The 57101-nt window shown below is 67.4% G+C and carries 51 protein-coding genes (2 of these 51 running past the window's edge); 29 read left to right on the top strand and 22 right to left on the bottom strand.

The genetic code is table 11. The features are described from left to right. Positions 1-573: the 5' portion of an IclR family transcriptional regulator gene (locus RIL96_RS07060; protein ID WP_310548308.1), read on the bottom strand. It extends 177 nt beyond the left edge of the window; the window shows 573 of its 750 coding nt (coding positions 1-573); it begins with the start codon at positions 571-573; the stop codon falls past the left edge of the window. Positions 574-745: 172 nt separating this feature from the next. Here RIL96_RS07060 and RIL96_RS07055 point away from each other — a divergent pair, with 172 nt between their 5' ends. The 3 genes from RIL96_RS07055 to RIL96_RS07045 are packed head-to-tail and all read left to right on the top strand — an operon-like array spanning position 746 to position 3741. Next, positions 746-2086, top strand: coding sequence for an RraA family protein (locus RIL96_RS07055; protein WP_310548307.1), 1341 nt, complete (start codon positions 746-748; stop codon positions 2084-2086). Between the two features lie 44 nt (positions 2087-2130). Next, positions 2131-3480 (top strand): TRAP transporter large permease subunit, encoded by a 1350-nt coding sequence (locus tag RIL96_RS07050; RefSeq protein ID WP_310548306.1) that lies wholly within the window; start codon positions 2131-2133, stop codon positions 3478-3480. 12 nt (positions 3481-3492) lie between these two features. Further along, the gene (locus tag RIL96_RS07045; protein ID WP_310548305.1) at positions 3493-3741 is read left to right on the top strand and encodes a hypothetical protein; all 249 of its coding nucleotides are present in this window, start codon (positions 3493-3495) and stop codon (positions 3739-3741) included. A gap of 98 nt (positions 3742-3839) precedes the next feature. Here RIL96_RS07045 and RIL96_RS07040 read toward each other — a convergent pair whose 3' ends face one another. Together RIL96_RS07040 and RIL96_RS07035 are read right to left on the bottom strand one after the other, a co-directional pair. Beyond that, entirely contained in the window at positions 3840-4277 is a 438-nt protein-coding gene (locus RIL96_RS07040) for an ASCH domain-containing protein (protein WP_310548304.1), read from the bottom strand. Between the two features lie 99 nt (positions 4278-4376). Further along, positions 4377-7637 (bottom strand): beta-phosphoglucomutase family hydrolase, encoded by a 3261-nt coding sequence (locus tag RIL96_RS07035; RefSeq protein WP_310548303.1) that lies wholly within the window; start codon positions 7635-7637, stop codon positions 4377-4379. Between the two features lie 103 nt (positions 7638-7740). Here RIL96_RS07035 and RIL96_RS07030 point away from each other — a divergent pair, with 103 nt between their 5' ends. Next, positions 7741-8685: an acyl-CoA thioesterase gene (locus tag RIL96_RS07030; RefSeq protein ID WP_310548302.1), complete on the top strand. Its 945-nt coding sequence runs from the start codon at positions 7741-7743 to the stop codon at positions 8683-8685. 65 nt (positions 8686-8750) lie between these two features. Here the strand turns inward: RIL96_RS07030 and RIL96_RS07025 are convergent, their stop codons facing one another. Next, positions 8751-9065: a hypothetical protein gene (locus RIL96_RS07025; protein WP_310548301.1), complete on the bottom strand. Its 315-nt coding sequence runs from the start codon at positions 9063-9065 to the stop codon at positions 8751-8753. A 122-nt stretch (positions 9066-9187) separates the two neighbouring features. Here RIL96_RS07025 and RIL96_RS07020 point away from each other — a divergent pair, with 122 nt between their 5' ends. The 4 genes from RIL96_RS07020 to RIL96_RS07005 all read left to right on the top strand — a co-directional run bounded on the left by RIL96_RS07020 (position 9188) and on the right by RIL96_RS07005 (position 12870). After that, complete coding sequence (locus RIL96_RS07020) at positions 9188-10393, top strand: CPBP family intramembrane glutamic endopeptidase (protein ID WP_310548300.1); 1206 nt, start codon at positions 9188-9190, stop codon at positions 10391-10393. Next, positions 10390-11745, top strand: coding sequence for an MATE family efflux transporter (locus tag RIL96_RS07015; protein ID WP_310548299.1), 1356 nt, complete (start codon positions 10390-10392; stop codon positions 11743-11745). The genes RIL96_RS07020 and RIL96_RS07015 overlap by 4 nt, the downstream gene beginning before the upstream one ends. 14 nt (positions 11746-11759) lie before the next feature. Then, on the top strand, positions 11760-12317 hold the full coding sequence (locus RIL96_RS07010) for a hypothetical protein (RefSeq protein ID WP_310548298.1): 558 nt from the start codon (positions 11760-11762) through the stop codon (positions 12315-12317). 160 nt (positions 12318-12477) lie between these two features. After that, entirely contained in the window at positions 12478-12870 is a 393-nt protein-coding gene (locus tag RIL96_RS07005) for a hypothetical protein (protein ID WP_310548297.1), read from the top strand. A 75-nt stretch (positions 12871-12945) separates the two neighbouring features. On the opposite strand, the gene RIL96_RS07000 is transcribed toward RIL96_RS07005, so the two are convergent. Then, positions 12946-13866 (bottom strand): CGNR zinc finger domain-containing protein, encoded by a 921-nt coding sequence (locus RIL96_RS07000; RefSeq protein WP_310548296.1) that lies wholly within the window; start codon positions 13864-13866, stop codon positions 12946-12948. A 374-nt stretch (positions 13867-14240) separates the two neighbouring features. Continuing rightward, on the bottom strand, positions 14241-14768 hold the full coding sequence (locus tag RIL96_RS06995; RefSeq protein ID WP_310548295.1) for an SRPBCC family protein: 528 nt from the start codon (positions 14766-14768) through the stop codon (positions 14241-14243). Between the two features lie 133 nt (positions 14769-14901). Here RIL96_RS06995 and RIL96_RS06990 point away from each other — a divergent pair, with 133 nt between their 5' ends. Together RIL96_RS06990 and RIL96_RS06985 are read left to right on the top strand one after the other, a co-directional pair. After that, positions 14902-16215: a hypothetical protein gene (locus RIL96_RS06990; protein ID WP_310548294.1), complete on the top strand. Its 1314-nt coding sequence runs from the start codon at positions 14902-14904 to the stop codon at positions 16213-16215. A 29-nt stretch (positions 16216-16244) separates the two neighbouring features. Continuing rightward, positions 16245-17789, top strand: a complete 1545-nt coding sequence (locus RIL96_RS06985) for a phytoene desaturase family protein (protein WP_310548293.1) — start codon at positions 16245-16247, stop codon at positions 17787-17789. Here RIL96_RS06985 and RIL96_RS06980 read toward each other — a convergent pair. Then, the gene (locus RIL96_RS06980; RefSeq protein ID WP_310548292.1) at positions 17773-18555 is read right to left on the bottom strand and encodes a LysE/ArgO family amino acid transporter; all 783 of its coding nucleotides are present in this window, start codon (positions 18553-18555) and stop codon (positions 17773-17775) included. The two genes, RIL96_RS06985 and RIL96_RS06980, sit on opposite strands and share 17 nt — an antisense overlap. A gap of 84 nt (positions 18556-18639) precedes the next feature. Here RIL96_RS06980 and RIL96_RS06975 point away from each other — a divergent pair, with 84 nt between their 5' ends. The 3 genes from RIL96_RS06975 (at position 18640) to RIL96_RS06965 (ending at position 22080) form a co-directional block, all read left to right on the top strand. Beyond that, the gene (locus RIL96_RS06975; protein WP_310548291.1) at positions 18640-19626 is read left to right on the top strand and encodes an ArgP/LysG family DNA-binding transcriptional regulator; all 987 of its coding nucleotides are present in this window, start codon (positions 18640-18642) and stop codon (positions 19624-19626) included. Positions 19627-19849: 223 nt separating this feature from the next. Beyond that, complete coding sequence (locus RIL96_RS06970; RefSeq protein WP_310548333.1) at positions 19850-20872, top strand: LLM class flavin-dependent oxidoreductase; 1023 nt, start codon at positions 19850-19852, stop codon at positions 20870-20872. A gap of 86 nt (positions 20873-20958) precedes the next feature. Further along, positions 20959-22080: a hypothetical protein gene (locus RIL96_RS06965; protein ID WP_310548290.1), complete on the top strand. Its 1122-nt coding sequence runs from the start codon at positions 20959-20961 to the stop codon at positions 22078-22080. 103 nt (positions 22081-22183) lie between these two features. Here RIL96_RS06965 and RIL96_RS06960 read toward each other — a convergent pair whose 3' ends face one another. The 3 genes from RIL96_RS06960 to RIL96_RS06950 form a co-directional block, all read right to left on the bottom strand. After that, positions 22184-23884: a flavin monoamine oxidase family protein gene (locus RIL96_RS06960; RefSeq protein ID WP_310548332.1), complete on the bottom strand. Its 1701-nt coding sequence runs from the start codon at positions 23882-23884 to the stop codon at positions 22184-22186. 5 nt (positions 23885-23889) lie between these two features. Then, positions 23890-24891 carry an agmatinase gene (speB, locus tag RIL96_RS06955; RefSeq protein ID WP_310548289.1) on the bottom strand — a complete coding sequence of 334 codons (1002 nt, stop codon included), beginning with the start codon at positions 24889-24891 and terminating at the stop codon, positions 23890-23892. A gap of 170 nt (positions 24892-25061) precedes the next feature. Next, a complete protein-coding gene (locus tag RIL96_RS06950; RefSeq protein WP_310548288.1) occupies positions 25062-26036 on the bottom strand; it encodes a DMT family transporter in 975 nt (324 codons plus the stop codon). On the opposite strand from RIL96_RS06950, the gene RIL96_RS06945 reads away from it, so the two are divergent. From RIL96_RS06945 to RIL96_RS06925, 5 genes are all read left to right on the top strand, one after another. Then, positions 26035-27453 carry an aminotransferase-like domain-containing protein gene (locus tag RIL96_RS06945; protein WP_310548287.1) on the top strand — a complete coding sequence of 473 codons (1419 nt, stop codon included), beginning with the start codon at positions 26035-26037 and terminating at the stop codon, positions 27451-27453. The genes RIL96_RS06950 and RIL96_RS06945 overlap by 2 nt on opposite strands. 102 nt (positions 27454-27555) lie before the next feature. After that, on the top strand, positions 27556-29022 hold the full coding sequence (locus tag RIL96_RS06940; protein WP_310548286.1) for a Mur ligase family protein: 1467 nt from the start codon (positions 27556-27558) through the stop codon (positions 29020-29022). Between the two features lie 40 nt (positions 29023-29062). Continuing rightward, a complete protein-coding gene (locus RIL96_RS06935; RefSeq protein WP_310548285.1) occupies positions 29063-30061 on the top strand; it encodes a diacylglycerol/lipid kinase family protein in 999 nt (332 codons plus the stop codon). A gap of 311 nt (positions 30062-30372) precedes the next feature. Beyond that, positions 30373-30726, top strand: coding sequence for a YciI family protein (locus RIL96_RS06930; protein WP_310548284.1), 354 nt, complete (start codon positions 30373-30375; stop codon positions 30724-30726). Positions 30727-30733: 7 nt separating this feature from the next. Beyond that, complete coding sequence (locus RIL96_RS06925; protein WP_310548283.1) at positions 30734-31999, top strand: RNA polymerase sigma factor; 1266 nt, start codon at positions 30734-30736, stop codon at positions 31997-31999. Between the two features lie 81 nt (positions 32000-32080). Here RIL96_RS06925 and RIL96_RS06920 read toward each other — a convergent pair whose 3' ends face one another. Beyond that, on the bottom strand, positions 32081-32908 hold the full coding sequence (locus tag RIL96_RS06920; RefSeq protein WP_310548282.1) for an aldo/keto reductase: 828 nt from the start codon (positions 32906-32908) through the stop codon (positions 32081-32083). A 311-nt stretch (positions 32909-33219) separates the two neighbouring features. On the opposite strand from RIL96_RS06920, the gene RIL96_RS06915 reads away from it, so the two are divergent. From RIL96_RS06915 to RIL96_RS06890, 6 genes are all read left to right on the top strand, one after another. Beyond that, entirely contained in the window at positions 33220-34491 is a 1272-nt protein-coding gene (locus tag RIL96_RS06915; protein WP_310548281.1) for a M20 family metallo-hydrolase, read from the top strand. Between the two features lie 48 nt (positions 34492-34539). Then, complete coding sequence (locus tag RIL96_RS06910) at positions 34540-35466, top strand: LysR family transcriptional regulator (RefSeq protein WP_310548280.1); 927 nt, start codon at positions 34540-34542, stop codon at positions 35464-35466. 186 nt (positions 35467-35652) lie between these two features. Then, positions 35653-37329, top strand: a complete 1677-nt coding sequence (locus RIL96_RS06905) for a thiamine pyrophosphate-dependent enzyme (RefSeq protein ID WP_310548279.1) — start codon at positions 35653-35655, stop codon at positions 37327-37329. A gap of 20 nt (positions 37330-37349) precedes the next feature. Then, the gene (locus RIL96_RS06900; protein ID WP_310548278.1) at positions 37350-39014 is read left to right on the top strand and encodes an amidohydrolase; all 1665 of its coding nucleotides are present in this window, start codon (positions 37350-37352) and stop codon (positions 39012-39014) included. A 148-nt stretch (positions 39015-39162) separates the two neighbouring features. Continuing rightward, positions 39163-40689, top strand: coding sequence for a sodium:solute symporter family protein (locus tag RIL96_RS06895; RefSeq protein WP_310548277.1), 1527 nt, complete (start codon positions 39163-39165; stop codon positions 40687-40689). A 22-nt stretch (positions 40690-40711) separates the two neighbouring features. After that, positions 40712-42346 carry an amidohydrolase gene (locus RIL96_RS06890; RefSeq protein WP_310548276.1) on the top strand — a complete coding sequence of 545 codons (1635 nt, stop codon included), beginning with the start codon at positions 40712-40714 and terminating at the stop codon, positions 42344-42346. Positions 42347-42452: 106 nt separating this feature from the next. Here RIL96_RS06890 and RIL96_RS06885 read toward each other — a convergent pair whose 3' ends face one another. The 3 genes from RIL96_RS06885 to arsM are packed head-to-tail and all read right to left on the bottom strand — an operon-like array spanning position 42453 to position 44822. Continuing rightward, positions 42453-42884, bottom strand: coding sequence for an arsenate-mycothiol transferase ArsC (locus tag RIL96_RS06885; RefSeq protein ID WP_310548275.1), 432 nt, complete (start codon positions 42882-42884; stop codon positions 42453-42455). Beyond that, the gene (arsB, locus tag RIL96_RS06880) at positions 42877-44010 is read right to left on the bottom strand and encodes an ACR3 family arsenite efflux transporter (protein WP_310548274.1); all 1134 of its coding nucleotides are present in this window, start codon (positions 44008-44010) and stop codon (positions 42877-42879) included. The genes RIL96_RS06885 and arsB overlap by 8 nt, the downstream gene beginning before the upstream one ends. After that, positions 44007-44822: an arsenite methyltransferase gene (gene arsM, locus RIL96_RS06875; protein ID WP_310548273.1), complete on the bottom strand. Its 816-nt coding sequence runs from the start codon at positions 44820-44822 to the stop codon at positions 44007-44009. The genes arsB and arsM overlap by 4 nt, the downstream gene beginning before the upstream one ends. A 96-nt stretch (positions 44823-44918) precedes the next feature. Here arsM and RIL96_RS06870 point away from each other — a divergent pair, with 96 nt between their 5' ends. Further along, the gene (locus RIL96_RS06870) at positions 44919-45272 is read left to right on the top strand and encodes an ArsR/SmtB family transcription factor (RefSeq protein WP_310548272.1); all 354 of its coding nucleotides are present in this window, start codon (positions 44919-44921) and stop codon (positions 45270-45272) included. A 160-nt stretch (positions 45273-45432) separates the two neighbouring features. On the opposite strand, the gene RIL96_RS06865 is transcribed toward RIL96_RS06870, so the two are convergent. From RIL96_RS06865 to RIL96_RS06855, 3 genes are all read right to left on the bottom strand, one after another. Continuing rightward, the gene (locus RIL96_RS06865) at positions 45433-46152 is read right to left on the bottom strand and encodes an ASCH domain-containing protein (RefSeq protein WP_310548271.1); all 720 of its coding nucleotides are present in this window, start codon (positions 46150-46152) and stop codon (positions 45433-45435) included. A gap of 80 nt (positions 46153-46232) precedes the next feature. Beyond that, a complete protein-coding gene (locus RIL96_RS06860; RefSeq protein ID WP_310548270.1) occupies positions 46233-47000 on the bottom strand; it encodes a hypothetical protein in 768 nt (255 codons plus the stop codon). Between the two features lie 440 nt (positions 47001-47440). Then, a complete protein-coding gene (locus RIL96_RS06855; protein WP_310548269.1) occupies positions 47441-48226 on the bottom strand; it encodes a DUF6318 family protein in 786 nt (261 codons plus the stop codon). A gap of 396 nt (positions 48227-48622) precedes the next feature. Here RIL96_RS06855 and clpB point away from each other — a divergent pair, with 396 nt between their 5' ends. Together clpB and RIL96_RS06845 are read left to right on the top strand one after the other, a co-directional pair. Further along, positions 48623-51247, top strand: coding sequence for an ATP-dependent chaperone ClpB (gene clpB, locus RIL96_RS06850; RefSeq protein ID WP_310548268.1), 2625 nt, complete (start codon positions 48623-48625; stop codon positions 51245-51247). 275 nt (positions 51248-51522) lie between these two features. Next, the gene (locus RIL96_RS06845) at positions 51523-51927 is read left to right on the top strand and encodes a hypothetical protein (protein ID WP_310548267.1); all 405 of its coding nucleotides are present in this window, start codon (positions 51523-51525) and stop codon (positions 51925-51927) included. On the opposite strand, the gene RIL96_RS06840 is transcribed toward RIL96_RS06845, so the two are convergent. Together RIL96_RS06840 and RIL96_RS06835 are read right to left on the bottom strand one after the other, a co-directional pair. Further along, positions 51924-52502 (bottom strand): methylated-DNA--[protein]-cysteine S-methyltransferase, encoded by a 579-nt coding sequence (locus RIL96_RS06840; RefSeq protein WP_310548266.1) that lies wholly within the window; start codon positions 52500-52502, stop codon positions 51924-51926. The two genes, RIL96_RS06845 and RIL96_RS06840, sit on opposite strands and share 4 nt — an antisense overlap. Further along, on the bottom strand, positions 52502-53359 hold the full coding sequence (locus RIL96_RS06835) for a septum formation family protein (RefSeq protein WP_310548265.1): 858 nt from the start codon (positions 53357-53359) through the stop codon (positions 52502-52504). Before RIL96_RS06835 ends, RIL96_RS06840 begins: the two co-directional genes overlap by 1 nt. Positions 53360-53493: 134 nt before the next feature. Between RIL96_RS06835 and RIL96_RS06830 the strand changes: the two genes are divergently transcribed. Then, complete coding sequence (locus RIL96_RS06830; protein ID WP_310548264.1) at positions 53494-53685, top strand: DUF3073 domain-containing protein; 192 nt, start codon at positions 53494-53496, stop codon at positions 53683-53685. A 4-nt stretch (positions 53686-53689) separates the two neighbouring features. Further along, on the top strand, positions 53690-54679 hold the full coding sequence (locus RIL96_RS06825; protein WP_310548263.1) for a Sir2 family NAD-dependent protein deacetylase: 990 nt from the start codon (positions 53690-53692) through the stop codon (positions 54677-54679). On the opposite strand, the gene RIL96_RS06820 is transcribed toward RIL96_RS06825, so the two are convergent. The 3 genes from RIL96_RS06820 to RIL96_RS06810 form a co-directional block, all read right to left on the bottom strand. Beyond that, the gene (locus RIL96_RS06820; RefSeq protein WP_310548262.1) at positions 54633-55205 is read right to left on the bottom strand and encodes a TetR/AcrR family transcriptional regulator; all 573 of its coding nucleotides are present in this window, start codon (positions 55203-55205) and stop codon (positions 54633-54635) included. The two genes, RIL96_RS06825 and RIL96_RS06820, sit on opposite strands and share 47 nt — an antisense overlap. 32 nt (positions 55206-55237) lie before the next feature. Then, positions 55238-56815, bottom strand: a complete 1578-nt coding sequence (locus tag RIL96_RS06815) for an MFS transporter (RefSeq protein WP_310548261.1) — start codon at positions 56813-56815, stop codon at positions 55238-55240. Positions 56816-56967: 152 nt separating this feature from the next. Then, positions 56968-57101, bottom strand: partial view of a lipid II:glycine glycyltransferase FemX gene (locus tag RIL96_RS06810; protein ID WP_310548260.1) — the 3' end only. It continues 1030 nt past the right edge of the window; only the last 134 of its 1164 coding nucleotides appear in the window; the start codon falls outside the window, past its right edge; the stop codon is at positions 56968-56970.

Below are 57101 nucleotides of genomic sequence, written 5' to 3'. Positions count from 1 at the left end.
CGCGAGATAGTAGCCCTGCGCGCGGATCTCGGCCATTTCCTCGAGCAGGTCGTCGCGGGTCTGTTCATTCCCCGTCGCCAGAGTACGTCCGGTGTAGTCGGCCAGAAGCGCTTCGGCCTCCTCCTCGGGCATATGGGCAAGGAGAACTTTGCCGCCGCCGACGTCGAGTGGCAGCCGGCGCCCGACCGGGAACTGATACCGCAGGGGAGTGGGAGCCTCGATGCGCACAGTGAGTATGCGCTCTGCTCCCACACGGACCCACACCGAGGAGGTGAGCCCGGTGTCTTGGGAGAGTTCGGCGAGGACCGGCTGGGCAGCCTTGGCGACGGGGTCCTGGAGCACGAAAGCATGGGCCTGTGCGAGGACGACGGGCCCCAGCGAGTACCGCTGGTCGGAGAGCTGCACATAACCGAGCTCGATCAGCGTGCCGAGGATCCGCTGAGCGGTAGCGATGTGCAGCCCGGCGGCCCGCGCCACTTCGCTGAGTCGCATCGGGCTGCGCGAAGTCTCCAGGCACCGCAGGATCCCGAATGCGCGTTCCAGCGTCCGTCCGCGGTTCGTACCGGTTGCCACGTTCTCGTTCCCCCGTCGATGTTTCGTCAGAGAGGTGGTCTGTCATCGTCCCGGACAGTCTAGTGAGTGCCGGATCGCCTGCCACTCTGTGTTTGACATCACAGGGCAATCATGTGACGGTACTCATATTCGATAAACGATATGAGTTATCACTGAGCGAGAGGAGCGCGTCATGCGAGTGGCAGTTCTAGGTTTGGGGGAGGCCGGGCGGATCTTCGCTGAGGCGTACCGCGATGCAGGCCACGACGTCGTCGGATTCGACCCCGGACCGGTGGAGGCCCCCAGCGGTATCCGGAGAGTAGATTCAGCCAGTGAGGCGGCGGAGGACTCTGAGCTCGTCCTCTCGCTGACTACAGCGCGTTTTGCCGTGTCAGCTGCCCAGGCAGCGCATCCGGCACTGGCACCCGGTGCCGTCTTCATCGATCTCAACGCCTCTGCGCCGCAGGTCAAAGAGGAGGTTGCCGAGGCCCTGGGCACTGAGATCACAGTCGTCGACGGCGCAGTGATCGGATCGGTGCGCCAGCATGGGGCCGCAGTGCAGGTGCTGTTGGCCGGGCCGGGAAGCGACCGCGCCGCTGAGCTGCTGCAGCAGGCAGGCACCCGGGTGACCACACTCGATGGAACCGTCGGCGATGCCACGCGCCGTAAGCTCGTCAGGAGCATCTTCATGAAGGGTCTCGGTGCCCTGATCCACGAGACGGTCGAGGCCGCCGATGGACTCGGCGAACCCGCCTGGGTGCGGGAGCAGATCGCCGAGGTTCTCACCGGCGGTCACGAGACTCTTGAACGCCTGGCCAGCGGTACCGAGATCCATGCTGGTCGCCGCAGTGCAGAACTTGCCGACAGCCTCGAACTGATCGCAGATCTCGGAGGAACCTGGCCGGTGACCCACGCCGCGATGGAGCGGCATCGGCTGCTCGCCCGGCGGACCGTGGTCGATGTTGACGCGCTGGGTACGTTGCGCAGTCTGCCGACAGCGGCGCTGGGCGACGGCGGTGACCGGCTCGGATTCGTCGGCGGGGCAGTACACCCCGTATGGAACTGCCCCGCAATCGCCGGACGGGCGTTCACCGTCTCCACCCACGCCGGTGATAATCAGGCGCTGCACCGTGCGCTGCAGGAAGTCCGGAGCGGTGACGTGTTGGTAATCTCCGCGGAGTCCGGTACGGAGCGCGCCCTGTTGGGTGAACTCATCGCCGAGCGGGCGCTCGCCGCTGGTGTCGTCGGCATCGTGCTCGACGGTGCCGTGCGTGACGTCGACGGCATCGCTGAGGCCGGGCTGCCCGTCTGGGCGGGCGGCGTCAGTGCGGCCGGGCCGTATAAGGGCGGACCCGGTCGGCTCAGGGAGTCAGTTGCTGTTGGTCATGCGGTCTGTCATCACGGCGACGTCGTCGTCGCTGATGCCGAGGGTGTCCTGTTCCTCCCACCGAGTGAGGTCAGTTCTGCCATCGCCGCAGCCGAAGCCGTCCTAGAGGATGAAGAACGACGCCGCCGTGCGATCCGGGATGCGTGAGGCGCCTTGCTCAAGGTGCAGAGAGCCTGCAGAGGAGAGAGACCGTGCCTATCGCACTGATTGCTATGGCGGTGTTTATCGCCGTGATCATCATCTGGGTCGTCATCGTCAAACGAAATATGGGCGAAGGAATGGCGTTGGGCTTCCTCGCGGCTGCCTTGTTCGCCGGTGCGGATGCACCCGCGCTGATTCTGCGTTCCTTCGCAGAGGCCACAGAACAGGAGGTCCTCTACGCAGCTACGGCCTTCGTGTTTATGGCCTATCTGGTCGAACGGCTCGGCATCATTCAGAAGCTCGTCGACATTCTGTCCTCAGCACTGGGGCGTCTCAGGGGAGGTCCAGCGCTGGTGGACACCGTGACATCGGGTGCGATGGGTGCTGTGGCGGGTGGCTCCAACACCGGAAATGCCGCGGCATCGGGCTCGATTACCGGCCCATGGATGATCAGTTCCGGGTGGTCCCGCACCCGTGCAGCGACCGTCATCGCCGGTAATGCCGGGTTGGGGGCTGCGCTGCCGCCCAGCGCGTCGATGGTCATCATGATCGGATTAGCGGGATCACTGGTCACCACGAGCGGAGTATACGTGGGACTTCTTGCCGCTGGTGCGTACCAGGTGCTCATCCGGCTGATCCTGATCTTCTGGTTCGTCCGCCGTGACCGGATTCAACCGGTTCCCAATGATGAGCTGATGCCCTTGCGCACCTCATGGAGCCACGGATGGACCTCTACGTTGATCGTTCTCGGGGCGGTGATCCCCATCCTCGTCAGCGCGGGTCCGCTGGCTGGCTATCTGACGCGCCCAGATGTCATCGGTGAAGCTCATGATGACATCTCACTGATCACCTGGATCCCTGTGCTGATGCTTCTAATCGGTATGGCTATCGCGTGGAGGCAGCTGCCGCGGTCGTCTCGGGGCTGGTGGGAGCTGTTCCGTGATGCGGCTCCGCGCTTCTACACCATCATCGCGATCCTGTTCTTCGCCGTGGCGGCCAGCACCATCCTGGAACACCTCGGGCTGTCGACCGATGTCGAGAACCTTCTGGACACGGTGGAAATCCCGGTATGGCTGCTGGTGATCATCGTCGGTGCGTTCGTGGTGATTGTCGCTGGGCCGCTGACCTCCGCCGCCACGTTGACCGCCGTCGGTTATATGGCATTGACCACGCTGGTTGCTGCAGGGGTGGATCCGTTGTTGGCCGTTGTGGCTCTGCTGGTCTTCGCCTCTACTGAAGGCGCGTCACCGCCGGCGTCTGGGTCGATCTTCGTGGCTTCCGGCATCACAGGGGCCCGGCCGGAGAAGATGTTCATCCCGCTGCTGATCTACTACGTGCTTCCGTTCTACATCCTGGGAGTGCTGGTCGCCCTCGGGATCGTCCCCATACCTACTTCGTGAGGAGAAGAGGCGATGAAAGCCACATTACGCAGGATCTTCACCGCACTTTTCGTGGTGGCGCTGGCAGGGTTCTTGGCGTTGGCAGTGATCATGGTGATGCTGCAGATCGTCGGCTCGATCGTGGCGCTGCCGCAGCTGGTCACATGGGCGTCTGAGGTGCTGCTGCGTCCGAGCATCGTCGCCGCCGTTGTTGCAGGCATGTGCGGATTCGTCGTGATGTACACCGTGCCGTCGGAGGAACTCCACGGATCCCCAGGCTAGGTGGTGGAGTGCGGCAGATGCGTCTGATCACGCTATTTCCCGCCCCTGGATCGAGAATCCCTGGCTTTGTGAGGTATCCCGTGGAACATACGGCGGGATTACTCACAAACCCAGGGATTCTCGATATTCCGGAGGAGGAAGCGTTCGAGGACGACGGGAGTGTCGTCGTCGAGCTGGACCGCGTGCCCCAGCTCCTGGGTCAGTTGCGGGGAGCGCCAGTAGGACTCATGGGCCGCACGCCACTGGGCCACCGTGGTGAAGCCTTCGCCCTCATCGATCGCGTGCTGGAGGGGAACCTCTGCCAGCGGCATGACGTCGACGGCCACGGTCTCGATGACGCCCACTCCGCGACTGTGCGAGTCCATCAGGAGCCACCGGACACCCGCCTGTGGGAGCGGCTCGTCGGAGGCGGCATATTGCTGCACCAGCGACGACGTCGTCGTCTTCTGCCCGGAAAGGATGGCGGTGATGAGTGCATCACGCATCTGCCCGGGCGCACCGAACTCCGCGATGGGCAGCTCCCCGTTCTTGCTCACTACTGCCTCCCCTCCGATCCAGTATCCCTGGCTTTGTGAGGTATCCCGTGGAACATACGGCGGGATTACTCACAAACCCAGGGATACTCGATATCAGGGTCAGGCGTCGACGTCGGCGGGCTCGGTCAGCAGCCGCTCCACGCTGCCATGCACCCCCGCCGACTCCTGCCGCGCATAGTGCCCCAACCGCACAGACCAGCTCTCCCCGGGGTGCAGCTGCTTCGCCTGCCCCTCCACATTGACGTCGATCGGCTGGGCTGAGCCCTCAGAGAGCTTCAACGTGACCTCGTCGTGATCCACGTGCACCAGGATCGGCTGATTGCGGTACCGCATGCGGAAAGTGATCTCCGGCAGCTCATCCGGCAGCAGCGGGTGCAGCCACAGCGCATCAGCACGGGTCTCCACGCCGGCGTAGCAGCGCAGCACCATGTCCACGGTCCCGGCCATCGCCCCCAGATGGATACCCTCCCGGGTGGTCCCACCCTGGGTGTCAGCCAGGTCAGCCTCCAACGCCTCCTTGAACATGGACCAGGACCCGGTGCGGTCGAAGCGTGCCGCCACCCAGCTGTGCACCAGCCGCGAAAGCGTCGATCCGTGCGCCGAACGCGCCAGGTAATACTCCACTGTGCGCCGACACTGCTCCATCGTGAGCTCGTAGCCCATATGCGCCATCGTCTCGATGAGCTCCTGGGCGGAGAACAGGTAGTACAGCATCAGCACATCGGCCTGTTTCGAGAGCTTGTACCGGTTGGTCTGATCGCCCTCAGCCTGCAGGATCAGATCCAGCCGCCCGATGTTGCCGTACCGCGCGGTGTAGCCCTCCCAGTCGAACTCGAGCAGATCCTCGTAGCCCTCGAACTGACTGATCACCCCGTCGGAGTGGAACGGCACCCGCAGCCGCTGGGCGATGTGCGACCACCGGTCCAGCTCATCGGGGAAGATGTCCAACCACTCCGAGAGCGGGTCATCGCGGCCGTCGAGATCCCGAACCAGCAGGGCCGTGCGCCGCAGCACCCAGGAGGTCAGCACGTTGGTGTAGGCGTTGTTGCGCAGCCCGGATCCGGGAGTGTCCGGGTAGCCGTCGTGGTATTCATCCGGGCCCATCACGCCGTCGATGTCGTAGCGGTCGGCGTCGGCGTCGTAGGTGGTCATCGAGGCGAAGAACCGGCTGATCTCCACCAGCATCTCCGCCCCGCAGTCGGAGAGGAACGTGTAGTCCTGCGTGGCTTCGAAATACTGCAGCACCGAGTAGGCGATCGCCAAGGAGACGTGCCGCTGCCGGTGCGAGTTGTCCGGCATCCACATCTGCGAGCGCGGGTTCCACAGTTCCGTCGGGGTCTCCTCCCGGCCGTCGGAGCCACCCTGCCAGGGGTACATCGCCCCCTCATAGCCCTCCTCGCGGGCCATCGCCCGGGCCTCGCCAAGCCTGCGGAACCGGTACAGCAGGATCCCGCGGGTCAGCTCCGGGCGGCGCAGTGTGAGCATCGGGTAGACGTACATCTCGTCCCAGAACAGGTGGCCCCGGTAGCCCTCGCCGTGCAGTCCGCGGGCGCCGACGCCGGCGTCGAGCTCCTGCCGTGCCCCGAACGCGGTCTGCAACACATGGAAGGTGTGCAGGTTCAGCGCCATCTGCTGGCGCTGGTGCCCGGGCCCGATCGATACTGCGAACCGGTGCCACAGCAGCCCCCACATCTCCTCGTGGTAGGTCAGCAGCGAGCGGAAGTCGGAGGCCCGGCGCACCCGTTTGGCCACTGAATCGGCCACTGTGGAGAGCGCGTGGTCCCGGGAGTTCGCCACCGCGGTGGTCTTCTCCAGGGTGACCGGGCGCCCCTCTTTGACCTGCAGCGAGATGTCCTGACCGGCCACCAGATCGGATTCGACGACGGGCCGACGTATCGGCTGCGTGGTGCCGTTCTCCATGACCCGTGTCCGGGCGGCGATGCCGATGCGCACCTGTGACTGGTTGGTCATGGTCTCCAGCAGCACGGTGTCGCCGTCGAGCTCCATCGATTCCACCGATTCCAGGTGGTTGCCGGCCAGCTGCCGGTCCGCCTCGACGTTGCGGTTGGCCACCCGTCCGTCGATCATCGAGCGGATGCTCACGCCGCCGGACCAGTTCTCCGCTTCGATGGTCATCTGGATGGCCGCCAGCTGCACACCCGCCAGGGACTGCAGCTGCCGGGTGTGCACCCGGGTCCGCCGGCCCTGCTCGTCTTCGAACCGCATGGTCCGGCTCAGCAGTCCTCGGCGCATATCGAGCTCTTGGCGGTAGTCGATCAGCGCGGAGGACTCCGGCAGCAGCGGTTGTCCCTCCTCCGGGGTGACCAGCATGGAGGTCCAGTCCGGCACGTTGACCATGTGCTCGGTCTCCACGGTGCGGCCCATCAGGTTGGTCTTCAGCCGGTTGAACACTCCGGCGATGTAGGTCCCCGGGTAGTGCAGCGAGCCTGCCGTCGTGCCCGGAACCGCTCCGCGGGTGCCCCAGTAGCCGTTGGCCAGGGTGCACAGGGCTTCACGGGTGGGTTCCTGCTCGGGGTCGAAGTCGTCGTAGCGGAGCACCCAGTCGGGGTCGAAGGGCGGTGTGGTGCGGGTGGCCAGCTGCAGGGCGGTGATGTCGTCGACGACGACGTCGGCACCGTGCTCCTTCAGTCGCTGGGGGCCTTCACCGCGGTCTAGCCCCACCACCATGCCGAAGTTCCCGCGGCGTCCAGCCTCGACCCCGGATCCGGCGTCTTCGACGACGACGGCGTCCTGCGGTTCTACACCGAGCAGTTTCGCGGCGTGGAGGAACATCGCCGGGTTCGGTTTGCCCGGCAGGCGCAGCTTGGCTCCGTCGGTGCCGTCGACGATCGCATCGAACTCTTCCAGCAGGCCTGCCCCGTGGAGGATGCTGCGGCCGTTACGTGAGGAGGTCACCAGCGCAGTGGGGACGCCGCGGGCGCGCAGCTGACGCACCAGCTCCACGGTGGCATCGAAGACGGCGACGCCGTCGGCGGCTACTGCTTCCTCGAAGTACTGCTGTTTGCGGGCGGCGAGCCCGTGGACGGTGAGCGTGGCGGGGCCGTCATGCGGGGACCCCTCGCGGACGGGGAGGTTGCGCGCGTCGAGCAGGGAGCGCACGCCGTCGAGCCGGGGGCGGCCGTCGACAAAGTTCAGGTAGTCGGAGTCGGTGAACTCCGGCTGCGGGGATCCGGCGATCTCGGGCAGCGCGGTGTCGAAGAGCTGTTTCCACGCGCGGGCATGGACGCCGGCGGTGTCGGTGACGACGCCGTCCATGTCGAAGAGGACGGCCCGGAAGTGGCGCAGTGCGTGCCGCTTGGCTTCGTCGGGGTGCTGGAAGGGGTTCTCGAACGGGTGCATGAAGGTTCCTTCGGAGATCGACGGCCGTGCCTATCCTATGTCGGCGACGGTCGGGTTCCACAGGTGCACACCGGAACCGGCGCACCGATGCTACCTTCGTCACATGGCCCGGCGCAGCACGATTGAGCTCACGTTCCACGAGGTCCAGGGGACTTCGTCGGACCGCGCTGTGCCCGGAGGCACGGTGGTCGACTGGATTGACCGGACCGCCTACGCGTGTGCGGCGTCCTGGGCCCGCGCGGACTGTGTGACCTCTTATGTGGGCAATATGCATTTCACGACGCCGGTGCCGAAGGGGCGCCCGGTGACGGTGCAGGCGCGGCTGGTGCACACCGGGACGACCTCGGTGCATATCCAGGCGCGGGTGTTGGTCCGCCGGGAGGATCAGTCCTGGGAGGTGGTCACCGAGTGCATGATGATCTACGTGGCGGTGGACTCCGAGGGACGTCCGACTCCGGTGGAGCCTTTCGAGCCGACGACGCAGCGGCAGCGTCAGCGTGATGCCGATGCGCTGCGGCGGATCGCCTCACGCGGGCAGCTGGAGGAGACCATCCACTCACTGCCGGAGGGGATGGGCACCTCGGAGGCGCTGACCCTGCGGTTCCTGGCGGATTCCGAGGAGCGCTACCCGGACGGCAAGATCCGCGGTGGTGAGGTGATGCGGTGGATCGACCAGGCCGCGCAGATCTGTGCGGAGCGCTACTGCGGGTATCACGCGGTGGCTGCGGTCACCGGGGGAGTGCGTTTCTACCGGCCGGTGCGCACCGGTGATCTGGTAGAGGTTGATGCTCGGCTGGTGCTGACCGCCCAGACCGCGATGCATGTGCTGGTCAGTGTCCGTTCCGGTTCCCGATGGGAGACCCGTCCGGAGCAGGTGGCCTATGGCCTGCCGGTGATGATCGCCCCGGATCAGGATGGTTCGCCGCGGCACATCACTCCGTGGCAGCCGATCACCGATGAGGATCATGCGGTGGCGGAGAAGGCGCGGAGGCTGCGTGAGCAGCGCAATGCGCTGATGCTGATGCCGAATCCGGCGGCTATGGCCTGAGCCGCGGTGCTCGGGCTTGGTGCGCGGTTCGGTGCCCGGGCTTGGTGCGCGGTTCGGTGTGGAGTTCAGGTGCTGTGAGGGCGAGCGGGGCCGTCGTCGTCGCGGTCTTTCTCGAGGTTCTCCAGGCGGGCTTCGAGCATGTCCAGGCGCCAGCGGTCCTCGGCGGTGAGGTTCTCCTCGCGGCGGGTCGGTATCTGCGGAGTCTGGGAGTCAGCGGCGCCGAGCTGGGACTCCAGCTCCTGGATCCGCTGTTGCAGCTCCTCGATGTCTTCGGAGGAGTCTTCGGAGCCGGGCATCGTGCGCCCGGTGATCATGGCGACCAGCGCCAGCAGTCCCCACACCACGATCCCGACGACGGCGATCCACGCAAACCACGGCATGGGATGAGCCTATCGAATGTGCCCCCTATACACGTGTGCGTTCCCGTGTTCGTTCCGAGGCTCCTGACCGGTCTGTGTGGCTGGGGTGAGGGGCCGAGGGGCGGGCATTAGGCTGGGCGGTGATGACGACACCTGAACAGCAGGACCCGTGGCAGCCGGGTCACCCGCCTTTGTCCGGCGAGCAGCCCTTCTCCGCACATCACCCTCCGGGGGAGCCGCCTCAGGATCGCTCGGCACGGCAGGCCACGTCTGGTTACCCGTATCCGCCGCCGCAGCACGATGCGTCGTATCAGTACGCGCAGCACCCGCCGCAGCCTTATCCGAACCAGCCCTACGGGCAGCATCCGAACCAGCCCTACGGGCAGCATCCGAACCAGCCCTACGGGCAGTACCCGAGCCAGCCCTATGGGCAGTACCCGCAGTACCAGTACCAGCAGCCGTACCCGTACCAGTACGCCCCGCCGCAGCGCCCTTCCTTCCGCGAACGGTTCCTTCCCGACGCCGAGCCGGGCCGTTTCAGCTGGTGGGATCTGGCCGCCGTCCTGGTCTACCTCATCGGCTTCAGCCTCGGGATCATCCCGCTGATCGTGATGTTCACCCCCTTGGGCACCATGGCGGAGTCCGCCGATGCGGGCGAGCAGGCCGTCGCCGGGTTCCTGATCAATGGAGTCAGCTACGTCATCGTCGGCACGGTGGTCGTGCTGGCCTGCTGGCGGCCGCTGCTGCGTTCGGTGCGTGCCTTCGCCCCGCTGTGGTGGGCCAAACTGCTGATCGTGCCGGTGATCTGGCTGGTCGGGATCATCTGTTCGGCACTGACGGTGGCCGTCCTCAGCGTCTTCGGCCTCGAACCGGAGGTCTCGCAGAACCAGCAGGACATCGAGATCATGCTCCAGGAGGTGCCCTTCCTCGCCGCTGCAGTGCTGATGGTCGTCCTCGCACCGCTGGTCGAGGAGTACCTTTTCCGGCACCTGCTCATCGGCCGGCTCTCCCGGTTCATCAACCGGTGGCTACTGGGTGCGGTCTCGGTGGTGCTCTTCGCGCTGATGCACGTCACCGTCGAGCTCATCGACCCGGAGGCCACCTTCAGTCTGGCCGCCGTCGTGCCCTACATCATGATGGGCGTGGTCTTCGTGCTGGTCTACATCCTCAGCGGACGGTCCCTGCTCTACGCCTGGCTGGTGCACGCCTTCTTCAACTTCATGGCTCTGGCGATGCAGTACTTCCTCCTGCCCCAGCTGGAGGAGACCGTCCCGGAGCTGGAGCAGGCCCCCGGAGTGCTGCTCAGTGTCGCTGAGGCGGCGCTGAAGTCGGTGCTGCTGCTCGGATGAGCGGAGAGCACGCGCACAGCACCAGCCGGGACCCGCGTCCGCTGCCGCGGCAGATCCTGGCGCTCGCGGTCCCGGCCCTGGGCGCATTGGTCGCCGAACCGGCGTTCCTGCTCGCCGACACTGTCATCCTCGGCCGACTCGGGGTTGAGGAGCTCGCCGGGGCGGCGCTGGGCATCACGGTGATGCAGACCGTCACCGGCCTGATGATCTTCCTGGCCTATTCGACGACGCCGGCGGTGGCCCGCTACATCGGCGCAGGAAAGACGGCGCAGGCGCTGGCCTCCGGGCGCGACGGGCTGTGGCTGGCCGCGATCCTGGGAGTCGTGCTGGCGGTCCTCGGCCTCCTCGGCGGCAGCGCGCTGCTGCGTGCGATGGGCGGCACCGGCAATGTCCACGCCTATGCCTGGGATTATCTGCTCTGGTCGCTGCCCGGGTTCGTCGGCATCCTGCTCGTCTTCGCCGCCACCGGTGTGCTGCGGGGCATGCAGGACACCACCACCCCGCTGATCGTCGCCGGAGTGGGTTTCGGGGCGAACATCGTACTCAATGTGGTTCTCGTCCACGGTGTGGGCCTGGGCGTGGCCGGTGCGGCGATCGGCACATCCATCGCTCAATGGGGCATGGCGCTGGTCTACCTGCGCATCCTGGTGCCGCGGCTGCGCGCCCACCAGGTGGGTCTCAGGCTCCACGGTGCCGGGCTGAAGGCCGCGTTCAGCGTGGGCTGGTGGATGCTGCTGCGCACGCTGAGCCTGAGGGTCGCCATCGTCGCCACAGTGCTGGTGGCCACCGACCTCGGAGACGATGCTTTGGCCGCGCACCAGGTGGTCTTCACCGTGTTCTCCACCCTCGCGTTCATCCTCGACGCCCTGGCCATCGCTGCGCAGGCGCTCATCGGCAAGGAGCTCGGCGCCAGCCGGAAACACGACGCTCGTCGGCTGACCCGCGTGATGACTCTCTGGGGGCTGGGATTCGGGGTCATCACCGGTGCGGTGATCGCGCTGGCCGCACCGTTCGGTTCGGGCCTGTTCACCCCCGACGCCCAGGTGGCCTCGATGATCACCGCCGCCCTGTTCGTCGTCGCCGCGGCCCAGCCCATCGCCGGGTACGTGTTCGTCCTCGACGGAGTGCTCATGGGTGCTGGTGACGTGCGCTACCTCGCAGTGGCGGGCATCGTGAACCTGGCGGTCTACCTGCCGGTGCTGTGGTGGATCGCCCAGCGGGGGCTGTCCGGCAGCGACGCGATCGTCTGGCTGTGGATCGGCTTCGCCGTCGTGTTCATCGGTGCCCGCGCGCTGACCTTGGGCGTGCGAGCCGCTGGAGAGCGCTGGATGGTTCTGGGTGAGGCGCGGTGAGTAGACTCCCCTCTGTGGCTGTGAAGAGAACCCCCGCACCGACCGCTGCGGCCCTGATCCGACCCGTCTGGGTCCGTGCCGTGGTGACCGCGCTCTTCGCCGTGGTGGCGATCTTCTCCCAGGAGGAGACCCTCACCCTGCTGAAGTTCTCCCTGGCCGGGTTCTTCGTGATCGGCGCCTCCGCCGTCTGGGACTACGCCAAAGACGTCGACGTCGTGCCTGACTCCGTGCGCGGCCCGCTGGCCTTCGGCGCCGCCGCCTGGGTGCTCTCCGGCGTCGCGGCAGTCTTCGTCGGCACGACGACGGCGGCGGCCGTCGTCGCCGGGATCGGTTTCTTGGCGATGGGTGCGGCCGAGCTGATCGCCGGGATCCGCGGGCGTCAGGAGTTCGTACCGGCGCGGGACCAGATGGTGCTCGGCGGTATCGGCGCCGCCACCGGGCTGGGGCTGCTGGCCGCGATGGGACTCGATCCCCACGGTGTGATGGGCATGGCCGGCACCGGTGTGATCGTCATGGCCGTGCTGCTGCTGATCAGTGGTGCGGGCATGGTGCATGACTCCAAACGCGGCTGAGGAGTCATGATGCTGAGAGCAGTGCTGATGCCCGGGCCGTCGTCACAGGGTAGTGAGGGTTCGTCGCCGGTCAGCCTGAGCGCGTAGACTGGATCGGGCGCTTCGCGCGTCCCAGGCGCGTCTGCGCGCCGTGCGCACACCGGAAGGGACAAGGATTCAGTTGGCAGAGGACGAGAAGAGCCGTCGGTCTCTCATCGAGACCGTCAAGGCTCCGCTGATCTTCTCCGCCGTCTTAGGGTCCGTCGCAGGGTTCGTCACGCTGATCGCCGCGACCGGCGGCACGGATAACGAGGCCCGGTTGGATCTGGCGCTGATCACCTTCGGCATCGCCTTCATCGTCTCGCTGCTGGTGGTCTCGATGCTCCAGCTGGCCTCCCGGGAGAACCCCGAACACCTCTCCCAGGGGTCCGGGGTCAACCGGAATTCTGAGGAGCTCTACCGCCAGCAGGTGGCCGAACGTCGTCGGGAGGCCGCGCGGAAGAAAGCGCAGGAAGCCCGGGAGTCCGGTGAGGGCGAACCCAAATATGGGCGCCCTGCCGACTCAGAGGACTGAACCTGCACACCGAGCGCACCCGCTCCGGGGCGGGTACGCCCCATGCAGACTGACTGAGATCGGCAGGGCCGGCACTCACTTCTTGGACTTCTTCTTGTCCTTATCCTTGCTCTTCTTGCCCTTCTTATCCGTTCCCTTGTCTCCCTTGTCGTCCTTGTTCTTCTTTTTCTTCTTGTCTTTCTTCTTGCCCTGCTTCGCGCGCGAGTCCATCAGCTCATCGCGCATCCGGCTGCGGAACTCCTTGGCGGCGATCGCCGATTCCGAGGTCGGCTCATCCAACTGGGCGGCCTTGTCCTTCGCGCTGGGCTTGGCCAGGCGGTCTTCCCCGGAGGCGTCATCGTTCGCGGCGTTGGTCTTCCCAGCCTTTTCCTTGTCGGCCTTCTTGCCGCTCTTCTCCGCGGAGTCCTCGCGGCGGGCGGCCTCCCGCGCGGCGGCCTGGCGCGCACGGTAGGCACGCACGTGGGCGCGGTTGGCGCAGTTGCCGAAATCGCAGAACAGCTTGGAGCGGTTGCGGGTGAGGTCGACGATGACCGCCTCGCAGTCCTCCCCGCGGCAGGTGCGCAGCCGTGCGGATTCGGCGAGGATGACCAGCTGGGAGAGGGCGTAACCGATCTGCGCGGTCATCACATCGGCCAGCTCGCGGCTCACCGGCACCGGCTCAGCACGGACGCCGGACTCCTCCTCGGAGGCGGTGGTCAGAGCCAGGCTCACACCCTCCAGCAGGCTGTTCAGCGCGGAGAGGTCCTGCGCGGACTCCAGGGGGCTGCCGGCCCAGATCCCGCGCAGCGCCTCGCGGAGCTCGAGCACGCGGCCCAGCTGGGCGCGGTCCAAGCGGCTGACGGGCCAGTCCGGCATCTCACGTTCGGTGAGGAAAGTCCGCAGACTCTCGACGGTGATGAGCTCTTCGGGGCTCTCGGAACCGCTGCGCGGCCCCTCAGCAGTATTGATCAGGTCGGCGGCGACAACCAATGTGCGATTGAGATCGGGGTGGAACAATGGATCTCCCAGACGAGTTGAGTGACCCCCGGACGACGGCGTCGTCATCGGGGAATTACGGGTAGTGGTATCACGTCGAGTGCGGTGCGATCGACGCGTTCACCTGGGATTATTCCACTTATCAGACTCTTTCACGACATTTCTGGAGATGAAGCGGACTCATCGTGATGGAATCGTTCTGAAAAGGTGGCTCATAGTGTCGGCAGAATCTTCCGCAACAGTGTCAGGCGCTCACGGAGCCAAGGGGCCGACGGCGGTTCAGATCGCAGCACTCACTCGCCCCTGTCGCGCTCGCTCCTCTCGCACTCGCCCCTGTCGGTGAGCAGTGCTCACTCAGCCGGAGTCGGTGCCACTGAGTCAGCTGTTGTGCTGGCTCAGTCGGACCTCGATGCCCAGGTGTCCCGGACCTTCTGCAAGGAGGCCTTGATTCCGTTGGCGTTGTCCGCCGGGACCCGCAGCAGTTCCAGGCCGCGGCGGACCAGATCATGCTGACCTGCGGCGTCATAGCACTCGGTGACCACGGTGGCGGTGCCGTCCTGGCTCGGCTCCAGCTCCCAGCGCCAACGATGACCGGCAGGATGCCGCCACTCCACTACGCGGTCCTCGACGATCTCGGTCACCCGCATCGTCAACGAGTAGGGCACGCCGAATTTGCGCATATCGATCCGGAACCGATCGCCCTCATAGATCCGGCGCGGGCCGATGGCGGTGTCTCCGATCGTGCCGGAGCCGTCGAGCTCATGGTGGCGGTGCGGATCGATAAGGATCCCGAAGAGCTCGGCGGCGGGGGCGTCCACCGTGATCTGATAGGCCACAGTGTGCGGACCGCGGTTGAGCCGACGGGGCTTCTCGGCTGCGGTGTTTTCGGCTGCGGTGTTCTCGTCATGAGGATGCGCTGACATAACGGCAGTCTACGGAGCTGACCTGCAGCTCGGCCAGAGTCGCCGGGTTGGTGCCCACGGGCGGCCCGGCATGTCACGGCCTGGTCGTAGACTGTTGGTCCATCCGCATCGGAAGGGGAGGTGGCCGCGTTTCATGGCGTCTTCATCGTCGACGTCGCGGGCAGACCAGCACGAACCGGCAGATCAGCGCGAACCACAAGACAGCAACAACCTGGCAGGTCGAGGTGCCCCGGATGAGGGATCACAGGCCGAGGGCGAGGGCACCCGGCGGGACTCTGCGCGTCAGCTGGCCGCCTACGCGGCCGTGCAGGAGGCCGCCCATCCGCTCGAGCGGACACCGGAGGAGCTGGCCAGCCGGGCGCGGCTGCAGGTGCTCATCGAGTCCCGGGCGATCTGGAGCGCCATCGGTGGCGCGGTGCTCGGAGCGATCGTCGGCGTCGTCGTCTTCACCGGACACCGGCCTCCGCTGGCCGGAGAAGAATCGATCCAGTTCTACGGCTCCATCGTCGGCGGGGTCACCGCCGGGCTGGCTTTCCTGCTGGGATTCTCCCTGAATACCCGGATGGCGAACCTCTGGCTGGGGCAGCGGCCGAAGCTGCGGCAGCTCAGCGACACTGTCGCACTGCTCGTCGTCCATTCCTCCATCGCGGTGATGTTCTCGATCGGGATCTTCCGGCTGTTCCAGGAAGCCTTCATCGGACTGACCATGGACACGATCGCCGGGGCGGTGCTGCTGGGGATCGTCGGTGCAGCCGGGGCGTACTTCGCGTTCAACTCGGCGGCACGGATCAGCGCCTTCAGCCTCTCGACGCTGCTGGCGGTGTTCATGGTCTCCGGGATGCTGGTCTCGATGCTCTTCGCCGAGAACCCGTTCTGGTGGCATGTGATGTTCTCCGAACTCGGCACCGGCCAGGCCGGACTGACCTCCTTCTGGACCTTCAACACCACTCTGGTGGTCTCCGGGCTGATCATCACCACGCTCAGCGCCTTCATCGGCCGGGACCTGGAAGTATGGAACCGGTACCTACGCCGGGAGGCTGCCGGGCGCAATGCGATCATGCGTCACCTGCGGCGCCCACGGATCCGCGTGGTGCAGGCGGCGATGATCGGGATGGGGCTCAGCCTCGCCGGGGTCGGGCTGGTGCCCATCACCCTGCACAACGCCCTGCACTCCCTCTCCACGCTGAGCTTCGCCGCCTGCTTCCTGGTGCTGCTGGTGGGGATGCCGTATTGGCTGCCCGGATTTCCCAAGGCCTTCTATCTGGTGTGTTTCCTCTGGGCCGGCGCTCTGGTGATGGCCGGGGCGCTCTGGCGGCCGATCGGCTATTACAACCTCACCTCGCTGGAGCTCATCGCCGCGGCGATCCTGTTCTCCTGGCTCATCGTGTTCATCCGCAATATCGCCGCGCTCTCGGCCGGGACCGCGGCGGGCGGGACGCAGGGGTGAGGCGGCCCGGCAGGACCCCGGATCGGCCGATGCGTGCCGCCGTCGTAGGGTCCGGGCCGAACGGGTTGACTGCGGCCTGTCGGCTGGCGCGGGCCGGATGGGAGGTCACCGTCTATGAGGCCGCCTCCCAGCCCGGCGGTGCGCTGCGATCCGGACCGCTTTTCTCATCCGAGACGACGGCGCTCAGCGACCTCGGTGCCAGCGTGCATCCCTTCGGCGCGGCCTCACCGGCCTTCACATCGCTGGGGTTGACCGAGCACGGGCTCGATTGGGCGCATCCGCAGATCCCGCTGGCCCACGGGCTCGACGGGGCACCGCCGGCGCTGCTCCACCACGAGCCGGACCGGACCGCCCAGGGGCTCGGCGATGACGGCGAAGTCTGGCGGCGACTCATGGCTCCCCTGATCGGGTCCGGGGGCTCCGCTGAGCGGGGCCGGCGGCTGCTCGGTGCCGCGATGACCGCCCCGGGCCACCTGCTCCAAGAGCCCCGTGAGTGGCTTAGCGCGGAGCTGCTCGGCGCGCTGCTGCGCCGCGGACCGGCTGCGGGATCACCGCTGTCCCAGCTGGTCCGCCGATTCGAGCACGAACCGGCTCGGGCGCTGCTGGCCGGGATGGCGGCCCACAGCACGGCACCGCTGGGACTGCCCGGCACCGCGGCCTTCGGTCTGCTCTTCGCCCTGGCCGGCCACACCAGCGGGTGGCCGGTGGTGCGTGGAGGCTCCCAGGGCCTCATCGACGCGCTGGTGAGAGTGCTGCAGCATCACGGCGGCACTGTGCAGACGGATCGGCGGATCGACGACGTCGCCGCACTGCGGGCCGGCACAGGCTCCGACGCAGGGGCCGACGCAGGGGCTGATGTCGTGCTCTGCGACGTCACGCCTGCACAGCTCTTGCGGATCGCCGGTGACGAGATCACCCCGCAGTTCCGTTCCCGGCTGCGGGGCTGGAAACCGGGCCCGGGGATCGTCAAGCTCGACCTGCTGCTCGACGGGCCGATCCCCTGGCGGTACTCCGAGATGTCACAGGCGGGCACGGTGCACCTGGGCGGAGGCCACGGTCAGATCATCGCCTCGGAACGGGCCGTCTCGCGGGGGATCCTTCCTGCCCGTCCGTTCGTGCTGCTCGCCCAGCCCGCTGCTGCCGATGACACCCGCGCCGATGACGGGCGCACAGTGTGCTGGGCCTACGCCCACGTCCCCGCCGGGCTGGAGGGCGCCGGCGTCGTGCAGGCGGCCCGGATGATCGAGGCGGAGATCGCCGCGCAGGCCCCGGGTCTGGCGGACCGGATCCTGGAGCGCAGGATCTGGTCGCCGGCGCAGCTGGAGCGGTGGAACCCGAACCTGGAGGGCGGCTCGCTCAGCGGCGGGGTGCCCACACCGGGGCAGCTGCTGCGACGCCCGGCCTCGCTGCTCTCGCCGTACCGGATGGGGGAGCGGCTGTACCTGTGCTCGGCGTCCACTCCGCCCGGCGGAGGGGCGCACGGGATGTGCGGCTGGGGTGCAGCCGGTGAAGTGCTCGGCGACATCGCGGGTGGACGGTGGTCTGCTCGGAGCCCCTTTAGAGCCCCTGAATGACCAGCAGCCCGGCCACCACGACCATCGTGACGCCGACGACGACGTCGATCCCCTGCCACACGCGCGGGCTGGAGAGCCACCGGGAGAGCAGCGAGCTGCCGTAGAGCAGCAGGCTGAACCACAGCAGGGAGGCCAGTGCGATGCCGGCCGCGAAGAGCCACCGGCCATCGCCGAAGGAGTTGGCCATCGCCCCGAGCACGACCAGCGTGTCCACCCAGGCGTGCGGGTTGAGCATGCTCACGCTGATCCCCATCAGCACCACAGTGCGCACAGAGGACTTCGCCGGCTGCGCGGCACCTGAATGTCCCGCGCCGGGCTGCGTGCCGGAACCCGGCCCGCTGCCGGTCGCCGCTGCGGTGCTGATCTGGTGCGCCGTCGTCGAATCCACCACCGGCAGAGCGGCGGTGGCCACCAGGGCGTCGTCGCGGGTCTCGGGGCTGACCTTGGAGCTGACCTTGGAGCTGACCTGCAGGGTCTGGGTCTCATCGGTGCGCCACGCGGCGCGGAAGGACTGGGCGGCGAACCAGAGCAGGTAGGCCGCACCCAGCCAGCGCAGGGCCTCGAGCAGCCAGGGGGCACGGTCCAGGACCACGCCGACCCCCGCGGTCCCCATGACCACCAGGGCCGTGTCCGCCAGCCAGGAGACCGCCAGCGCCAAGCCGACGCGGTCACGCCGGAGGCCCTGGCGCAGCTGCCAGGCGGACTGGGGCCCGACGGCGACGATGAGGGCCAAGCAGGTGATGAAGCCGGTGAAGATGATGGTCACGCAGACCATCTTCAGGCCTCAGCGACCATCCGTACCAGCGCAGAATTCTTCAGCATATGAAGGATGTCTTCATATAGTGGTGGAATGAATACGGAACACCTGCGTGCCTTCGTCACGGCGGTGGATGAAGGCACCTTCGACGCCGCGGCCGCCCTGCTGCGCATCTCCGGCTCGGCGTTCTCGCAGCGGATCAAGTCTCTGGAACGCGAGGTCGGCCAAGTGCTGCTGACCCGCACAGTGCCGGTGCAGGCGACGCCGGCCGGGACGGATCTGCTGCGCACCGCCCGGCAGATCGTGTTGTTGGAGGACGACGCCCGACGCCGGCTCGGCCTGCGCGCGGCCGGTGACCCCCGGGAAGTCATCACGCTCTCCGCGGCGGTCAACGCCGACTCCTTGGCGACCTGGTTCATCAGCGTGCTGCGTGAAGCCGCCTCCTGGGATGACATCGAGCTGCATGTGCTCTCCGAGGACCAGGGGCACACTCAGCAGCTGCTGCGCTCGGGCACCGTGCTCGCCGCCGTGGCGGAATCCCCGGCTCCCGTCTCCGGCTGCCGGTCCACGGAGCTGGGGACCATGCGGTACTGGCCGGTGGCGACCCGGGAACTGGTGGACCGGTACCGCAGCGCTGACGTCGCCGGTGGTCCCGGTGCCCTCGGTGGCTCCAGTCGCTCCAGTGGCTCCGGTGCCCTTGGCGGTGCTAGTGGCTCCGGCGGCCCCGGTGGTCTGGAGCTGGCGCGGATGCCGCGGCTGGACTTCTCCGTCCGGGACCCGCTGCAGCAGGCCGGGCTCACTCGGGTGGGGGTGGATCGTCCGGCGGTGACGCATCTGATTCCCTCGGTGGAGGCCTATAACGCGGCGGTGTTCGGTGGCCTGGGCTGGGGGATGATCCCCGAGCAGATGCTGCCGGCCGGCGTGCTGGAGGGTGAGGACCCGGAGCTGACTGTGCTGGAGGAGATCGGACCGGCGGAGTCCACGCTGTACTGGCAGCGCTGGACCACCGCGACCCCCGCCCTGGACCGGCTCACCGAGGCGGTGCGCCGTGCTGCCGGCCGCGGACTGGTTGCGGACTGACTGTCGGAACGGGCCGGTAGCAGACTGATAGTTCAAAATTGAAGGAATGAGGGGCTGGCGGATGATGTTGTGCAGAACATGACTGACTCTCACCCCACCCCCCACCCCCAGCCCTGCCGATGACCGCCCCGGACCCCGGTCCGATGACCGTCCCGGACCCCGGTCCGTTGACCACTCCGGACCCCGGTCCGATGAGCGGCACAGCGAGCACGTCGAACTCGGCCTGCACACCTTCGGCGACGTCACCGGCGACGCCGAGGGCCGCCGCCTGAGCCATCCGGAGGTGCTGCGCGATCTGCTCGCCCAGGCCAAGCTCGCCGATGAGGTCGGCGTCGACGTCTTCGGCGTCGGCGAACACCACCGCCCGGACTTCGCCGTCTCAGCTCCCGACGTCGTCCTCTCCGCCATCGGAGCCGCCACTGAGCGGATCAAGCTCATCTCCGCAGTCACGGTGCTCTCCTCTGACGATCCTGTCCGGGTCTACCAGCGCTTCGCCACGATCGACGGACTCACCGGGGGCCGGGCCGAAGTCTCCCTGGGCCGAGGGTCCTTCATCGAATCCTTCCCGCTCTTCGGCTACGAACTCTCCGACTACGACGAGCTCTTCGAGGAGAAGACCGAACTCTTCACCCGGCTGCGCAGCGAGGGCCCCGTCAGCTGGTCCGGGCGGACCCGCGCCGGACTGACCAGCCAGCGGATCTACCCGACCACAGACCACGAGCACGGGCTGCCCACGTGGATCGCCGTCGGCGGCACCCCGGCCTCCGCTGTGCGGGCCGCACGCCACGGCGTCGGCCTGGAGCTGGCGATCATCGGCGGAGCCCCCGAACGGTTCGCGCCGATCGCAGAGCTCTACCGCCGCGCACTCCCGGAGTTCGGGCACACCGAGCCGCGCCGGGTCGCGGTGCACTCCCACGGATTCGTCGCCGAGACTGACGAGGAGGCCGCCGAGACGTTCTTCCCCGCCTGGTCTGAGGCGATGGGGCAGATCGGCCGCGAACGCGGATGGGGCCAGCAGAACCCGCCGCGCAGCCACTTCGACCAGGAGGTCGAGCAGGGTTCGCTCTACGTCGGTTCCCCGGAGACGGTGGCGCGGAAGATCGCCTCCACTCTGCGGGTCCTCGGTGCCGACCGCTTCGGCATGAAGTACGGCAACGCCTCGCTGCCGCACGAGGACATGATGGCCGCCATCGAGCTGTACGGACGCAAGGTCAAGCCGCTGGTGCGCGAGATGCTCGCCGCCTGAGTCCCTCACCAGGCTCCGGGACCCGTATGCTGGAGTTTTTCCCTGTCAGGGGACTACTCGAGTGTGCTGAACCAGGGGAGAGGCTTGTGACACAAGAGCGCGACGACGCGAACGGGACCACCCAGGAGACGGAGAACCAAGGCCAGACGGAGCGCCGCTCCAGCGCCGGAACCACACGGACGGTGGCCATCTACTCCGATCCCGGGCGGACCTCGATGATGGTGCGGCGTCTGCTGGACGAGCCCGCCCAGAGCTGGCGGCTGGACAGCGAGGTCGTCCACCAGCAGATCCTGTTGCCGCTGCGTGCCGACGGCACTCTGGACCTCGACACCGTCCAACAGTGGGTCCGCGAGGACAGCAGCGACATCGCCGTCGTCATCACCGAGATCCCGCGTGTGGGCTCAGTGGGGCCGAAGTCGGTGGAGCTGGACTTCGATCGTGGCCTGGCCGTGATCTCCCTGCCGGTGCTGGGGCCGGTGGCGGTGAAACGCTCACTGCGCCGGGATCTGGACCGCGCGATGGAGGCGCTGGAGCACGACTCCGTCGAGCAGGTGCGTGCCCATGGCGGGCTGCCCTGCCGGGTGGCGGAGGACGCCGAGGACAACTCGGTCTACGTCACCCCGAAGCTCACCTTCCCGGGCCGCATCTGGACCATGCTGGGCATCGCCGTGGCCAATGAGCCGCTGTGGGCGCTGGCCCGGCTCTCCGGTGTGTTCGCCGCCGCCTCGGCGACGGCGGCCTTCGGCATCTTCTACAACGCCATCTGGGATATGGCCAACACCATCTCCCCGCTGCGGCTGGGATCGGTCACCGTCGCGGCGATCACCATCGTCGTGGCGTGGCTGATCCTCAGCAATGGGCTCTGGGAGCGGGCGAGGAGCGTGGGCGGCAGGCGGCTGGCGGTGATCTACAACGCCTCGACGGTGCTGTCCCTGGTGGTCAGTGTGACAGTGCTCTACGCTTCGCTGTTCCTGGCGATCCTGGCGCTGTCCCTGGTGCTCATCGATCCGCAGTTCATGGCCGATAACGTCGACGTCGACCATGCCGGGGAGTTTGTGAGCTATCTGCGGATCGCGTGGCTGGCGGCGTCGTTGGGCACAGTGGCCGGGGCCATCGGCTCGAACTTCGACTCCGACGACGCCGTCCGTAAGCTCACCCAGGGCACCCGTGAGCAGGAGCGCTACCCCCGCGACGAGGAACAGGGCTGACCCTCCCTCCCATATCGAGAATCCTTGGCTTTGTGAGTAATCCCGCTGTATGTTCCACGGGATTACTCACAAACCCAGGGATTCTCGATCGGAGGGGGTGGGGTCAGCTGAGCTCCACCGGCTTGAGCTCCGCCCAGAGATCGCCCGGGCCGGGGTTGCCCTGCGCGGAGGCGCCGCCCAGGTGATCGACGACGCCCCACACCGCATTCAGCGCCGTGGTCACCGCGCCGTCGGCCCAGCCCGCCGTCCAGGAGATGTCATCCCCGGCGAGGAAGATCCCCCGCTCGCACTCCGGCAGCTCAGACTGCACGAAATGGCTGAACAGCCGCCGCTGGTACCGGTAGTGCCCGGGCAGATTGTTCTTGAACGCCCCCATGAAGTTCGGATCTGCCTCCCAGGACACCGTGATCGGCTGCCCGACGATATGCGAGCCGATGTCCAGATGCGGGTAGATCTTATGCAGCGAGTGCAGCATCATCCGGCTGCGTTCGTCGGCGTCGAGCGCCAGCCACTTCAGGGCGTCGTCGTTCCAGGTGTAGGACAGCAGGATCGACGCCGGCCGGTCCTGCCCCTCATCGAGCAGGTAGGTGGCCCGCGGCAGCCGGTCGGTGAGCGTCATCGACATGCACGGCCGCCCGGTCTGCGGATCCTCGTCCCGCCAGAACGGCCGATCCACCATCACGAAGGTCTTCGAGGAGAGCATGTAGTGGCTCTTCTCCATCGCCCGCCACATGGCCGGGGCGAACAGCTCCTCCTCGGTGTCGATCCGCGCCGAGAGCAGCCAGGACTGGCAGGTGATCACCGCAGTGGGGAATTCTGAGACCCGGCCCCACTTCTCCGTGATCCGGATACCCCCGGCCGCACCGCGGTGGATGCCGGTCACCGCACCGCGCGGGGCCCCGCCGTGCAGCGAGGCCAGCGTGGTGCCGGCCGGCCAGTGGGCCATCTCCTCCGGGGCGTGGCGCCACAGGCGTTCGGGCAGCTGCTGGGCGCCGCCGACGATGCTGCGGTGGCCGTCGTCGGCGTCGGTGAAGACCACCCGCAGGACCTCGAGGATCGAATTGGTGAAGTCGGTGTCCCAGCCGCCGGTGCCGAAACCCACCTGCCCGAAGGTCTCGATGTGCTCGAAGGACAGCGTGGAGAAGGCCTGCGAAGAAGCGATGAACCCGTAGAAGGATTCGTCGTCGAGCCGGCGGACCATCTCGTCCCAGAGTCGCTTCAGTTCAGTGATGTCACGGCGGCGGATCGCCTCCTGCACCGCGTCGAGCTCCGCGTCCTGACGCAGCGCCTGTTTCCAGGCTGAGGCCACCTCCCGGTAGAACTCCGGCAGCTGCTCCGGGGTCTCGGCATAGATGGTCTCCCCGTTGAGGTCGATCACCGTCGACGGCGTCGCCTCAGTCAGCGGGTTGGGGAACTCGCGGGTCTCCAGGCCGAGTAAGTCGATGTAGTGGTACAGCGCCCGGCCGGAGACCGGGAAGCGCATCCCGCCCAGGTCAGCGATGATCTCCGGGTTGGTGTCGAAGGCCTGGGACTTCAGCCGCCCGCCGATGGCCCCGGCTTCGAAGACCACCGGGCGCAGTCCCAGCTTCATCAGCTCATAGGCGGCCACCAGCCCGGCCACCCCGGCCCCGACGACGGCGACCTCGGTACCGTGCGCCTGCTCAGGCACCGATCCCAGCCCGGCCGGGTGGGCCAGGTAGTGATCGTAGCTGAACGGGAAGTCCGGGTTCAGCATGGTCAGCGGAGGTTGACCCGATTCCGCACCGGAGGTGTCCAGGTCATCATCATGCAGCGGTCCTGACATCGTCATCAGCGGGCACCTCCCTCGGTGCTCAGGCCCATCAGCGCGATGAGGTCATAGACCACATGGGCGGCGGCGATGCCCGTCAGCTCGGCGTGGTCGTAGGCGGGGGAGACCTCGACGACGTCGGCGCCGATCAGCCGGGTGCCGCGCAGTCCGCGCAGGATCGCCAGCAGCTCCCGGCTGGTCATGCCACCGGCCTCGGGGGTGCCGGTGCCTGGTGCGTGGGCCGGGTCCAGCACGTCGATGTCGATGGAGAGGTAGGTCGGCCGATCGTCGAGCACGCTGCGGATCTGCTCGACGACATCGTCGACGCCGCGGCGCATGATCGCCTCGCAGGTGATGTGGGAGAAGCCGAAGCTCGCGTCGTCGTCGAGGTCCTTCTTCCCGTAGAGCGGCCCGCGGGTGCCCACGTGCATGACCGCGTCGGTGTCGATCAGGTCCTCCTCGAAGGCCCGCCGGAATGGGGTCCCGTGGGTGTAGGGCTGACCGAAATAGGTGTCCCAGGTGTCCAAGTGCGCATCGAAGTGGATGAGCGCGACCTTGCCGTGGTGGCGGTGCGCGTTGCGCAGCAGCGGCAGGGCGATGGTGTGGTCCCCGCCGATGGTCACGATGCGTGACCCGCGTACCGTCAGCGCCGAGGCGGCCCGCTCCACAGTGCCCATGGCCTCGTCGATGTCGTACGGGTTCACGCCCACGTCACCGGCGTCAGCGACCTGCTGCACCCCGAACGGATCAGTGTCCAGCACCGGGTGGTACGGGCGCATCAGCCGGGAGGACTCGCGCACATGGGTGGGGCCGAAGCGGGCGCCCGAGCGGTAGGAGACACCGGTGTCGAAGGGGATGCCCATGACCGCGACGTCGGTGTGCTCGACCTCGTCGATCCTCGGCAGCCGGGCGAAGGTGGCAGGCCCGGCGAAGCGGGGCAGCTGGGTGGCATCGACGGGGCCGATGTGCCCGTCCTTCTCGATGCGGTCCGGAGTCGTCCAGAACAGGTCGTCACTACTCACAGATCTCGGCCTCCTTGCCGATGGGTGCGCAGCGCTGCGCTGTGCGCAAAGGCAGAACATGCCGGATGACATGCTGACGCGGCCCGGATGTGCCCCGGGCCACGCAGACACTGTACCCCGGTTGGCAGGCGTGACCAGGGGCCTGAGCAGGGGTCTGACCAGCGGCGTCGTCAGGGACGGGGGCGGTGCCTCAGCCGGGACCTCAGTCCGGCCCGCGGCCGGGGCCGTGAACTCGCCCGCAGGCGGGTCCGCACGGCCATAGCCGCACAGCCGACGACGGCGACAGCGCCGACCGCGGTGAGCCACGTGATTGCCTCACCCAGCAGCAGCGCGGCCCAGGCGATGCTCATCACCGGCTGGACCAGCTGGATCTGGCTGACCTGAGCCATCGGGCCGATCGCCAGGCCGCGGTACCAGGCGAAGAAACCCAGGTACATGCTGATCAGAGCCAGATAGGCGAAGGCCGACCACTGCGCCAGACCGGCTTCTACGGGCAGCCCGCTGCTCAGCGAGCCGATGGTCAGCACCGCCATGACGGGGGAGGAGAGAACCAGCGCCCAGGAGATGGTCTGCCACGCTCCGAGCTCACGGCTGAGCAGCCCGCCTTCGGCATAGCCGACCGCTGCCGCCACCACTGCTCCGAGCAGCAGCAGGTCAGACCAGTTCAGCCCCGGAACTGCACCGCCGTGCAGCACAGCGAAGGCCACCCCGACGACGGCGCCCAGCGTGGCGAACACCCAGAAGCGCGGGGCGGGACGTTCTCCGGTGCGCAGCACGGCGGCAGCGGCGGTGGCGGCGGGGAGCACCCCGATGACCACGGCGCCGTGATTTGCCGAGGCGGTGGTCAGGGCGAGAGAGGTGAGCACCGGGAAGCCGACGACGATCCCTCCGGCCACCACCAGCAGCCTCATCGCCTGGACCTTCGAGGGCAGTGGCTGACGGGTGAGGGCCAGGACGATGCCGGCGACGAGCGCTGCGACCACTGCACGCCCGGCGCCGATGAACAGAGGATCCAGCTCGTCCACGGCGATGCGGGTGAGCGGCACAGTGAACGAGAAGGCCAGGACGCCGAGGAACCCCCAGATCAGCCCACCGGTCAGTAACGGATGCCCTGCGTGAGTAGTAGCGCTATCATTATTTCTCATGACTCAGAGTAGCAGCGACCGTGTGGTCGAGGGAATGCGTCACCTCATCGACTCCCTCCCCGCAGGAGCCCAGCTGCCCCCGACGCGCGCGCTGACCGGCGAATACGGCGTCGGCCCGGCCACAGTGCAGCGGGCCGTCCGCCGTCTGGTCACGATGGGACTGGTGGAGAGCAGGCCCGGTGCCGGGAACTTCGTCCGCTCGCGCCGCATCCCGCGCCCAGTCGACTTCAGCTGGCAGACCTCGGTGCTGGCCGCCGTCGAACACCGTCCGACGGGTTTCTCCGCGACCCAGCGGGTGGCCGGTCCCGAAGAGATCGCGATGCACTCGGCCTATCCGATGCCCGAGCTGCTGCCCCAATCCCTGCTGTGCGCGGCCTTCGGACGGGCGGCGCGGTCCGCCGCCGCCACCGCGCTGACCCCCACCGCCGGGCTGCCGGAGCTGCAGGAATGGTTCGCCGCCGAGCAGGCGGCAGGCGCAGCGGCGGGATCTACCGCGAGCACAGCCCCGAGCGCCCGCGATGTACTCATCGTCGCCGGCAGCCAGGGCGGACTGCGGGCGGTGTTCCGGTCCGTCGTCGGCACCGGTGGGCCGCTGGTGATCGAATCACCCAGCTATTGGGGTGCCATCACCCTCGCCGCCCACGAGGGGATCCGCCTGGTACCGGTGAGCACCGGCCCTCAGGGTCCCGATCCGGAGGCCGTCGCCCGTGCCCTGGACGCCACCGGCGCCCGGGCCTTCTACACCCAGCCGACGTTCTCGAACCCGTTGGGCGGGCAGTGGTCGCCTGAGCGCGCGGAGGCGATCCTCGACATCGTCCGTCGCCGGGGTGCCTTCCTCATCGAGGACGACTGGGCGTTCGACCTGGGGATCGACGCCGACCCACGTCCGCTGGCCGGCCTCGATGATGCCGGTCACGTGATCCGCCTGCGCTCGCTGACCAAGTCTGTGTCTCCGGCGCTGCGGGTGGCCGCCGTCATCGCCCGGGGCCCGGTGCGCGAGCGGCTGTTCACCGACCGCGCCGTGGAGACGATGTACGTCTCCGGGCTGCTGCAGGCCGCCGCCGTCGACGTCGTCACACGGCCCGGATGGCGAGTTCACCTCAAGGAACTGCGCCGTCAGCTGCGGGCCCGTCGTGATCTCCTCCTGGATGCGCTGACGCACTACGCCCCCGAGGTGCGGGTGGAGTCCCCGCCGGTGGGTGGGCTGCACCTGTGGGCACGGCTGCCCGAGGGGGCCGAGGCCCGGGCGCTCGTCAGGGACGCCGCGGCGCAGGGGGTCCTCGTGGCTGCCGGGGACGAGTGGTTCCCCGCTGAGCCCTCGGGGCCGCATCTGCGGTTGAACTTCACCGGAACCGCTCCCGACCGGTTTCCCCAGGCGGCGTCGGTGCTGGGTGAGGTGCTGCGCGCGCAGCGGTGAGGCCTCTGCCAGGAGGGGTGCGTGGGGCGTCATTTCCCCTGTCCTACTATCCTTGGCCCAGCCCCCTATCCGCCTGCGCCAGTTCAGAGAATCAGGAGCCCTATGGACGTCGAGACGCTGCTCGCCGCACTGCCCGAATCGGTGGAGGTCGAGTTCCGTGGTGAGGCCTCCGTAGAGTTCGGCGGTATGGTCGCGATCCCGCGGTCGAATGAGCGGATGGGGCGGTTCCTGGTGCTGGTCGATCAGCGGTGGGGCCGGGCCAACATCAAGCGGTTCGTCGGCGAGGATCTCGAGGCCGCCGAGCGGATCGCCCGCGGCGTCGAATCCGGGGTCCACGGGTTCATCTGCACCCCGGAGATCGCCGAGACTCAGGCCGAGGCGCTTGCGGGGCAGAACCTGCTCATCGCCGAGAACACTCTGGGGCTGACGCTGCGTATCGCCGAAGTCATCCGCGACCGGCGCGGCGAGGCCCGCATCACCGCGGTCACCGGTTCGGCGGGCAAGTCCACCACCAAGGCGATGATCACCCACGCGTTGAAGGCCGTGGACCCCGGCTGGCGGGTGAGCTCGCCGCCGAACCCGCAGAACGTGGCGATCCACGTGGCCGCACACCAGGCGCGCGCGGACCGGTACGACCACTCCGTGCTGGAGGTGGCCGGGGGCACGTTCACCACGCTGCAGCGGCATGACTTCGTCCTCGCCGCCGACGTCGCCGTGCTGACCTCGATCTCCGAGGCGCATCTGAACTACTTGAAGACCCTGGAAGGTGTGGCCCAGCAGAAGAAGCACATCTTCGACGGCCTGCCGGGTACGGGGTACGGTGCGGCGGTCATCACTGCTGATGCCCCGCATGCGGACATGCTCATCGAGTACGCGCGAGCCCAGGGGCGCACGGTGACCACCTACGGCGAGCATGGGGACGCCGACATCCGGCTGATCAGCTACGACCCCTCCGACGGTGCGGTCCGGGCCGCGGTCGCCGGGGAGCCCGTGGACTACCGGATCGGGGCCGAAGGCCGCCATATGGCGCTGAACTCGCTGGCCGTCATCGCGGTGTTGCGCGCCCACGGCATCGCCGCCTGGCGGGAGGGTGTGGCCTCACTGGAGAGCTTCAGCGCCCTGTGGGGCCGGGGCATGGTCTCCGAGGTGACCCTGCCCGGTCAGCGGCGAGTGACGGTGATCGATGAGGCGTATAACGCAAACCCGCTCTCCATGGTGGCGTCTCTGGAGGCCTTGGCGGCACGCACTCCGGCGGGTCAGGGGCGCAGGGTCGCGGTCCTCGGGGACATCCGCGAGCTGGGGCGCGGGACGAACGCCATCCATCGCCGGATGGCTGACGATGTGGACGGCTTGGAGATCGACCTGCTCCACCTGTTCGGGCGGCGGATGCGTCACTTGGCTGCGGGGCTGGGGGAGCGCGAGGGCGTGATCCACTGGAGCGAGCGGGCCGCACTGACCGAGCACCTGCTGGACGAGCTGCGCGACGGCGACGTCGTCCTGGTCAAGGGTTCTCAGGCCACCGGGCTGCACGGGCTGGTCAGCGCACTGCTCGACGCCGGCCAGGGCTGAACGGTCGGTGCGGTCGGTCCGTGGCCCAGGTGATGCCGGTATGAGCAGCGAGGAGGGGGCCGGGCGTGAGGTCGCGGAGTCGGGTCCGCCGGTCCGTCGTCGTGTGCTGGTGCTGTTGAACCCTCGGGCCGGACGGCGTCGGACTATGGCGCGGGCGCGGCGGCGGATCGAGGCTTACACGGGACTCTCGGTGGAGCTGATCGTCCCGGAGCCGGGCGACCATGCCGCGCAGATGGAGCAGGCGCGTGCGGTGATCGCTGAGGGAGTGGATGCCGTCGTCGTCCGCGGTGGCGATGGCATGGTGGCCGCCGGGCTGTCGCTCGTGCTCGGGGCGCAGGGTGACCCGATTCCGCTGGGTGTGGTGCCGGCGGGCACCGGTAACGACTTCGCCCGGGCAACGGGGCTGTCCCGGCGTGATCCGCGGGAGGCGCTGGACGTGGTGCTGCGGGCCTTGGAGAGGCCAGTGATGCGTGTGGCGGCGGTGGATGCGCTGCGGCTTCGCGTCAGTACTGACGGTGCGGTGCATGATGAGCGGTGGGTTGCCAACTCGGTGAACATCGGATTCGACGCCCAGGTGAACCGGCGGGCCGATGCGCTGACCCGGGTGCCGGGTTCGCTGCGGTATTTGGTTGCGCTGTTCGGCGAGGTGCGCAGGTTCCGGCCGATCAGCTTCGAGGCGGCCGTCGACGGTGAGCCGATCGCTCGACGTGAGTCGGCGCTGATCTGCATGCAGAACGGGCCGACCATCGGTGGCGGCATTCCGTTGGCTCCGGGCGCTGAGATCGCTGACGGGCGCGCCGAGGTTTCCTACGTGGACCCGCTCTCCCGCCCCGGGCTCGTCGGGCTCTTTCCGCTGGTGTATCTGCGTGCCCACCGGCTGCTGAGGCCGCTGCACACGCGGCGGGCCCGCCGACTGCGGGTGCAGGTGCCGGCGGGGGTTCCCCTCTTCGCCGACGGCGACGCGGTCCTCGCCGGGGACCATCCCGGCTGTGAGGTGGAGGTCGACGTCGTGCCCGGGGCGGTGAGCCTTCTCCGCTGATCTCTCACCCCATCCCCAACCCACCCCCGGTTGACTCTGGAGTTGGTGCCCTTTTTCAGCGCGATTTGACGCTCAAAAGGGCACCAACTCCAGAGTCACCGTGGGAGGGTGACGGTGGGTCGGCGTCGTGTGATGAGTGCAGGCGGGCAGACGGCAATTGATGACATCGTGGCGGATCCGCGTGAGACTCGAGTCAGAAAGTCCTGAGATTATTCTGCGGGACTGTCGATCTGACGGTCTCGCAGCCGTCTACATGGTGACCCGCCCATCCGGTCGGGCCGAGGACCACCTCCGAGGAGAGGACTGCGACGATGAAATATGTGCTGCTGCTCATGGCGAACCTGGACGATGCCCGCTGCGGCGAAGAGCCGAAGGACGCACCGACGGTGGAGGAGTTCATAGCCTTCGACGCCGAACTCGAGAAGGCCGGAGTGCTCGCCGGAGGGTTGGGTCTCAGCGACCCCGAGGAAGGGACCATCGTGACGAAAGCGAACCGAGATGCGGAACCGGTGGTCACGGCCGGGCCGTACGCTGAGAGCCGCGAGTTCGTCGGCGGCACCATCGTCATCGATGTCAAGGATCTCGATGAGGCGCTCTACTGGGCCGGGCGCTGCCCCGGTGCGGTCGGCGGGAGGGTCGAGATCCGCCCCATGTTGGAGCTCTGAGCCCAGCATGCCCGAGGCGACGGACGCGGTGCTCGCCCGGTTCTTCCGGGACGAACACTCACGTCTGCTCGCCGTGCTGGTGCATCGCTTCGGCAGCCTCGACCTCGCCGAGGAGGCAGCGCAGGACGCGATGCAGGCCGCGTTGGAGACCTGGCCGCGCGAGGGCATCCCGAGCACCCCTCTGGCCTGGCTGATCACCGTGGCTTGGCGGCGGGCTCTGGACAGGGTCCGACGCGACGCGGTCTTCGCGCGGCGGGTCGCAGCACTCCGGGAGCAGAACGAGTTCACGTTGCCCGCGGCCGAGGACGACGCCCTCGATGCCCTGAGCGCGCAGGACGAGCGGTTGGCCATGCTCATGGGCTGCTGCCACCCGGCCATCTCCTCGGCAGATCAGATCGCTCTGATGCTGCGGTTCGTCGGCGGGCTGAGCACTGCCGAGGTGGCGCAGTCGCTGCTGCTGCCGGTGCCGACGGTGCAGGCGCGGATCACCCGCGCCAAGAAGCGGATCGCGGCCAATCGGATCCTCCTGCGGATTCCGGAGGGCGAGGCTGCGCTGCGGGGCCGGCTCTCACGGGTGCTCACCGCAATCTCCCTGATCTTCACCGAGGGCTACGATGCCACCGCGGGTGATGCGGTGCTGCGCAGCGAACTGACTACGGAGGCCATCCGCCTGGCACGGATCGTGCAGAGCTCGCTGCCGGAGCAGGCGGAGCCGTGCGGTCTGCTGGGATTGCTGCTGCTCACCGAGGCTCGCGCGGCGGCGCGGGTCGACGACGACGGCGTCCCCGTCGCGTTGGAGGATCAGGATCGCAGCCGATGGGACCTGGCCCTCACACAGGAGGGGCTCGCCCTGGTGGAGCGGGCCGCGGGTATGCCCTCGGCTGGACGGTTCACCGTGCAGGGAGCGATTGCGGCGGTGCACGCTGAGGCCCCCAGCTTCGAGGCGACCGACTGGCGGCAGATCGTCATGCTCTACGACATTCTGCTCCACCACGGTGATGACTCCGTGGTGCGGATGAACCGCGCGATCGCGCTGGGGCGTCGGGATGGTCCAGGAGCCGGACTGCGAGGACTGCTTGCGCTCGCGGGAGACCCGGAGATCGCCCGGCACCATCCTTTCCATGTTTCCTGCGCGCTGTTCCATGCCGAGGTCGGTGACGATGCGGCCGCGGCCGAGGCGTGGGATCGGGCGGCGTCCCTTGCGCAGAACGAGGCTCAGCGGCGTTTCATCGCCCGCCGTCGCGCCGCCGTCGCCACTCCCCTTCCAGGTTGACTCTGGAGTTGGTGCCCTTATGAGCGTCAAATCGCGCTGAAAAGGGCACCAACTCCAGAGTCACCGCTGGGGGTGGGGTTCTCAGGAGGGATTGACCTCGTTCGGGTGCGCGCCGGTGCGGCCGTCGCGTTCCAGCGCATCGATGCCGGCCATCTCGTCCTCGGAGAGCTCGAAGCTGAAGACGTCGAAGTTCGAGGCGATCCGCTCCGGGGTGACCGACTTCGGGATCACGATGTTCCCGTGCTGCAGGTGCCACCGGATCACAGCCTGTGCAGGACTCACTCCGTGGGTCTCGGCCGCCCGGAGGACGGCGTCGTCATCGAGCACTGCACCCTGCGCCAGCGGACTCCAGGCCTCGGTAGCGATGTCATACCGGCGGTTCGCATCGACCGTGGTGCGGTTCTGGAACGCCGGGTGCAGCTCGATCTGGTTCACCGCCGGGACGGCGCCGCCGAGGTCCACCACCCGATCCAGGTGCTCCGGGAGGAAGTTTGAGACCCCGACCGAGCGCGTCAGCCCCTCCTCGAGCAGCTGCTCCAGTGCGCCCCACACCTCGAGGTAAGCGTCCGTCTGCGGGGCGGGCCAGTGGATGAGGTACAGGTCGACGTGGTCCATGCCCAGCTTCTCGAGGCTCTGCTCCAGCGCGCGGCGGGGCGAATCGAAGTCAGTGGGCCACAGCTTGGTGGTGATGAACAGCTCATCGCGGCCGATGCCGGACTCTTCCACAGCACGCCCGACGCCGGTCTCGTTGCGGTAGATCGCGGCCGTGTCGATGTGCCGGTATCCGGTCTCCAGCGCGGCACTCACCGCGGCGGAGGTCTCGGCCTCGGGCACCTGGAACACCCCGAAGCCCAGCTGGGGCATGCGGTGTCCGTCGTTGAGGGTGATCTCGGGAACCTGGTGGCTCATCGGTGTGCTCCTGGTGCTGGTCGGTGGTCTGGTGGCATCGGTGCTCCGATGCGCCCGTCCGATCCTCCTCCACTTCAAGGCCACTTCGCCAGGGAGGATGCCACGCTCACAGCGAACAGTGACCGTTGTCCTCCATCGAGTCCCCGATTTCTGCCGCGTGTCGGGCCCCTGAGGGCCGATTATGCGCCGGAAACAGGGGACTCGATGCCGAAGCGGACATAGACGGACGTGCCGAGCCGTCCCGTAGGGTGGGAGCCATCCATCCCGGAGGGCGTGCAACGACGCATGCCACGATTCTCGAGGAAGCCTCTATGACATCCGTCGATCCGCAGCACACCGGCCCCGCACCGACCTTCCTGGAGGACTTCCGTCATATGTCCTCCTTCGGGGCCACCGACGGCGGTGGCGTGCACCGGGAAGCAGCGACCGAGGCCGACCATGCCACGCGGGAATGGTTCGCCGGGTGGCTGGAGTCCCAGGGGTTCACCATCGGTGCAGACCGGATCGGCAACCTCTTCGGCACCTACGAGCTCGTACCCGGCGCCCCCTACCTGCTGATGGGGTCCCATCTGGACTCCCAGCCCATGGCAGGAAGATACGACGGCGCCTACGGGGTGCTCGCCGCCGCCCACGCCGCCCTCCGTCTGAGGGACGAGGCCGAGGCCGGGCGGATCGAGCCGATCCTGAACCTATGTGTGGTCGACTGGTTCAACGAGGAGGGCTCCCGGTTCGGCCCCAGCATGATGGGCAGCGGCGTCTACGCCGGAGTTCTCGACGAGCAGGCCGCGCTGAGCACCACAGACCGTGCGGGCGTCACCGTGGCTGAGGCGCTGAGCTCTGGGCCCGAGATGCCCGCGGCACAGCTGCCGACTCCGGCGGCCTACGCGGAGATCCACGTCGAGCAGGGCCGCGAGCTCGAAGACGCCGGCACCCCCGTCGGGCTGGTGGACCGCACCTGGGGCGCCCGCAAATTCCGTATCACCGTACGCGGCGACCAGTCCCACACCGGCGCCGCGCTGATGGCTGACCGCCGGGATGCGCTCTACGGCGCCTCCCTGGTGATCGTTGCGGTCCGCGAGCTGTGTCACCAGTTCGGTGACGATGAGCTGCGCACCGCCGTCTCCACGTTGGAGCTGGAGCCGAACTCCCCGGTGACCATCGCCCGCGAGGTCACGTTCCAGGCGGACCTCCGCTCGCCCGACGAGTCCGTCCTCGACACCGCGGCTCAGATGCTTCTCGAACGGCTGGCCGAGGCGGAGCAGGCCGCATCGGTGACGATCACCCATGAGCTCACCCACTCCTGGGGCCAGCTCGCCTACTCCACCGACGGCGTCGCGCTGGCCCGCAAGGCCGCCGAGTCCTTGGAGCTGCCGCATATGGAGGTCATGACCGTGGCCGGACATGATTCCACCACGATGAAGGACCTGGTCCCCACGGTCATGCTCTTCGTCCCCAGCGTTGACGGCCTTTCCCACAACGAGGCCGAATACACCCGGGACGAAGACCTGGTGCGTGGCGTCGATCTGCTCACCGAGGTCGGCCGACGTATCCTCGACGGCGACCTGACCGGGCCGGTGGACTGACCGGATCCCCGGTCAGAGCCGAGTCCGCATTCGAAGGGAAAAGCAGCGATGGAGCATTCGGACCAGCTCTCCCTCAGGCGCCTGCACCAGTTCCTCACCGTCGTGGACCGGGGGACCGTCACCCGTGCCGCCGAGGAGCTGCACATGGCGCAACCGGCGCTGAGCCGTCAGATCAAGGCCCTCGAACGCGAGCTGCACCTGCGCCTGTTCGAACCGGAGGGAAACCGTCTCGCTCTGACTCCCACCGGGCGGGCCTTCGTCCCGGTCGCACAGCGGCTCATGCGCGAGGCACGCGGACTCTCTCAGGCGGTGGATGCTCTGCAGACCGGGCGCGTCAGCTCATTGACAGTGGCCGCCACCGCGGCCTCGATCCGCAGCGTGCTGGCCCCGTTCGTCGCCACGATGAGCCCCGAGGATCCCATGCTCATCAGTCAGGACCACCCGCACTTCGAGCTGGACGCCGCCTTGCGACTCGGGGCGGATATGGCGATCTCTCCGGTCGCCCCGGCCCCGCATCTGCGGTCTGTGCCCCTGGCGTTCCCGCCGATCCGGGCTGTGGCGGCTCCTGACCACCGGCTGTTCGGCATCGACCGCGAGACCATCGCTATCGGGGCCTTCCGCGACGAGCACGTCATCCTGCCCTCGACCCGCAGTGTGAGCCGGCTGCTGATCGACGGCTGCCTCAGCGACGGCGGGGTGACCTTCTCCCGGATCACCGAATGCGATGATGCGCAGACGAGCATGGCTCTGACGGCGGCAGGTCACGGCGTCGCACTGGTCACCGAGCCCCCGCAGTATGGTCTGCGGGATCTGGTGGTCCTGCCGGAGGACGGCGAGGAGGAGACTCCGCTGCACCTGCCGCTGCACGTCACCTGGCTTCCCGGCCACCATGCCGACGGGACCATCCGCGCGGTGGCCGAGCGGCTGCACCGGTTCCTCCACGCGGAGGAGTCCACCGGGTGGGCGCATCAGTAGTGATCAGTGCATTCTGAGTCTTTCTGGTCTATGTCTCCGCGGCATCAATGATCTGCTCAATCCCTATTGGACGTGATCCACGTCGCTCTTCGAGAATCGAGGTGGGAGCGTCATGGCCGGAGCTGTTTGCGTGCCACGACACACTGCGACACCGCACGGATCGCCAGGACGATGAGGAGCGTACACATGTCTGACACTGAGGCGGCCAGCCCTCTCCACGTCGGTGCCGCCGTCGTGGAAAGCCTCACGGCCCATGGCGTCGACCGCGTCTATTCCGTCCCCGGCGAGAGCTTCCTGGCAGTCCTCGACGGCCTCCATGACGCTGAGATCACCAACGTCGTGGCGCGCCATGAGGGTGGTGCCACCTATATGGCCGAAGCTCAGGGCAAGCTTACCGGACGGCCCGGCGTCGCCCTGGTGACCCGAGGCCCCGGAGCCGCGAACGCCTTCGTCGCCGTGCACAGCGCCTGGCAGGACGGTACGCCGATGGTGCTCTTCGTCGGCATGGTGCCGATCTCGGATCGGGGGAGGGAATCGTTCCAGGAGTTCGATCCCGCGGCCTGGTTCGGCAGTCAGACCAAACGTGTTCTGATGCTCGACGATCCCGACCGGGCCTCGGACATCGTCGCCGAGGCCTTCTTCGCCGCCTCATCCGGCCGGCCCGGTCCTGTCGTGGTCGGGCTGCCCGAGGACATCATCCGCCGTCCCTTCACCGGTGAGATCACTCGGCCGCTGCCGGTGGCTGAGGGAGCCCTCGGAACTGAGGACGTCGAGGCACTCATCACGGCCCTCTCCGGGGCCGAACGTCCGCTGCTGTACCTCGGGGGGCCACGGTGGACCCCGCAGGTCTCGGCCCAGGTGGCGCAGTTCGCCGAACGCCACCGCATCCCTGTGGTTCATGACTGGCGGGCCACTGACCGTATCCCCTCCTCCTCGCCGGTCAATGCCGGCTGGCTCGGCTACGGCAGCGCGGAGATGCCCGGTCAGATGCTTGAGGAGGCTGATGTCGTGATCGGCGTCGGGGCCGTCCTCAGCGACGTGCCCACCGACGGGTACACCCTGCGCCAGCGCCCGGACGCCACCACTATCCTCGTCACCGCCGATCCCTCCCTGCAGGGGAGCTCCGGGCCGGTGACCCGGCACATCCTCGCCTCGCCTCAGGCCTTCGCAGAGGCCGCAGAGGCTCTGGAGATCTCGCCCCGGATTGACTGGGAGACGTGGTGCCGCCGCGGCGTCGAGGCACACCGCTCACGCTCGGTCCCTATTCCGCGGGAGGAGCTCCCGGAGACGGTACGAGGCACCGCTCATATGGCGGTGGTCATGGAGGAGCTGCGCCGGTGGCTTCCCGAGGACCCGATCAGCACCTTCGGCGCGGGCAACCACTGCGTGTGGGCGCAGTACTACATGCCCACTGAGACATATCCCTCGCAGCTGAGCACCCGCAACGGTTCCATGGGCTATTCGGTCCCGGCCGCCGTCGTCGCCTCGCTCGAACACCCTGAGCGGATGGTCGTGGCGATCGTCGGCGACGGTGAGTTCCTCATGAACGGGCAGGAGTTGGCCACTGCGGCCCAGTACGGTGCGGCATTCCTGGTCATCGTCATGGACAACGGAGAGTTCGGGACGATTCGCGCTCACCAGGAACGTCAGTATCCCCAGCGGATTTCCGGGACCCAGATCGCCAACCCGGACTTCGCAGCGTTCGGACGGGCCTTCGGCGGCCACGCCGAGCAGATCACCGATGACGCTGACGTTGCCGGCGCCATGGAGCGCGCCGTGCACGCTGTCACCGGCGAACATCGGATCGCCGTGCTCCAGGTGCTGACTGATCAGCGTCTGTCCACCCCCTTGACGCATACCTGAGGCATCTGACGGAGGCCGTGATGCTCTTCGACATTCTCTATCGCAACGTCCGGATCCATACCCAGGATCCCCGACGGCCCATAGTCGGGGCCCTCGGTGTCCACCACGGGCGGATCATCAGCCTCGATGAGGAGATCGACGCCGCGCAGTTCCGGGAGGTGGTCGATCTGCGCGGAGCCACCGTGCTCCCCGGATTCAACGATGCCCACTGCCACCTCTCGATGGTCGGCCTCGCCGAGCTGCAGGTCGACCTGAGCCCGGATGCGGTCTCCGACACTGGGGAGCTGCTCGCCGCAGTGGGGCACGCCTGCAAGGCGGCGGAACCCGGAGCGTGGGTCATCGGCACCGGATACGACCAGAATCGGTTGGGCGGACAGCACCCCACTGCCGAGCAGCTCGACGCCGTCACCGGGGATCACCCGGTGTGGCTGCATCACAAGTCACGGCATCTCGGTGTCGCGAACACTGAGGCCTTCCGCCGTGCCGGGTATCCCCAGCGCCGCGATGTCCCCGTACCGGAGGGAGGCGGTATCCCGCTCGACGGTGAGGGCCGCGCCCAGGGCGTCCTGCTGGAGACGGCGCGCGCGGCGGTGATGGACCACATCCCCGCACCCACTGTCGAGGACATCGCCGATGCGGTCGCCGCCGGAAGCCGCAGTGCGGTGGCCCGCGGGGTCACCTCCATCACCGAACCGGGGCTGGGTGCCCCGGAGCACATCGGGCAGAGCACCTATGACATCGCCGGCTACCAGCGTGCCCGCGATCAGGGTCGGCTCCGGGTGCGTGCCACTGTCATGCCGTACCTGACGCGGCTGCACCCCATCGGACTGCCGGAGGCTGAGGAGGGGCCGCAGGGGATCGGCTTAGATCTCGGGATACGGACCGGTCTGGGTGACGAGCGGCTGCGGATCGGTGCCACCAAGATCCTCTCCGACGGTTCACTCATCGGCCGCAGCGCCTATATGTGCTGCGACTACGCCGTGGGATCCGGAGATGACTCGTCGCCGCGCGGGATGCTCCAGTTCTCTTCCCAGACGCTGCGCGAACGGCTCATCGGTGCCCACCGTGCGGGATGGCAGGTGGCCGCTCACGCGATCGGCGATGCGGCGCTGGACACTGTGCTGGAGATCTTCGCGGAGGCTCAGCGTCTGCACCCGCGTGAGGATCCGCGTCACCGCGTCGAGCACGTCTGTATGGCCTCGGACGAGCAGCTGAGCCGGATGCAGGAGCTGGGGCTGATCCCTGTGCCTCAGGGGCGGTTCGTCCACGAGCTCGGCGACGGCGCACGTGAGGCCGTGGGGCAGGAACGAGCGCATCTGACCTATCGGCTCAAGGGCCTCTTTGACGCCGGGCTGCCGGTGGCGGCCAGCACGGACGCCCCGGTGGTCGCCCTCGATCCCATGCTCAACGTCCATGACATGGTCAACCGGGTGACCCACAGCGGTGAGGTGTTCTCCCCGCAGGAGCGGATCACCCTGGAGCAGGCGCTGCGGGCCTACACGGTCGGCAGCGCTTACGCCTCCCATGAGGAGCACATCAAGGGGAGGCTGAGCCACGGGATGCTCGCCGACTTCGTGGTGCTCTCGGAGGACCCTCACGAGGTGGCCTCGGCGCGCCTGAAGGAGATCGTGCCCACCTCGACCGTCGTCGGAGGCGTCCCCGTCTGGGGCGAACTCTGCGGCTGATCATGCGTGATCGGCATAGGGGATATCCGAAACAGGTCTTTGATCCGTGTCGGCTCCAGCGCTGAGACTGGGACACACCGCATCACAGTGTGAGGGTGATCACCGTCTGAGACGGTCGATTCCGCCCTCCGGGGGAAGGCTCCGCACCATGTACACCGAACAGCAGACCACCGTCCTGACCGGCATCCTGATCGTCTACTTCGCGTTCCTCGTCGGGTTCGCCTATATGGTCAACCGCCGGGTCAAGACCTATGAGGACTATTCTGTCGCCGGACGCACCGTTGGTCTGTTTCCGATGATCCTCACCCTGGTCGGTACCGCTATCGGCGGATCGATCCTCCTGGGATACATGACCAACGGGTATACGCTCGGCGTCGGGCAGATCTGGTTGGGGCTGGTCATGGTACCGACCACGCTGGTCATCATCCTGTGTATGACCGGACCGATCCGTCGACTCGGGGTCAAGCACCACATGGTCACCATGGGAGACTTCACCTCCCTCATCTACGGGGAGAAAGCCCGGATCCCTACTGCGATCAGCATGCTCTTCGCCTACTGCGCCATCACCGGGATGCAGTTCGTCTCCATCGCGACGATCCTCTACCTGACCCTCGAGATGAGCATGACCTGGGGCATCACGATCGCCTGGATCATGCTGACCATCAAGACCGTGCTCGGCGGGCTGAAGTCCGTGGTCTTCCAGGATGCGCTCCACGGGACGATCCAGACACTGGGCATCTTCGTCCTCTTCGTCGTGGTGATCCTCGCCGCTGGCGGATGGGAGACCATCGAGGCCAATGCCACGGCGGCGGGTGAAGAGCAGATGCTCGACTTCCTGGGGATCGCACCGGGCATGCTCGGGGTCTATATCCTCACCATCGGCGCGTATCAGATGGTGCGGCAGGACCTGTGGCAGCGCATCTGGGCTGCCCGCACGATGCGTGTGCTGAAGATCGGCCTGTGGACAGCGATCATCCTGCAGACCCTCATCTGTACGGTGGTGGTGCTGATCGGCATGATGACCCGGTGGGGGCTCGAACTCGATGTGCCGGATCCGAGCCAGGTCTACTACGCCGTCATCGGTGAGGTCTTCCCGTTCCCAATGATCGTGGTGATGATCATCGCCGTGCTGGCCACGGTCATCTCCTGCGCCGACTCCTTCTTCTTGGCCGCCAGTTCGACTCTGGTCAACGACGTCATCCGGCCCCGGATGAAGAACCCCACCTCAGACTCGCTGCTGAAGTGGTCGAAGATCTCGGTGCTGATCACCTCGGTCATCGCCTTCCTGCTGGCCCAGTACATTCCGCAGCTGGTGGTCTTGTGGGTCACCGGTACGGCGATGCTGGTCTCCGGGCTGCTGGCGCCGGTGCTGCTGGGGATGTTCTGGCGGCGGGTGACCCGGCCCGCCGGTATCGCCGCCATGTGGTCCGGGCTCGTGGCTGCTGTGATCTGGCAGCTCGCCGGTGAGCCGCTGGGCTGGCACCCGGTGTTCGTCGGGCTTCCGCTGAACCTGGTGGTTCTCGTGGTCGGCTCGCTGATGACCCAGCGCCCTCTGGACCGTGACCGTTCCTGGGCGGCTGAGTCCCGTGATATTCCTGAGGAGGACTACGCTCCGGAGGACGAGCCTGACGTCGTCGGGTCCGGTGCTGGAACTGCAGCAGGTGACGGGCGCTGAGGATATGGATTCCCGTTACCTTGTGAGTGCCCCCGACCTGATCCTGCACTCCGGCCGGATCTCTACTCCCAGCCGAGCAGGGGGTGGTCTCCGCTGGTCCACCGCCTCGGCCATCGCGGTGCGCGAGGGTCGGGTGGTTCTGCGGGGAGAGGACGCCGAGGTGCTCCCTGCCGCCGGGCCCGCAACGGTGGTCCATGATCTGGGTGGGCGGCGCGTGCTGCCCGGATTCATCGAATCGCATATGCACGTCGTGCTGTTCGGAATGAGCCTGTTGGGCTGCTCCTGCCGCCCGGACGACACCGGGTCGGTCGAAGAGATCCGTAAGACCGTCGCTGCTGAGGCTGCGCAGCGTGAGCCCGGAGAGTGGATCCGCGGTTGGGGTTGGGATGAGAGCCGGATGACCGGTGGCAAGGCCCCCACCCGGGCTGATCTGGACGCGGCGGCACCGGAGAATCCGGTGATGCTGAAGCGCACGTGCGCCCATATGGCCGTGGTGAATACGGCGGCGTTGGAGGCTTGCGGGGTCAGCCGGGAGACCCTTGACCCTCCTGGAGGTCGGCTGGTCCGCGATGCCGACGGCGAGCTCACCGGACTGCTCCAGGAACGGGCGATGGACCTTGTGGCGCCTCCTGAGCCCACGCGCGCTGATGTGGTGGAGGCGGTGGAGGCTGCGCAGTCGGCGCTACTGGCTCGTGGCATCACCACCGCCCACGACCTCTCCACTGAGGGTGAGCATCTGCGCGAGTTCTCTCGGCAGCGCCGCGACGGCGCTCTGAGGGTCAGGCTGCGTCCCTGGCTGTGGGCGATCGACGGCCACGGGTTCTCCGGTTCGCTGGAGGCCGCCCGGCAGGTGGGACTCACCACTGGCTTCGGAGATGACATGCTCCGGATTCAGGGCGCGAAGTTCATGTTCGACGGCAGTGTCGGTGGACGCACCGCCGCCGTCGAGGAGCCGTATGTGGATACCTGTGAGCGCGGATTCCTGACCTGCGAGCCGCAGGACCTCGTCGATGTGGTCGCCGGGGCGGTGCGGGACGGGCTGCGCGCGGCAGTGCACGGCATCGGGGACCGCGCGGTGGAGGCCGCCCTCGAGGTGCTCACCGAGGTGTGCCGTCGGATACCTGACGCGAAGGGGATGCGGCACCGCATCGAGCACTGTGCCCTGCCGTCGTCGCGGCATCTGGAGCTGATGGTCGAGCACGGGATCATGGCTGGGTCGTCGGTCGGGTTCCTCCACGAGCTGGGGGACCGGTATCGGGAGGTGCTCGGGGAGGGCCGGGTAGCGCGGGTCTATCCGCAGCGCTCCTTCACCCGCGCGGGGATAATCGCGCCGATCAACTCGGACGCTCCGATCACGGACCCCAATCCCTGGCACACGATATCGGCCGCGGTGACCCGGATGTCGGCGGCCGGGCAGGTCCTCGATGATGGCTCCGAACGGGTGGACATCGAGTCTGCGTTGGCGGGGATGACCTGCGACGCCGCCTATGCCTCCTTCGAGGAGGATACTCTGGGCCGACTCGACGTCGGAGCATGGGCGGATTTCGTGGTGTGTGGGGAAGACCCGTTCGCCGTCTCCGCGGAGGAGCTGGCGGGGCTGACCGTGGAGCAGACGTTCGTGGCCGGGGAGTGCCTCTACCAGCGGGGTGCTGACTGACCCTCTCCCGTCCCCTCCATCGAGTCCCCGATTTCTGCCGCGTGTCGGGTCCCTGAGGGCCGATTATGCGCCGGAAACAGGGGACTCGATGCCGGGGAGGAGAAGTTCAACCCCCGAGCAGCTCCCGGCGCAGCGCCTCCACCCGCGTAGCGATGTCATCGCGCACCAGCCGCATCCGTTCCACACCCTCGATGCCACGCTCAGAGGGCTCATCGGTGTGCCAGGTCTCCAGGGATCCGCGCATGCCCTCCACCGGGTCCACCTGTGCTTCGGCGCCGAGCACCACCACCCGGTCCACACGGCGCAGAAGCTCAGTCTCCACCGGCTTCGGTGATTCACCCTCCATCTCCGCACCGACCTCTTCGATCACCTGCCGGGAGAGCTCGTTCACCGCCGAACCCGGGTGCGTCCCCGCGGAGTGGACCTCGACGTCGGCCCCGGCTTGGTCCCGCATCAGCGCGGCCGCCATCTGGGACTTCCCGCCGTTCTTCACGCAGATGAACAGTACGGACGGGCGGGCTGGGCTCTGGTCAGACATTGCGACCTCCTGAGGGTTCGGAACGGGTCTGTGTCTCGGCGCCGGAATCACGCATCGGATGTATCGGATGCATCGGATACCGCCTCCGCAGCCAGAGTGCCGCGTAGACAAGCCCGACGAGCACCGGGACTTCGATCAGCGGCCCGACGACGCCCGCCAAGGCCTGCCCCGACGTCACCCCGAAGGCGGCGATCGCCACCGCGATGGCGAGCTCGAAGTTGTTGCCCGCGGCGGTGAAGGCGAGGGTCGTCGTCCGTGCGTAGGGCAGACGCACAGCCCAACCGAGGGCGAATCCTAGGCCCCACATCACCACGAAGTACACCAGCAGCGGCACCGCGATCCGGGCCACATCCCAGGGCTGACTGGTGATCCTCTCACCCTGCAGCGCGAACAGCAGCACCACGGTGAACAACAGTCCGTAGAGCGCCCAGGGGCCGAGCCTGGGAATCAGCGTCTCTTCGTACCAGGTGCGGCCTTTTCTGGCCTCGCCGACCCGCCGGGTCAGGTAGCCCGCGGCCAGCGGGACGCCGAGGAACACGACCACCGAGAGGAAGATGTGCCACGTGGAGACCTCGAGCCCCTGGGTGTCCAGCCCCAACCAGCCGGGCAGCAGGTCGAGGTAGAACCAGGCGAGTCCGGAGAAGGCGATGACTTGGAAGATGCTGTTCAGCGCGACGAGCACGGCCGCGGCCTCACGATCGCCGCAGGCCAGATCGTTCCAGATGATGACCATGGCGATGCACCGTGCCAGCCCGACGATGATCAGCCCGGTGCGGAACTCCGGAAGATCGGGCAGGAAGATCCAGGCCAGGGTGAACATCAGCGCGGGTCCGAGGAGCCAGTTCAACGCCAGGGAGGACAGCAGGATCCGCCGGTCTGCGGTGACGGTGCCGAGACGGTCGTAGCGCACCTTCGCGAGCACCGGGTACATCATCACCAGCAGTCCCAGCGCGATGGGCACCGAGATGCCGCCCACCTCGAGTGCGGCCAGCGCCTCATCGAGCCCGGGGACGAACCGGCCGAGCAGCAGCCCGGAGACCATCGCCAGGCCGATCCACAGCGGCAGCATGCGGTCCAGGGCGGAGAACTTCGCCTCGGCCGGATCGGTGTGAGCGTGAATGCTCATCGATTCGGTCCTTTGTCTGCTTCTGGGTTGCCCGCTCGTCTCGCGCGGATGATGGCGGCCCGGGCGTACTCGTGGACCTGGTGGGTGAAGGAGATCTCGACGTCGAGCCATCCGGCCTGAGCCAGCGCTCGCCGGTACTCAGCCTCGGTCAGCGCTCCGGCGATGCAGCCGGTGTGGGCGGCGAGGTCGTCGCGGGCGGCCTCATCCATGCCTTCATCCATGCCCTCGGAGGCGATGACGTCGGAGACGGCGAATCGGCCACCGGGCCGGGTCACTCGGGCGGCCTCACGCAGGACGAGGTCCTTGTCCGCGGCGAGGTTGATCACGCAGTTGGAGATGACGACGTCTACGCAGGCCTGTGGCAACGGGATGTCCTCGAGATAACCCTGCAGGAACTCGGCGTTGTCGACGCCGGCCTCCTCGGCGTGACGGCGCGCCGCCTGCAGCATCTCGTCGGTCATGTCCAGCCCGATGGCCCGTCCGCTCGGCCCCACGCGGCGGGCCGAGATGAGCACGTCGCCGCCGGCCCCGGAGCCGAGGTCGAGCACAGTCTCACCGGCGCAGAGATCGGCGACGGCGGTGGGCACCCCGCAGCCCAGGGAGGCTTCGAGGGCTGCGCCGGCCCCGGCGGAGTCGGCGTCCTGGTAGAGCGAGGCGCCGAAGACCCCTTCGGGTGCGAGCTCAGCTGCGGGCTGGGAGTTTCCGGGGCTGCAGCAGCCGGGCTCTTGGCCGTCCTGACCGGACATGGTGCGCGCGGCCTCGGCATAGCGGAGCCGGACCGCCTCTCGGAGCTCGTCATGGGCCAGGTTCATCTCGTCTCCTCGACTATATAGACAGGTATCTATACAGGAGCTTGCCGCATGTATCGACAGGCGTCAATATAAATGGTGAGTGAATCGAGGACATCTATGGACCAGAGCTGTTGCCGTACAGAAAGCCCCGTCCGCACGGGACTCCCGGAGGTCTCGGAGGACTCTCTTCGGGACACCGCCTCGCTGTTGCGTGCGCTGGCCGATCCGGTCCGGCTCCGAGTGTTCCTGCGCATCGCCGCCACGGATGAGGTCTGCGTCTGTGATCTCGACGACGTCGGCGTCTCTCAGCCGACAGTCTCCCACCATCTGAAGAAGCTCCGTGAGGCGGGGCTCATCGCCTCGCAGCGCCGTGGTACGTGGGTGTATTACTGGCTCACTGGTTCCGGCGTCGTCGTGTGCCGTGCCTTGGACATTCTTGTGGTTGCTGACCGAGCTGCCGAGATCCTCTGACTCGCCCCGTCCGTCGAGTCCCCGATTTCTGCCGCGTGTCGGGCCCGAATCGGCCCGAATTGCGTCTGGAACCGGGGACTCGATGGGGAGGGAGGTCGTGATCATCGGTAGTGGTGCCAGGCCAGCGCCCACTGCTCGGCGCGCATGTCCCGCGGTGGGCTCATGGGTGTTCGGTCAGCCGGAAAGTCACGACGTCGACGGGGTCTGCCGGCCCGAGTCCCGGGTAGTGGGTGTCGAGTGCGGAGTGCAGCTGTGGGAGGTCTTCGAAACCGTCGGCGACGGCGTCGTTGCTGGTCAGCGCGTCGCGGCGAGTGTTCCGCACTGAGGTGACCTCGGCGGGGATGGTGACCGTTTCGCCGGAGTCCTTCTCGAACACCAAGAGCGCCGGCCCGGGTGTGAAGGGGTCGTCGACTCTGATCGTCTGATGTTTGGCGCCGCTGCGGATGGCACCCTCGTACCCTTCCCACATGTAGATGTGCTGGGGCTGTTCGGTGGTGCGCTGGTCATAGGGGTGGGGGAGCAGTTCCCTGATAGTCCGCGTTTCCAGGCCCGCAGGGGTGCGGATCACGCAGCGGATGAGCGGGTCGATGTCATAGAGCACCTGACGGCATTTTCCGCACGGCGAGATGACCTGCCTCGTGGGGCCGTAGACGGCGACGACGGCGCGGACCGGATCCTCGGGGCAGGTTGCGGCGTGGTGTGCCAGTGCAGAGATCTCGCCGCAGGGGCCGCCGAGGAAGTGGTAGGCGTTGAGCCCCATGATGGTACGCCCGGAGTCGGTGTGCAGTGCCGCGGCGACGGTGTGGTCGGCGTCGTCATGGTGCTGCCGGGCATAGGTGGTGGCGTCATGAACCAGGTGGCGCAGGTCAGGGGTGAGCATGGGGATCACGTTATCGGACTCCCGTGGTCCTGCTCGGCTCGTTCACGCCGCGGTGGTGCTTCCAGGTTCCGTGGCGTGGACTACGGCTCGGTGTGGGGTGGTTGGCGGTCGTTACGGAAGATCTCGGGCAGTTCATCTCCGTCTTCCAGCTCCACCGGTCCGTCGCAGCCCCATTGGTCCTGGTGCTCGCATTCGCCGGAGACGTGCCGGCTCGAGGCTCGCCAGATGTCAGCTTCGCCCGGTGAGGACTCCAATACGGCCGTGCCCTCGATCTCGATCCAGTCCTCGTCTTCGTCGTCTTGGAAGCGGAACTCGGCGGTGAAGACGGTCTCGACGGTCACTGTGAACCGGCCGGTCTCGGTATAGACGTGGGAGGTCGCGGTCTCGGTATCGGTGGGATTGACCGGCTCACCTGCCGAGGTGACCTCAGGTAAGGGTCCACCAGGTTCGGTAGTGGTGGCAGTGGCCCCGTCACCGTAGTCCCACCGGTACTCGACGGGGGTGGCCCGGATCTCGAGGTCTTCACCGAGGACTTCCTCGGTGACCGTCTGCTGATCGACCTCAGCGTAGATATTGGTGTCGCGATCGACATATCCAAACCCGAGCAGATCGGGTTGGAACTCCACGGTGGCTGGTTCGATGCCCAGTTCCGCGAATCCTGTGGTGATCTCTACGGCGATGTCCTCTTCGGTCACCTGTTGCGCCTCTGGGGCAGGCTGCTGAGCCGGGGGCTGCCCGGTGTTACCGGTGTCGGTGGGGCCGGATTCATCGATGCGTATGGCCAAGTAGTCTTCAGTCTCGTAGCGGCCGAAACCCTCACAGAATCCCTCGACGTCGAGCAAGGACATGGTCCGCAAGTAGGTGCTGTTGAGTTGGTTCTCACAGTCTTGTCGCATGGTCTCGGGCACACACTGCTCGATTCCCGCGTAGACCTGACCATCAGGGCAGGCGCCTTCAGGATCATACTCAGGGGGAATGCTCCACCCCGAATCCCCGCCGGAACCCCCACCGGATTCCTCACCAGGGGAAGCAGGAGGTCCTCCTCCTGGCTGACCAGGCTCTGTATCCCGACCCGGTGAACTCGAGTCCGGAGTAGGGAGTCCCGGGTCTTGTCGTTGGTCTTGCGAGCTTTCCTCGCCGCCCGGGTTTTCGTTACCCGAAGAATCAGAGCGTCCAGGATCGATACGTTCGACTTCGACCCTTACGGCATTATCGGCAATTTCTGATAGCACATCTTCCCCGGAAGATTGCCTTGTTAATGCAATAGTCAGCAGAGGGATAAAATTTATCATGATTCACCCTCGGGATTAATCATGATTTCCATCTCAAAAATTTTCCACTCACCGTCGAAAACTACATCACTTTCCCACGGTTCTGAGCTGCCACCATCCGAATCCTCTTGGATTCCTTCATCTGTGAACCCCTGGAACGCTCCAGGGTCTAACTCGAAACGAATGAGTGCTATGTCTTGGTCGACCATCTCCACGCGAGCATCCCGAGGGTCGTCTGGCTGCTGAGTGAACCAGATGCCCTGCTGGTACGCACGCTCCGTTAGCTCAATTTCATGCTCACACATACGGCATTCATCCATTGAGGCGTCTTCTAGCGGAGTGACGTCACCAGTGTCACGGGCGTACTGTCGGGCTTCCCACCAGTATTCCAGCGCCGCCACAGCGCCCTCTTCGGTCTCTTCGAACATGGCATCGGGCTTCTCCGGCTCGGGCCAGTTCTCTGCCGGACCATCAGAGGATGCCGGAACAGGCTCGTTGGAATCAGCTCCGTCGTCGCTGCTGTTGCTGTCCTCGTCGTTAGTCTCGCTGGCTTCATCGTCAGGTTCCTCTTCGGCTCCTGCCTGCGCACCAGGATCCGAAGCAGTCACCTCTTCTGACGGCTCGGTCTCTCCCTCGGTGGCTTCGCCGCCACATCCGGCCAGTACCAAAGTCAGCGCCGCTACCGAAGCGGCGTTCCGAAGCCACGGTGTCGGCACCGTTTGCCGCCCCGCTGGCACCTGTACATCAGCGGTCATGTGCATACCAGCCACATTAGAGAGCATCCCTCTCCCCTTCTCGGTCACGAGTCTCTTCACGTCAGTTCCGTGTCAATACCGCCGAAGAGTGTAACCACACCGGACGCTCCTGCTCCATCGCGGTGACCTGACCTGTGGAAAAGTAATGTCGAGCGCATTGTCACCACACAGGTGCTCCTATCCGGTGGGCGCCCCACCCCTCGTCCCGACGATCGAGTATCCCTGGGTTTGTGAGATATCCCGTGGAACATGCGGCGGGATATCTCACAAAGCCAGGGATACTCGATAAGGGAGGGGGGTGTGGCCAGGGGGAGTGTCTCCGGAGACACTGGAGAGTGGAGCGCGCTGCACCGGAATAGACGGGCACTGCATAAAGTTGAGTATGAGTGACTCAAGTTTTAAGGCCGGGTCAGGACGCACCCGCACTGGGAAGGACACTCACCTATGGACGTTCAGCTCACCACCAAATCACAGGAGGCCGTCTCCGCCGCCTCTGCCAACGCCAACACTGCGGGCAACCCGCAGATCGAACCCGCACACCTGCTCAAGGCGCTCATGGATCAGCGCGAGTCCGTCGCCGTCGCCCTGCTCAAGGCCACCGGCGCCGACGTCGATGCCGTCTCCACCCGCGCCTCCGCGCTGATGCGTCAGCTTCCCAGCACCTCCGGCTCGTCCGTCTCCACCCCGCAGTTCTCCCAGGCGGGGCTCGCCGTGCTGCGCGCCGCCAAGGCTGAGGCCGATGAGTTCGGCGACGACTACATCTCCACCGAGCACCTGCTGCTCGGCCTCGCCGCCGACAACGGTCCCGTCGGCCGGGCTCTGGCCGACAACGGCGCCTCCCACGAAGCTCTGAAGACCGCGCTGCCGGGCATCCGCGGGGACAAGAAGGTCACCAACCCGGACCCGGAGAACAGCTTCCAGGCGCTGGAGAAGTACGGCACTGACCTCACTGAGGTCGCCCGCTCCGGCAAGCTGGACCCCATCATCGGCCGCGACTCCGAGGTCCGCCGGGTGGTCCAGGTCCTCTCCCGCCGCACCAAGAACAACCCGGTGCTCATCGGTGACCCCGGGGTCGGCAAGACTGCCGTCGTCGAAGGTCTCGCCCAGCGCATCGTCGCCGGCGACGTCCCCGAATCCCTGCGCAACCGCACCCTGATCTCCCTCGACCTCGGAGCCATGATCGCCGGGGCCAAGTACCGCGGCGAGTTCGAGGAGCGGCTGAAGTCCGTGCTCGACGAGATCAAGGGCTCCGACGGGGAGATCATCACCTTCATCGATGAGATCCACACCGTCGTCGGCGCCGGGGCCTCTGAGGGCTCCATGGACGCGGGCAACATGCTCAAGCCCATGCTTGCCCGCGGCGAGCTGCGGCTGATCGGCGCGACCACGCTCGACGAATACCGCGAGAACGTCGAATCGGACGCCGCTCTGGAGCGCCGGTTCCAGCAGGTCTACGTCGGCGAGCCTTCCGTGGAGGACACCGTGGCCATCCTGCGCGGCATCAAGGAGCGCTACGAGGCCCACCACAAGGTGGCGATCTCCGACGGCGCGCTGGTCGCCGCCGCCACGCTCTCCGATCGCTACATCACCGACCGTCAGCTGCCGGACAAGGCCATCGACCTCATCGATGAGGCCGCCTCCCGGCTGCGCATGGAGATCGACTCCGCCCCAGTGGAGATCGACGAGCTGCGCCGGCAGGTTGACCGCCTCACCATGCAGGAGATGGCGCTCTCCGGCGAGGACGACGCCGGTTCCCAGGAGCGGCTCGAAGCCCTGCGCGCCGACCTTGCCGACACCAAGGAGGAGCTCGCCGAGCTCACCGCCCGGTGGGAGGCGGAGAAGGGTGAGCTCAACCGCGCCGGTGACCTGCGCGTCCGGCTCGACGAGCTGCGCTCGGCCGCGGAGAAGGCCCAGCGTGAGGGTGATCTCGGCGAGGCTTCCCGGCTGCTCTACGGGGAGATCCCCCAGGTGGAGCAGCAGCTGGCTGAAGTCGAGGAGGAAGAGGGCGCTGAGCGCGAAGCCGGTGAGGCGAAGATGGTCTCCGATGAGGTCGACGCCGACGGCATCGCCGAGGTCATCTCCGCGTGGACGGGCATTCCTGCCGGGCGCATGCTCCAGGGTGAGACCGAGAAGCTGCTGAAGATGGAGGAGCTCATCGGCTCGCGGCTGATCGGTCAGGACAAGGCGGTGACGGCCGTCGCCGATGCGGTCCGCCGTGCCCGCACCGGCGTCGCGGACCCGGACCGGCCCACCGGCTCGTTCCTGTTCCTCGGCCCCACCGGTGTGGGCAAGACGGAGCTGGCGAAATCCCTGGCCGAGTTCCTGTTCGACGATGAGCGCTCGATGATCCGCATCGATATGTCCGAATACTCCGAGAAGCACTCGGTGGCCCGGCTCGTCGGGGCGCCTCCCGGCTACGTCGGCTATGACGAAGGCGGCCAGCTCACCGAATCAGTGCGACGCCGGCCCTACTCGGTGGTGTTGCTCGATGAGGTGGAGAAGGCCCACCCGGAGGTCTTCGACATCCTGCTGCAGGTGCTCGACGACGGCCGGCTCACCGACGGTCAGGGCCGCACTGTGGACTTCCGCAATGTGGTGCTCATCCTCACCTCGAACCTGGGTTCGCAGTTCCTGGTGGACCAGAGCCTGGACCAGCAGGCGAAGGAGAAAGCCGTGATGGACACGGTGCGCGCCTCCTTCAAGCCTGAGTTCCTCAACCGGCTCGATGACACGGTCATGTTCGATCCGCTGTCGATGGAGCAGCTGGGGTCGATCGTGAACCTGCAGATCGACTCGCTGCAGCGCCGTCTGGCGGCCCGCCGGCTGACCCTTGAGGTCACCGACGCCGCCCGCGACTGGCTGGCGTTCACCGGGTATGACCCGGCCTTCGGGGCACGGCCGCTGCGCCGGTTGGTGCAGCGCGAAATCGGGGATCAGCTGGCCAAGGAGCTGCTCTCGGGGTCCGTTGAGGACGGCGATACTGTGCTGGTGGACCGGCAGGAGCCGCGTGTGGAGGAGGGCGAGCTCGCCGCTCCCACTCACGGGCTGACGGTGGTCCGGAAGGGCTGAGTGCACGCCGAGTCCAGACGGGTTCTGAGTTCGTGTGGATGCAGCGTCTAGGGGGTCTATGCTTTGTGCATGAAGACGACGATTCAGATCCGTCATGTCCCTGAGGAACTCGGGCGAACCGCTTAGCGACCTACGCGCGCGGAACTTTGGGTGTAGGTTCGCGTCGCGGGTCCGGTGATTCCGGCATTGCTTTCGAAGCCATGAGGGGGTTGTTTGGGAGCCGTCGGCGTATGGCGTACGGGTGGTGGGGTTGAAAGGCGAACCGCATGAGACTGATGATGCAAAGCATCGTAGCGGTGACTCTGTTGCTGCTTGTCCCGACTACTCTGTTCTACTCTGATCAGCTCTATCGTCTGATCGGCTCCTTTGACGCTGTCCTGGCGGTTCACCTGGGGGCCTCGCTGCTCGGCTGCGCGATGACGGTGTTCATCGTGCTGACACAGCTGCCGAGGTTGTCGCGGTTCAGTCGCCTGTGGTTTGCAGGAGTGTCCGCTGCACTGGGTGCGGTGATGGCCTTCCAGTTCGTCTGGGGCCTGCTGGACCCGGGCTCGAACATCGGTCTGGGCCTGCTGACGCTGGTCGTCGTCCTGAGCCATCCGGTGTTGGCGTTCGCCCTCGTCATAGTGGCCGCGGCCTACGGCAGGAACACGCCCGCACGAGTGGTGAGCAGAGCTTCTTAGATCTCGACGCCCTCGGCGCGCAGCAGCTGCCGCTTGGTCTCGGTGCCGTAGTACAGGTACCCGCCGAGGGAGCCGTCGGCGCGGATGACGCGGTGGCAGGGCACGGCGAAGGCCACCAGGTTGTTCGCACACGCACTCGCGGCTGCGCGGTGGGCTTGCGGCCGCCCGGCCATCTGCGCGAGCTCAGCGTAGGAGACGGTCTCTCCGGCGGGTACCTCGCGCAGCGCGGACCACACCTTCTGCCGGTACTCGGAGCCGGGCTGGCTCACCGCGATGCTGTCGAAGGCGGTGGGATCGCCCGCCGCGTAGGCGGCCAGGGCCTGGGCGACGGTGCCGCTGTCCGTGGGCAGGGGATTCATCTCCCGGTCGGCGGTCTGCGGGTCAGCGTCCCACAGGTTCTCCATCAGATGCTCGAGCAGCCGTCCGATGGCGGCGACCTCCGGCTCATCCCCCTCGGCGCGGGCCAGGCCGCAGGCGCGTAGCGTCTCATCATCGGGGGAGTGGATCGCCACGATCGAGCCGAGCTCACCCAGCGAGGCCGAGGACCAGCGCAGCTCCGGCAGGAAGTCAGTCATCAGGAGTCCTCGGTTTCGTCGTCGGTGGTCTCATCATCAGTGCTCTCATCGTCGGTGGACTGTGAATCCTCAGCCTCGCCGTCGGAAGCCTCATCGTTCTCTGCGGCCTCCTCTTCGCGTTCGGCTTCGGCCTCGTCCGGGTCCAGCACATAGGAGCCGGTGAAGTCGCCGCCGTCGGCGCGTTCGATCGTGCACGTGGCCCGCCGGTCACCGTCGCCCCAAGAACTCTGTGTTGGGTGGGACATCCGCACCTCCAGCGCGTGCTCTGCCTCATCCACTGCGTCCTGATCCACCAGGTCCGCCCCTTCGCAGGCGGCCTGAGTCTGCCGCAGGACGCCGTCATCACCGGGGTAGGGGCCGTCGTCGAGGACTTCTGTGTGCAGCACCTGGGCGTTGTGCTCCTGCTCGCACTCCACCACGGTGGCACCGGTGTCCTCAGCCGCCGGGTCGAAGCCGTCCAGGCAGTCCCCCGTCTCCCAATGGCTGGGCGGCGCATCGGCGAGGATCACGCCGTCAGCACCGGGGTTCTCCGTGCGCTCACCGGTGAACTCCTCCTCACCGCCGTGCAGCAGCCATACGGCCACCACGGCGATGGCGACGACGGCGAGCACCCCGATCACCACTGGTACCACTGGAATCCGACGTGCGGCGCGGGCCAGCGGGCCACGAGCCGCCTCACGGCCGGCTTCGCGCTTCTGCCGCTCCTCTCGGCGGGAGCGTCGGCTCAGCTCCGCGCTCGAGTCCACACGTGAGGCACCCGGGCCTTTGACGTCAGGGCCTTCGGCACCCTCGTCTCGGCGGTCGTCCACAGTGGTCAGCTCCTGGCAGCGGGAATCATGATGAGGCGGCTTCGCCATGGGCGCAATCGGCGACGCGATCTCGCCACTCATGTTAACCTAGAGAGCACGAAACACGTGATCGAACAGTTGCTCCTGCGGTTGTAGCCTGCCCGGCGCCGCGAGGACCGGAGAAGACAGAGGGGGTCTCGCTCATGGGGCGCGGCCGTCAGAAGGCGAAAGCTACGAAGCAGGCCCGGGAGATCAAGTACTTCACCCCGGATACCGACCTGTCCGCTCTGGAGCGCGAGCTGGCCCAGAAGCGCGGGGACTCCTTCGGTGAATCCCCGTCCTCCGAGGACGAGTACGGCGACTACGACGACGTCGCCGATCGCTACGGACGCTGAACCGATGAGCTCGGCCCAACCGTCGAGCTCCGCTCAGGAACCCACCCGGTACGCCGACGCACCCCAGTTCAGTGCGCCGGTTGCTGACGCGCACCGTGCCGCACTGCGATCCATCGCCCGCGTAGTGGAGGACACCGCCCCCGCGCAGCCGCCGCATCAGGCCTCGGCCGGCATCCTGGAGCTCCTCACCAGCGGCGATGTCCTGTGTGTGACCGGCGCCGGTGTCTCCACCGCTTCCGGCATCCCCGACTACCGCGGACCGCAGGGGTCACTGCACCGCCACCGGCCGATGACGTATCAGGAGTTCCAGCATGATGCCGCCGCCAGGCACAGGTACTGGGCGCGCAGCTTCGTCGGCTGGCGGACCATGCGCCATGCCGCCCCGAACCGCGCCCATGAGCTGCTGGCTGACTGGCAGCGCCGGGGGATCCTCAGCACACTGATCACCCAGAACGTTGACGGGCTCCACCGTGCGGCCGGCTCCGCCCCGCTGATCACCCTGCATGGCGACCTCGACCGCATCACCTGCTTGGACTGCGGCACCGCGGAGAGCCGCACCGGGGTGGATCAGCGCCTGGAAGAGGCGAATCCCGGCTACGCAGAAGCCGCCGCCGCTGAGGCTGAGAACGTCAACCCCGACGGCGACGTAGAACTCAGCGACACCTGGATCGCCCGGTTCCACATGGTCCCCTGCCTGCTCTGCGGCTCGCTGCGGCTGAAGCCCGACGTCGTCTACTTCGGTGAGGGCGTCCCGGCTGAGCGCAAGGCCGCCGTCCAGGAGGCCGTGGACGCCGCCTCGGGGCTGCTGGTGGTGGGTTCCTCGATGGCGGTGATGAGCGGATTCCGTATCGCCCTGCAGATGCACCGGGCGGCCAAGCCGATCGGCATCATCAACGGTGGTCCCTCCCGCGCCGACACCAAAGCCCGGTGGCGGTGGCGCAGCGAGATCACTGCGGCGTTGGAGGAGCTGGAGACTCGCCTGCCCACCGGGTGATCGCCTGCACCAGGCGGTGACGCTGCTCAGCGTCGAAGCTACCCGGCACGGCCGCGCCGTACATCCAGAGCCCGTCGGCGGCGAGCCGGGCGAGGAACGGCAGCAGCTCGGACTCCGAGGCGCGCGCTTCTGAGGCGAGTGACTCCGGCAGCTCCGGTGCCCAGCGGTGATACGCGGCATCCCAGATCTCCCGCGCTCGCGGATCCTCAGCGGACTCCAGCAGCAGCATCAGCTCAGCCCGGTCCGGATCGGAGGAGGCGAGGATATAGGCGCGCAGCCGCTGAGTGGCGTCGAGGTCCTCGCGCGGTGCCCCGGCGGCACGCTCCATGGCGTTCTCCCACTGTTGTGCCACGTGGGCGTGCAGGCTCAGCACCAGGTCATCCCGGCTGGGGAAGTGGTAGAGGATGCCGCCCTTGGTCAGGCCCGTCTGCTGCGCGAGTGCCTCGTAGGTCAGCAGGCGCACGCCGTCGCGCTGGACGATGGAGCGCGCGGCGTCGAGGATCTCGCTGCGGCGGGACTGTCGCATCAGTGGTGCCCTCTCATCGGTGGGTGTCTTCTTCAGTGGTTGTCGGGGTAGGCCTGGGAGGCGGTGCCGGGTGTGTAGCGGCGCAGCAGCAGCGCAGTCAGCGCGGCGGCTGCGGCGAGGAACAGCGTCACGGTCAGCAGCACGATCACGAAGGCGCCGTCGAAGGCTTCGCCTGCCGCGGCGATCACCGCCGGGTCAGTGCTCTGCAGCGCCTCAGCCGGTGCCTGACCGCGGAAGTCTCCGGCGCCGGCGGGCGGGGAGAACAGGTGCAGATAGGCGAAGTTCAGCAGTGTGCCCAGCACTGCGACGCCGACCAGCCCGCCGAACTCATAGGAGACCTCCTCCAGGGAGGCGGCCATACCGGCTCGCTGCGGAGGCACGTTGCCCATGATGGCGGTGGAGGCCACCGACATCGAGGCGCCGAGCCCGGCCCCGACGACGAGCAGGCCGATGATCAGCAGGCTGAACGTGTCCCGTGCTGCGGCGAGGGCGGTGATCCCGGCGCCGAGGGTGGCCAGCCCGATCCCTCCGCCGATCAGCACCAACAAGCCGGTACGGTGTAGGACCGCCCCTCCGAGCAGGGAGAGAGGCATGGCGCCCACGGCCAGGGCCGAGACCAGCAGGCCCGCCTGCAGCGGGGAGAACCCTTCGACGAGCTGGTAGCGCTGCGTGCCGGCGAGCTGGATGCCCATGATGGCGAAGATGCTGATCCCCGCGGCGATCACACCGGCGCTGAATGCCCGGTTCCGGAACACGGTGAAGTCGATCAGCGGCTGATCCAGATACTCGTGCTCGCCGCGGGCGAGCCTGGCCTGACGGCGAGTGAAGAGCGTCAGAGTGCTGGCGGCGATGACAGCTGAGACCACTACCGTCAGCCAGCTGACCTCTGTCTCGGCCAGGGACTTCAGGGCCAGGACGGAGGCGGAGAGCCCGGCCATGATCTGGGCAGAGGAGAGCCAGTCCCAGCGGCGGCTCGGATCGGCCACATTGGCCGGGCCGGCAAGCAGGATGGCCACTGAGGCCGCCAGGACGATGGGCACGTTGATCAGGAACACCGAACCCCACCAGAAGAACTCCAGCAGCAGCCCGCCGACGATCGGCCCGGCGGCCATCCCCACCAGAGACACCGCCGCCCAGATGGCGATGGCGACGTTGCGCTCGCGTTCGATGGGGAAGCTGATGCGGATCAGCGCCAGTGTGGCCGGCATCATCGCTGCCGCACCGACGGCTAGGCCGGCGCGGGCGGCGATGAGCACGCCGGCGGTGGGTGAGAAGGCGGCCAGCAGGGAGGCCAGGCCGAAGATGACAAGCCCGTACTGGAATATCCGCAGGTGCCCGAGGCGGTCGCCGAGTGCGCCGGAACCCGGCAGCAGGCCGGCGATCACCAGCGGGTAGGCGTTGATGATCCACAACGACTGCGAGGTGGTGGCCTCGAGCTCCTCGGTCAGCCGCGGCAGGGCGGTGTAGAGGACGGTGTTGTCCAGGGTGATCAGCAGCAGCGCGGAGGAGACGATGGCGAGCACACTCCACCGCTGGGCAGGACTGAGCTGGGCAGGGCTGGAGCGTGCGGGGGTTGTCGTGGCGCGCCGCCGTCGTGGGGTCTCGATCATCACCCGGGAAACTGTAACAGACGTATAGTACAGTTCCCCACCCCCACCCAAACACGTTTGTCCGAATCCTCTGCGGAATCCGGATGCTATTGGGGCAGGATTCCGCAAAGAGTCCGGACAAACGTGCGGTGGAGCGGGTGGGATGGGAGGGGTCAGCGGCGGGACATGTAGAGCTCGAAGCCCTTGGTCAGCAGCTTATTCACCGGGTAGTCCCATTCGCCATGGGTCTGCACGACGTCGGCGCCCATCGTCGTCTTGAACCGCGTCAGCCCGGCGAGCTCGTATT

The organism is Nesterenkonia aerolata (genome assembly GCF_031470965.1).
GTDB classification, from domain to species: Bacteria; Actinomycetota; Actinomycetes; order Actinomycetales; family Micrococcaceae; genus Nesterenkonia; species Nesterenkonia aerolata.
The sequence above is the reverse complement of the archived record's forward strand: the minus strand, read 5'-3'. Positions and strand labels throughout refer to the sequence as shown.

What these genes read in the sequence shown, in the direction of transcription:
- RIL96_RS07055 (WP_310548307.1), top strand. Translation starts at nt 746, where the DNA reads ATGCGAGTGGCAGTTCTAGGTTTGGGGGAGGCCGGGCGGATCTTCGCT.
- RIL96_RS07045 (WP_310548305.1), top strand. Translation starts at nt 3,493, where the DNA reads ATGAAAGCCACATTACGCAGGATCTTCACCGCACTTTTCGTGGTGGCG.
- RIL96_RS07035 (WP_310548303.1), bottom strand. Translation starts at nt 7,637, where the DNA reads ATGCACCCGTTCGAGAACCCCTTCCAGCACCCCGACGAAGCCAAGCGG.
- RIL96_RS07030 (WP_310548302.1), top strand. Translation starts at nt 7,741, where the DNA reads ATGGCCCGGCGCAGCACGATTGAGCTCACGTTCCACGAGGTCCAGGGG.
- RIL96_RS07025 (WP_310548301.1), bottom strand. Translation starts at nt 9,065, where the DNA reads ATGCCGTGGTTTGCGTGGATCGCCGTCGTCGGGATCGTGGTGTGGGGA.
- RIL96_RS07020 (WP_310548300.1), top strand. Translation starts at nt 9,188, where the DNA reads ATGACGACACCTGAACAGCAGGACCCGTGGCAGCCGGGTCACCCGCCT.
- RIL96_RS07015 (WP_310548299.1), top strand. Translation starts at nt 10,390, where the DNA reads ATGAGCGGAGAGCACGCGCACAGCACCAGCCGGGACCCGCGTCCGCTG.
- RIL96_RS06995 (WP_310548295.1), bottom strand. Translation starts at nt 14,768, where the DNA reads ATGTCAGCGCATCCTCATGACGAGAACACCGCAGCCGAAAACACCGCA.
- RIL96_RS06990 (WP_310548294.1), top strand. Translation starts at nt 14,902, where the DNA reads ATGGCGTCTTCATCGTCGACGTCGCGGGCAGACCAGCACGAACCGGCA.
- RIL96_RS06985 (WP_310548293.1), top strand. Translation starts at nt 16,245, where the DNA reads ATGCGTGCCGCCGTCGTAGGGTCCGGGCCGAACGGGTTGACTGCGGCC.
- RIL96_RS06975 (WP_310548291.1), top strand. Translation starts at nt 18,640, where the DNA reads ATGAATACGGAACACCTGCGTGCCTTCGTCACGGCGGTGGATGAAGGC.
- RIL96_RS06960 (WP_310548332.1), bottom strand. Translation starts at nt 23,884, where the DNA reads ATGTCAGGACCGCTGCATGATGATGACCTGGACACCTCCGGTGCGGAA.
- RIL96_RS06945 (WP_310548287.1), top strand. Translation starts at nt 26,035, where the DNA reads ATGACTCAGAGTAGCAGCGACCGTGTGGTCGAGGGAATGCGTCACCTC.
- RIL96_RS06950 (WP_310548288.1), bottom strand. Translation starts at nt 26,036, where the DNA reads ATGAGAAATAATGATAGCGCTACTACTCACGCAGGGCATCCGTTACTG.
- RIL96_RS06940 (WP_310548286.1), top strand. Translation starts at nt 27,556, where the DNA reads ATGGACGTCGAGACGCTGCTCGCCGCACTGCCCGAATCGGTGGAGGTC.
- RIL96_RS06935 (WP_310548285.1), top strand. Translation starts at nt 29,063, where the DNA reads ATGAGCAGCGAGGAGGGGGCCGGGCGTGAGGTCGCGGAGTCGGGTCCG.
- RIL96_RS06930 (WP_310548284.1), top strand. Translation starts at nt 30,373, where the DNA reads ATGAAATATGTGCTGCTGCTCATGGCGAACCTGGACGATGCCCGCTGC.
- RIL96_RS06925 (WP_310548283.1), top strand. Translation starts at nt 30,734, where the DNA reads ATGCCCGAGGCGACGGACGCGGTGCTCGCCCGGTTCTTCCGGGACGAA.
- RIL96_RS06920 (WP_310548282.1), bottom strand. Translation starts at nt 32,908, where the DNA reads ATGAGCCACCAGGTTCCCGAGATCACCCTCAACGACGGACACCGCATG.
- RIL96_RS06915 (WP_310548281.1), top strand. Translation starts at nt 33,220, where the DNA reads ATGACATCCGTCGATCCGCAGCACACCGGCCCCGCACCGACCTTCCTG.
- RIL96_RS06910 (WP_310548280.1), top strand. Translation starts at nt 34,540, where the DNA reads ATGGAGCATTCGGACCAGCTCTCCCTCAGGCGCCTGCACCAGTTCCTC.
- RIL96_RS06905 (WP_310548279.1), top strand. Translation starts at nt 35,653, where the DNA reads ATGTCTGACACTGAGGCGGCCAGCCCTCTCCACGTCGGTGCCGCCGTC.
- RIL96_RS06900 (WP_310548278.1), top strand. Translation starts at nt 37,350, where the DNA reads ATGCTCTTCGACATTCTCTATCGCAACGTCCGGATCCATACCCAGGAT.
- RIL96_RS06895 (WP_310548277.1), top strand. Translation starts at nt 39,163, where the DNA reads ATGTACACCGAACAGCAGACCACCGTCCTGACCGGCATCCTGATCGTC.
- RIL96_RS06885 (WP_310548275.1), bottom strand. Translation starts at nt 42,884, where the DNA reads ATGTCTGACCAGAGCCCAGCCCGCCCGTCCGTACTGTTCATCTGCGTG.
- arsB (WP_310548274.1), bottom strand. Translation starts at nt 44,010, where the DNA reads ATGAGCATTCACGCTCACACCGATCCGGCCGAGGCGAAGTTCTCCGCC.
- arsM (WP_310548273.1), bottom strand. Translation starts at nt 44,822, where the DNA reads ATGAACCTGGCCCATGACGAGCTCCGAGAGGCGGTCCGGCTCCGCTAT.
- RIL96_RS06870 (WP_310548272.1), top strand. Translation starts at nt 44,919, where the DNA reads ATGGACCAGAGCTGTTGCCGTACAGAAAGCCCCGTCCGCACGGGACTC.
- RIL96_RS06865 (WP_310548271.1), bottom strand. Translation starts at nt 46,152, where the DNA reads ATGCTCACCCCTGACCTGCGCCACCTGGTTCATGACGCCACCACCTAT.
- RIL96_RS06860 (WP_310548270.1), bottom strand. Translation starts at nt 47,000, where the DNA reads ATGTCCTTGCTCGACGTCGAGGGATTCTGTGAGGGTTTCGGCCGCTAC.
- clpB (WP_310548268.1), top strand. Translation starts at nt 48,623, where the DNA reads ATGGACGTTCAGCTCACCACCAAATCACAGGAGGCCGTCTCCGCCGCC.
- RIL96_RS06845 (WP_310548267.1), top strand. Translation starts at nt 51,523, where the DNA reads ATGATGCAAAGCATCGTAGCGGTGACTCTGTTGCTGCTTGTCCCGACT.
- RIL96_RS06840 (WP_310548266.1), bottom strand. Translation starts at nt 52,502, where the DNA reads ATGACTGACTTCCTGCCGGAGCTGCGCTGGTCCTCGGCCTCGCTGGGT.
- RIL96_RS06835 (WP_310548265.1), bottom strand. Translation starts at nt 53,359, where the DNA reads ATGGCGAAGCCGCCTCATCATGATTCCCGCTGCCAGGAGCTGACCACT.
- RIL96_RS06830 (WP_310548264.1), top strand. Translation starts at nt 53,494, where the DNA reads ATGGGGCGCGGCCGTCAGAAGGCGAAAGCTACGAAGCAGGCCCGGGAG.
- RIL96_RS06825 (WP_310548263.1), top strand. Translation starts at nt 53,690, where the DNA reads ATGAGCTCGGCCCAACCGTCGAGCTCCGCTCAGGAACCCACCCGGTAC.
- RIL96_RS06820 (WP_310548262.1), bottom strand. Translation starts at nt 55,205, where the DNA reads ATGCGACAGTCCCGCCGCAGCGAGATCCTCGACGCCGCGCGCTCCATC.
- RIL96_RS06815 (WP_310548261.1), bottom strand. Translation starts at nt 56,815, where the DNA reads ATGATCGAGACCCCACGACGGCGGCGCGCCACGACAACCCCCGCACGC.